The 55,574-nt window shown below is 67.8% G+C and carries 56 protein-coding genes (2 of these 56 running past the window's edge); 11 read left to right on the top strand and 45 right to left on the bottom strand.

The window, feature by feature from the left end; genetic code table 11:
* The 7 genes in view from IQ782_RS10170 to IQ782_RS10140 are tightly spaced (at most 43 nt apart) and all read right to left on the bottom strand, a layout consistent with a single transcriptional unit that may run on beyond the window.
* Positions 1–40: the 5' portion of a thiamine pyrophosphate-dependent enzyme gene (locus IQ782_RS10170; protein ID WP_194134521.1), read on the bottom strand. 1,583 nt of this gene lie to the left of the window's left edge; the window shows 40 of its 1,623 coding nt (coding positions 1–40); it begins with the start codon at positions 38–40; its stop codon lies beyond the left edge, outside the window.
* 43 nt (positions 41–83) lie between these two features.
* Positions 84–848, bottom strand: coding sequence for an aldolase/citrate lyase family protein (locus IQ782_RS10165; protein ID WP_194134520.1), 765 nt, complete (start codon positions 846–848; stop codon positions 84–86).
* A gap of 8 nt (positions 849–856) precedes the next feature.
* Positions 857–1,657 (bottom strand): 2-oxo-hept-4-ene-1,7-dioate hydratase, encoded by an 801-nt coding sequence (hpaH, locus tag IQ782_RS10160; protein ID WP_420832635.1) that lies wholly within the window; start codon positions 1,655–1,657, stop codon positions 857–859.
* Positions 1,651–2,532 (bottom strand): fumarylacetoacetate hydrolase family protein, encoded by an 882-nt coding sequence (locus tag IQ782_RS10155; protein ID WP_194134519.1) that lies wholly within the window; start codon positions 2,530–2,532, stop codon positions 1,651–1,653. Before IQ782_RS10155 ends, hpaH begins: the two co-directional genes overlap by 7 nt.
* A 32-nt stretch (positions 2,533–2,564) precedes the next feature.
* Entirely contained in the window at positions 2,565–3,545 is a 981-nt protein-coding gene (gene hpaD, locus IQ782_RS10150) for a 3,4-dihydroxyphenylacetate 2,3-dioxygenase (protein WP_194134518.1), read from the bottom strand.
* Between the two features lie 35 nt (positions 3,546–3,580).
* A complete protein-coding gene (gene hpaE / locus IQ782_RS10145; protein ID WP_194134517.1) occupies positions 3,581–5,092 on the bottom strand; it encodes a 5-carboxymethyl-2-hydroxymuconate semialdehyde dehydrogenase in 1,512 nt (503 codons plus the stop codon).
* Positions 5,093–5,106: 14 nt separating this feature from the next.
* A complete protein-coding gene (locus tag IQ782_RS10140) occupies positions 5,107–5,496 on the bottom strand; it encodes a 5-carboxymethyl-2-hydroxymuconate isomerase (protein ID WP_194134516.1) in 390 nt (129 codons plus the stop codon).
* A gap of 94 nt (positions 5,497–5,590) precedes the next feature.
* On the opposite strand from IQ782_RS10140, the gene hpaR reads away from it, so the two are divergent.
* Complete coding sequence (hpaR, locus tag IQ782_RS10135) at positions 5,591–6,043, top strand: homoprotocatechuate degradation operon regulator HpaR (protein ID WP_338092563.1); 453 nt, start codon at positions 5,591–5,593, stop codon at positions 6,041–6,043.
* A gap of 69 nt (positions 6,044–6,112) precedes the next feature.
* Here the strand turns inward: hpaR and IQ782_RS10130 are convergent, their stop codons facing one another.
* The 4 genes from IQ782_RS10130 to IQ782_RS10115 form a co-directional block, all read right to left on the bottom strand.
* A complete protein-coding gene (locus IQ782_RS10130) occupies positions 6,113–6,982 on the bottom strand; it encodes a VOC family protein (RefSeq protein WP_240989208.1) in 870 nt (289 codons plus the stop codon).
* Between the two features lie 50 nt (positions 6,983–7,032).
* Positions 7,033–7,497, bottom strand: coding sequence for a DoxX family protein (locus IQ782_RS10125; protein WP_194134515.1), 465 nt, complete (start codon positions 7,495–7,497; stop codon positions 7,033–7,035).
* An 83-nt stretch (positions 7,498–7,580) separates the two neighbouring features.
* Positions 7,581–7,886, bottom strand: a complete 306-nt coding sequence (locus IQ782_RS10120) for a hypothetical protein (RefSeq protein ID WP_194134514.1) — start codon at positions 7,884–7,886, stop codon at positions 7,581–7,583.
* A 111-nt stretch (positions 7,887–7,997) separates the two neighbouring features.
* Positions 7,998–8,930, bottom strand: a complete 933-nt coding sequence (locus IQ782_RS10115) for a LysR family transcriptional regulator (RefSeq protein ID WP_194134513.1) — start codon at positions 8,928–8,930, stop codon at positions 7,998–8,000.
* A 116-nt stretch (positions 8,931–9,046) separates the two neighbouring features.
* Between IQ782_RS10115 and IQ782_RS10110 the strand changes: the two genes are divergently transcribed.
* The 5 genes from IQ782_RS10110 to IQ782_RS10090 all read left to right on the top strand — a co-directional run bounded on the left by IQ782_RS10110 (position 9,047) and on the right by IQ782_RS10090 (position 14,024).
* Entirely contained in the window at positions 9,047–10,186 is a 1,140-nt protein-coding gene (locus IQ782_RS10110) for a CaiB/BaiF CoA transferase family protein (RefSeq protein WP_194134512.1), read from the top strand.
* Positions 10,183–11,139, top strand: a complete 957-nt coding sequence (locus IQ782_RS10105) for a hydroxymethylglutaryl-CoA lyase (RefSeq protein ID WP_194134511.1) — start codon at positions 10,183–10,185, stop codon at positions 11,137–11,139. Before IQ782_RS10110 ends, IQ782_RS10105 begins: the two co-directional genes overlap by 4 nt.
* 72 nt (positions 11,140–11,211) lie before the next feature.
* Complete coding sequence (gene dctP, locus IQ782_RS10100; RefSeq protein WP_194134510.1) at positions 11,212–12,210, top strand: TRAP transporter substrate-binding protein DctP; 999 nt, start codon at positions 11,212–11,214, stop codon at positions 12,208–12,210.
* Between the two features lie 3 nt (positions 12,211–12,213).
* Positions 12,214–12,744, top strand: a complete 531-nt coding sequence (locus tag IQ782_RS10095) for a TRAP transporter small permease (RefSeq protein WP_194134509.1) — start codon at positions 12,214–12,216, stop codon at positions 12,742–12,744.
* On the top strand, positions 12,741–14,024 hold the full coding sequence (locus IQ782_RS10090) for a TRAP transporter large permease (RefSeq protein ID WP_194134508.1): 1,284 nt from the start codon (positions 12,741–12,743) through the stop codon (positions 14,022–14,024). The genes IQ782_RS10095 and IQ782_RS10090 overlap by 4 nt, the downstream gene beginning before the upstream one ends.
* Positions 14,025–14,381: 357 nt before the next feature.
* On the opposite strand, the gene IQ782_RS10085 is transcribed toward IQ782_RS10090, so the two are convergent.
* The 8 genes from IQ782_RS10085 to IQ782_RS10050 all read right to left on the bottom strand — a co-directional run bounded on the left by IQ782_RS10085 (position 14,382) and on the right by IQ782_RS10050 (position 22,323).
* The gene (locus IQ782_RS10085) at positions 14,382–15,278 is read right to left on the bottom strand and encodes a VOC family protein (RefSeq protein WP_194134507.1); all 897 of its coding nucleotides are present in this window, start codon (positions 15,276–15,278) and stop codon (positions 14,382–14,384) included.
* A 1-nt stretch (position 15,279) separates the two neighbouring features.
* Positions 15,280–16,113, bottom strand: coding sequence for a fumarylacetoacetate hydrolase family protein (locus IQ782_RS10080; protein ID WP_194134506.1), 834 nt, complete (start codon positions 16,111–16,113; stop codon positions 15,280–15,282).
* Positions 16,114–16,140: 27 nt separating this feature from the next.
* Positions 16,141–17,694 (bottom strand): bifunctional 3-(3-hydroxy-phenyl)propionate/3-hydroxycinnamic acid hydroxylase, encoded by a 1,554-nt coding sequence (locus tag IQ782_RS10075; protein ID WP_194134505.1) that lies wholly within the window; start codon positions 17,692–17,694, stop codon positions 16,141–16,143.
* A 52-nt stretch (positions 17,695–17,746) separates the two neighbouring features.
* Entirely contained in the window at positions 17,747–19,045 is a 1,299-nt protein-coding gene (locus tag IQ782_RS10070; protein WP_194134504.1) for a TRAP transporter large permease, read from the bottom strand.
* The gene (locus IQ782_RS10065; RefSeq protein WP_194134503.1) at positions 19,042–19,542 is read right to left on the bottom strand and encodes a TRAP transporter small permease; all 501 of its coding nucleotides are present in this window, start codon (positions 19,540–19,542) and stop codon (positions 19,042–19,044) included. Before IQ782_RS10065 ends, IQ782_RS10070 begins: the two co-directional genes overlap by 4 nt.
* 70 nt (positions 19,543–19,612) lie before the next feature.
* Entirely contained in the window at positions 19,613–20,605 is a 993-nt protein-coding gene (locus IQ782_RS10060; RefSeq protein WP_194134502.1) for a TRAP transporter substrate-binding protein, read from the bottom strand.
* A gap of 53 nt (positions 20,606–20,658) precedes the next feature.
* The gene (locus IQ782_RS10055) at positions 20,659–21,456 is read right to left on the bottom strand and encodes a glutathione S-transferase family protein (protein WP_194134501.1); all 798 of its coding nucleotides are present in this window, start codon (positions 21,454–21,456) and stop codon (positions 20,659–20,661) included.
* Between the two features lie 21 nt (positions 21,457–21,477).
* Positions 21,478–22,323: a fumarylacetoacetate hydrolase family protein gene (locus tag IQ782_RS10050; protein ID WP_194134500.1), complete on the bottom strand. Its 846-nt coding sequence runs from the start codon at positions 22,321–22,323 to the stop codon at positions 21,478–21,480.
* Between the two features lie 150 nt (positions 22,324–22,473).
* On the opposite strand from IQ782_RS10050, the gene IQ782_RS10045 reads away from it, so the two are divergent.
* The gene (locus tag IQ782_RS10045) at positions 22,474–23,178 is read left to right on the top strand and encodes a GntR family transcriptional regulator (RefSeq protein ID WP_194134499.1); all 705 of its coding nucleotides are present in this window, start codon (positions 22,474–22,476) and stop codon (positions 23,176–23,178) included.
* Positions 23,179–23,202: 24 nt separating this feature from the next.
* Here the strand turns inward: IQ782_RS10045 and IQ782_RS10040 are convergent, their stop codons facing one another.
* The 14 genes from IQ782_RS10040 to IQ782_RS09970 form a co-directional block, all read right to left on the bottom strand.
* Positions 23,203–24,156, bottom strand: a complete 954-nt coding sequence (locus IQ782_RS10040) for an alpha/beta hydrolase (RefSeq protein WP_194134498.1) — start codon at positions 24,154–24,156, stop codon at positions 23,203–23,205.
* Positions 24,157–24,208: 52 nt separating this feature from the next.
* The gene (locus tag IQ782_RS10035) at positions 24,209–25,165 is read right to left on the bottom strand and encodes an alpha/beta hydrolase (protein WP_194134497.1); all 957 of its coding nucleotides are present in this window, start codon (positions 25,163–25,165) and stop codon (positions 24,209–24,211) included.
* Positions 25,162–26,178 carry a cupin domain-containing protein gene (locus IQ782_RS10030; protein WP_194134496.1) on the bottom strand — a complete coding sequence of 339 codons (1,017 nt, stop codon included), beginning with the start codon at positions 26,176–26,178 and terminating at the stop codon, positions 25,162–25,164. The genes IQ782_RS10035 and IQ782_RS10030 overlap by 4 nt, the downstream gene beginning before the upstream one ends.
* 135 nt (positions 26,179–26,313) lie before the next feature.
* A complete protein-coding gene (locus IQ782_RS10025) occupies positions 26,314–27,210 on the bottom strand; it encodes a LysR family transcriptional regulator (RefSeq protein ID WP_194134495.1) in 897 nt (298 codons plus the stop codon).
* 130 nt (positions 27,211–27,340) lie between these two features.
* A complete protein-coding gene (locus tag IQ782_RS10020) occupies positions 27,341–28,102 on the bottom strand; it encodes a DUF4214 domain-containing protein (RefSeq protein WP_338092566.1) in 762 nt (253 codons plus the stop codon).
* Between the two features lie 120 nt (positions 28,103–28,222).
* Positions 28,223–28,792 (bottom strand): hypothetical protein, encoded by a 570-nt coding sequence (locus IQ782_RS10010; RefSeq protein WP_194134493.1) that lies wholly within the window; start codon positions 28,790–28,792, stop codon positions 28,223–28,225.
* Positions 28,793–28,933: 141 nt separating this feature from the next.
* Entirely contained in the window at positions 28,934–29,761 is an 828-nt protein-coding gene (locus IQ782_RS10005; protein WP_338092565.1) for an IS5 family transposase, read from the bottom strand.
* A gap of 253 nt (positions 29,762–30,014) precedes the next feature.
* The gene (locus tag IQ782_RS10000; protein WP_194134492.1) at positions 30,015–30,767 is read right to left on the bottom strand and encodes an aspartate/glutamate racemase family protein; all 753 of its coding nucleotides are present in this window, start codon (positions 30,765–30,767) and stop codon (positions 30,015–30,017) included.
* Positions 30,767–32,122 (bottom strand): amidase, encoded by a 1,356-nt coding sequence (locus tag IQ782_RS09995; protein WP_194134491.1) that lies wholly within the window; start codon positions 32,120–32,122, stop codon positions 30,767–30,769. Before IQ782_RS09995 ends, IQ782_RS10000 begins: the two co-directional genes overlap by 1 nt.
* Positions 32,119–33,018, bottom strand: a complete 900-nt coding sequence (locus IQ782_RS09990; RefSeq protein WP_194134490.1) for a polysaccharide deacetylase family protein — start codon at positions 33,016–33,018, stop codon at positions 32,119–32,121. Before IQ782_RS09990 ends, IQ782_RS09995 begins: the two co-directional genes overlap by 4 nt.
* Positions 33,019–33,022: 4 nt before the next feature.
* The gene (locus IQ782_RS09985) at positions 33,023–33,823 is read right to left on the bottom strand and encodes an ABC transporter permease (RefSeq protein ID WP_194134489.1); all 801 of its coding nucleotides are present in this window, start codon (positions 33,821–33,823) and stop codon (positions 33,023–33,025) included.
* Positions 33,820–34,650, bottom strand: a complete 831-nt coding sequence (locus IQ782_RS09980; protein WP_194134488.1) for an ABC transporter permease — start codon at positions 34,648–34,650, stop codon at positions 33,820–33,822. Before IQ782_RS09980 ends, IQ782_RS09985 begins: the two co-directional genes overlap by 4 nt.
* Positions 34,647–35,738, bottom strand: a complete 1,092-nt coding sequence (locus IQ782_RS09975; RefSeq protein ID WP_194134487.1) for an ABC transporter ATP-binding protein — start codon at positions 35,736–35,738, stop codon at positions 34,647–34,649. Before IQ782_RS09975 ends, IQ782_RS09980 begins: the two co-directional genes overlap by 4 nt.
* 13 nt (positions 35,739–35,751) lie before the next feature.
* Positions 35,752–36,804: an extracellular solute-binding protein gene (locus IQ782_RS09970; protein WP_194134486.1), complete on the bottom strand. Its 1,053-nt coding sequence runs from the start codon at positions 36,802–36,804 to the stop codon at positions 35,752–35,754.
* 214 nt (positions 36,805–37,018) lie between these two features.
* On the opposite strand from IQ782_RS09970, the gene IQ782_RS09965 reads away from it, so the two are divergent.
* Positions 37,019–38,329, top strand: a complete 1,311-nt coding sequence (locus IQ782_RS09965) for an amidohydrolase family protein (RefSeq protein ID WP_194134485.1) — start codon at positions 37,019–37,021, stop codon at positions 38,327–38,329.
* A gap of 9 nt (positions 38,330–38,338) precedes the next feature.
* On the opposite strand, the gene IQ782_RS09960 is transcribed toward IQ782_RS09965, so the two are convergent.
* From IQ782_RS09960 to IQ782_RS09905, 12 genes are all read right to left on the bottom strand, one after another.
* The gene (locus IQ782_RS09960) at positions 38,339–39,034 is read right to left on the bottom strand and encodes a GntR family transcriptional regulator (RefSeq protein WP_240989207.1); all 696 of its coding nucleotides are present in this window, start codon (positions 39,032–39,034) and stop codon (positions 38,339–38,341) included.
* Between the two features lie 253 nt (positions 39,035–39,287).
* Positions 39,288–40,262, bottom strand: coding sequence for a class 1 fructose-bisphosphatase (locus IQ782_RS09955; RefSeq protein WP_194134483.1), 975 nt, complete (start codon positions 40,260–40,262; stop codon positions 39,288–39,290).
* Between the two features lie 70 nt (positions 40,263–40,332).
* Positions 40,333–42,762, bottom strand: a complete 2,430-nt coding sequence (locus tag IQ782_RS30165) for a Hint domain-containing protein (protein ID WP_194134482.1) — start codon at positions 42,760–42,762, stop codon at positions 40,333–40,335.
* Positions 42,763–42,934: 172 nt separating this feature from the next.
* On the bottom strand, positions 42,935–43,318 hold the full coding sequence (locus IQ782_RS09945) for a RidA family protein (RefSeq protein ID WP_194134481.1): 384 nt from the start codon (positions 43,316–43,318) through the stop codon (positions 42,935–42,937).
* Entirely contained in the window at positions 43,315–43,941 is a 627-nt protein-coding gene (locus IQ782_RS09940) for a TetR family transcriptional regulator C-terminal domain-containing protein (protein ID WP_194134480.1), read from the bottom strand. Before IQ782_RS09940 ends, IQ782_RS09945 begins: the two co-directional genes overlap by 4 nt.
* Entirely contained in the window at positions 43,916–44,560 is a 645-nt protein-coding gene (locus IQ782_RS09935; protein ID WP_194134479.1) for an NAD(P)H-dependent oxidoreductase, read from the bottom strand. Before IQ782_RS09935 ends, IQ782_RS09940 begins: the two co-directional genes overlap by 26 nt.
* An 18-nt stretch (positions 44,561–44,578) precedes the next feature.
* A complete protein-coding gene (locus IQ782_RS09930; protein WP_194134478.1) occupies positions 44,579–45,589 on the bottom strand; it encodes an ABC transporter substrate-binding protein in 1,011 nt (336 codons plus the stop codon).
* Between the two features lie 30 nt (positions 45,590–45,619).
* Positions 45,620–47,011 carry an FAD-binding oxidoreductase gene (locus IQ782_RS09925; RefSeq protein WP_194134477.1) on the bottom strand — a complete coding sequence of 464 codons (1,392 nt, stop codon included), beginning with the start codon at positions 47,009–47,011 and terminating at the stop codon, positions 45,620–45,622.
* Complete coding sequence (locus IQ782_RS09920) at positions 47,008–48,177, bottom strand: amidohydrolase family protein (protein ID WP_194134476.1); 1,170 nt, start codon at positions 48,175–48,177, stop codon at positions 47,008–47,010. Before IQ782_RS09920 ends, IQ782_RS09925 begins: the two co-directional genes overlap by 4 nt.
* 3 nt (positions 48,178–48,180) lie before the next feature.
* On the bottom strand, positions 48,181–49,044 hold the full coding sequence (locus IQ782_RS09915; protein WP_240989206.1) for an ABC transporter permease: 864 nt from the start codon (positions 49,042–49,044) through the stop codon (positions 48,181–48,183).
* Entirely contained in the window at positions 49,025–49,828 is an 804-nt protein-coding gene (locus IQ782_RS09910; RefSeq protein WP_194134475.1) for an ABC transporter ATP-binding protein, read from the bottom strand. The genes IQ782_RS09915 and IQ782_RS09910 overlap by 20 nt, the downstream gene beginning before the upstream one ends.
* Before the next feature lie 12 nt (positions 49,829–49,840).
* Complete coding sequence (locus IQ782_RS09905; protein ID WP_194134474.1) at positions 49,841–50,641, bottom strand: creatininase family protein; 801 nt, start codon at positions 50,639–50,641, stop codon at positions 49,841–49,843.
* Positions 50,642–51,034: 393 nt separating this feature from the next.
* On the opposite strand from IQ782_RS09905, the gene IQ782_RS09900 reads away from it, so the two are divergent.
* From IQ782_RS09900 to IQ782_RS09890, 3 genes are all read left to right on the top strand, one after another.
* The gene (locus IQ782_RS09900; RefSeq protein WP_194134473.1) at positions 51,035–51,955 is read left to right on the top strand and encodes an AraC family transcriptional regulator; all 921 of its coding nucleotides are present in this window, start codon (positions 51,035–51,037) and stop codon (positions 51,953–51,955) included.
* Positions 51,956–51,990: 35 nt separating this feature from the next.
* Positions 51,991–54,129, top strand: a complete 2,139-nt coding sequence (locus IQ782_RS09895) for a TonB-dependent receptor (protein WP_194134472.1) — start codon at positions 51,991–51,993, stop codon at positions 54,127–54,129.
* A 100-nt stretch (positions 54,130–54,229) separates the two neighbouring features.
* Positions 54,230–55,574, top strand: the 5' portion of a protein-coding gene (locus tag IQ782_RS09890) for an ABC transporter ATP-binding protein (RefSeq protein ID WP_194134471.1). Its footprint extends 356 nt past the window's final position; the window shows 1,345 of its 1,701 coding nt (coding positions 1–1,345); its start codon is at positions 54,230–54,232; its stop codon lies off the right edge, out of view.

Below are 55,574 nucleotides of genomic sequence, written 5' to 3'. Positions count from 1 at the left end.
GGGACTTGGCGATCACCTCGCCGGTGGTCAGTCGTGTCATTGCGGCCCTCCTCCAGGCGCGATGTGCGGGTGCGGATGGCGGATCAGCCGCGGAACTGGCCGAGCAGCGACCGCAGCCCCGCGCTCAGCACGCCGACGTCGCTGCCGACGGCGAGGAAATCGACCCCGTCCTCGAGATAGCCCTTCGCCAGGCGCTGGTCCGAGGTGAGGATGCCCGCCGCCCTGCCCGCCGCGCGGATCCGGGCGAGCGCATCGCGCACCGCCTGCTGCACCTCGGGCGCGCCGGGGCGACCGAGATGGCCCATGTCGGCGGCAAGGTCGGCGGGACCGACGAAGACCCCGTCGACGCCCGGCACCGCGAGGATCTCGTCGAGCGCGGCGAGCCCGGCCCGGCTTTCCACCTGCAGCAGCAGGCACACCTGCTCGTTCGCCGCCTCGAGATAGCCCGGGACATGGCCGTAGGCCGAGGCGCGCGCGAGGGCCGCGCCGATGCCGCGCACCCCCTCGGGCGGGTAGAGCACCGAGCGCACCGCCTCGCGTGCCTGCGCCGCGCTCTCGATCATCGGGATGAGGATGGTCTGCGCGCCGAGGTCCAGCATCTGCTTGATCCCGGCGCGGTTGTCGTCGCGCACCCGCACCACGGGATGGGTGGTCGAGCCCACCGCCCGCAGCTGCGCCAGCACGTCGCGCAGCCCGTTCGGCCCGTGCTCGCCGTCGATCACCAGCCAGTCGAACCCGGCATGCGCGCAGAGCTCGGCCGCCGAGGCGTCGCCGAGCGCCATCCAGAGCCCGATCTGGGTCTCGCCCGAGCTCAGGCGACGCTTGAAATGGTTTTCCGTGATGTCCATGGCACTCTCTATTCGAAGGACAGCGAGACCGCGCCGAAGCTGCCGAAGTCCGCGTGGATTTCCGTTCCTGGCGGGCATTCCACCGGGCCGATGAACGAGCCCGAGAGAACCACCTGCCCCGCCTCGATCCGCTGGCCGTATTGGCCCATGCGCCGCGCCAGCCAGACGAGGCTGGTCACCGGATCGTTCAGCACCGCCGCGCCGAGCCCGGTCGCCACCACCTCGGCGTCGCGGGTCACGATGGCACCGACCCAGCGCAGATCAAGGCTTTCGGGCGCGTGACGCTCGGCGCCCAGCACGATCCCGGCATTGGCAGCATTGTCGGCCACCGTGTCGAAGATCCGCCGCGACTGCCCGGTCGCGGGGTCGCTGCGCAGGATGCGGGTGTCGAGGATCTCGAGCGCCGGGGCCACCGCCCCGGTCGCCGCCAGAACCTGCTCGCGCGTCGCGTCCCCCGACAGCGGCGCCTTCATGATGAAGGCGATCTCCGCCTCGATGCGCGGCTGGATGAACCTGCCCGCCGGGACGACGCCGCCGTTCTGGAAGTCCATGTCGTCGTAGAGGATGCCGGAATCGGGCGTGTCGATCCCCAGCGCCGCCTGCATCGCCTTCGAGGTGAGGCCGATCTTCCAGCCGAGCACGCGCCGGCCCTCGGCCAGCTTGCGCGCGATCTGCGCGGTCTGGATGGCATAGGCGTCATCGAGCGTGATGCCCGGGTGGCGCAGCGACAGAAGGCCGATCTGCCGCCGCGCGCGCTCGGCCTCCAGCAGGTCAGCCGCGGCGCGCTCGATCTCCTCCGCGCTCAGCATGGCTCGTCCGCCACGGTGTTGCGCAGGATGCCGATGCCCTCGGCCTCGACCTCGATGACGTCGCCGGGCACCAGCCAGCGCGGCGGATCGAAGCGCGCGCCCGCGCCGGTGGGCGTGCCGCAGACGAGGATGTCTCCCGGCACCAGCGTGCAGAAGGTCGAAACGTAGCGGATGATCTCGCGGAAATCGAAGATCATCCGGCCGGTGCGGTCGCTCTGCCGCACCTCGCCGTTGACCCGCGTCTCGAGCGCGATGTCATCGAGCTGCCCCGCCTCGCGGAAGGGAACGAGCCAGGGGCCGATGGAGCCCGAGCCGTCCCAGTTCTTTCCTTGCGTCACGTTGAACTTGGCGTGGCGCACCCAGTCGCGGATCGTGCCCTCGTTGCAGAGGGTGATCGCGGCGATATGCCCGTAGGCCTCCTCGCGCGGGATCCGTCGGCCCGCCTTGCCGATGACGATGGCGATCTCGCCCTCGTAGTCGAGCTGCGGGCTTTCCGGCGGGCGCAGCAGCGCGCGCCCGTGCCCGGTGAAGCTGCGCGGGAAGCGGATGAAGAGCGAGGGGTGCGGCGGTGCCTCCTGCCCGTCCTTGTACTCGGCGTTGCGGTCGGGGAAGTTCACGCCGACGCAGATCAGCTTCTCGGGATTGGCGAGGGGGATCAGGAACTCGACCTCCTCGGTCTTGTGGGTGGCGCGGCAGCCCGCACCGGCGGCGATCACCGTTTCCAGAGCGCCCGCCTCGATCACCTGTTTGAGCCCGCGGAACCGGCCCTCGAACTGCGGCGTCAGATCGACGATGCCCTCTTCGGTGACAAGGCCAAAGCGGTCGGCGCCCTGTGCGCGGAAGGCCGCGATGCGGGCCGGAATGGAACGTGTCATCTCTAGCTCCTGTCTTTCACGGACCCGCGCGCCTAGGGCGCGACGATCGGCGTCGCCTTGAGCGCGGCCTCGACCGGGGTCACCCCCGCGAAGACCGAGCCGTTCTCGAACCAGCTGCGCGGCGCAGGCGCGCCCCAGAGCGTCTGGCGCTGCGGGTCCTTGAGATCCCAGCGGATCGCCTCGAGATCGGGATCGACCGTCTGGTAGTCCGAGCAGTAGATCTCGATCCGGTGCCCGTCGGGGTCGAGCACGTAAAGGAAGAAGGCGTTCGAGATGCCGTGCCGCCCCGGCCCGCGCTCGATGTTGCCGACGTAGCCGGTGGTGGCCATCAGGTCGCACAGGTCGATGATGTTGAGCGGCGTCGGCACCCAGAAGGCGGTGTGATGCAGCCGCGGCCCGAGCCCGTTGGTGAAGGCCAGGTCATGCACCCCGCCCTTGCGATGCGTCCAGGCGGCCCAGAGTTTGCCGGTCTCCTCATCCTCTGTGTATTCGGTCACCCGGAAGCCGATGGCGTTGTAGAAGGCCACGGCCCGGTCGACGTCGGGCGAGAAGCAGTTGAAATGGTCGATCCGCAGGGGTTTGACCCCCTTGTAGAGCGCGTATTTCTGGTGGATCGGCGGCAGGCGGTCCATGCGGAAGTAGAACTCGATCGGCATGCCGAAGCAGTCCTGCGTCGCCAGCGTCCGGCCCTGGTAAGGCCGCTCGACCCAGGCGACCGGATGGCCCTCGGCGGCGAACCAGTCATGCGCCTTGTCGAGCTCGGCCTCGTCGAAGACCTTGAAAGATAGCCCGCGCACGTCGGCGGTGTCCGAGCGCCGCAGCACGAGGCAGTGATGCCCGCGCTCCTCCATGGCGCGAAGGTAGACGGTCTCGTCGTCCTCGTCGGTGACCTGCAGGCCGAGCGTGTCGACGTAGAAGGCCTTCGAGGCGGCGAGGTCACGCACGCCGAAGGCGACGTGGCTCAGCCGGATGATGTTGAACGGCGGAAATAGATTGGGCGCCGGAATGGGCATGGTGTCTCCTCCCTCGAACGTCGGTCGCGGCCTCCTCAGCCGCCAAGTTTCGGTATCCGATGCATCTGGCGCGGGAACGAGACGTTGACCGTTTCCATGTAGAACTCGAAGGACCAGTCGCCGCCGTCCCGCCCGATGCCCGAAGCCTTCACCCCGCCGAAGGGCGAGGGAAGGTGGCGGATGTTTTCCGAGTTCACCCAGATCATCCCTGCCTCGAGCGCGTCGGTCATCCGCATCGCCCGGTCGAGATCGCGGGTCCAGAGATAGGCCGCGAGCCCGTAGTCCACGTCGTTGGCGATGCGCGTCGCCTCCTCCTCGTCGCCGAAGGGAATGGCGGTCAGCACCGGGCCGAAGATCTCTTCCCGCGCGATGGCCATGTCGCTGGTCGCGCCGGTAAAGAGCGTCGGCCGCACGAAGCAGCCCGCCTCGCCGGTCTTGACGCCGCCCGCGGCGATGGTCGCGCCCTCGCGACGGGCGGTGTCGAAATAGGACAGCACCTTGCGCTCGTGCTCGGGGTGGATCAGCGGGCCGACCACGGTCTCGGGGTCGAGCGGGTGGCCGACCTTGATCCGCTCGGCCACCTCGGCGACGCGGGAGGTGACCTCGTCGTAGACCGTCTCCTGTACCAGCAGCCGCGAGGATGAGGTGCAGCGCTCGCCGTTCAGCGAGTAGATCATGAAGGTCGCGGCATCGACGGCGCGATCGAGGTCGGCGTCGTCGAAGACGATCACCGGGTTCTTGCCGCCCAGCTCGAAATGCACCCGTTTCAGCGTCGGCGCACCCTGCGCCATGATGAGGCTCCCGGTACGGCTTTCGCCAACGAAGGCGATGGCCTTGATGCCAGGGTGCTCGGTCAGCGCCTTGCCCGCCTCCTCGCCCAGCCCGTTGACGAGATTGAGAACGCCCGGGGGCAGACCCGCGTCTTCCGCGATCTCGACCAGCAGCTTGGCGGTCATCGGGCTGAATTCGGCGGGCTTGTGGACCACGGTGCAGCCCGCGGCGAGCGCCGGGGCGATCTTCCAGGTCGACAGCATGAAGGGCGTGTTCCAGGGCGTGATCACCCCCACCGGCCCGATCGGCCGGCGCGAGGTCACGTTGAGCTGCGTCGGGTTGCGCAGCGCCTGCCCGTCCTCGGCCGCCGGTGCCTGCTCGGCGAAGAAGCGGAAGTTCTCGGCCCCGCGCAGCGCCGCCTTGGACATGAAGCGCAGCGCCTGCCCGGTGTCCATGCTCTCGGTCAGGGCGATCTCGTCGGCGCGGGCCTCGATCGCGTCGGCCACGCGCAGCAGGATCCGGCGCCGCTCGGTACCGGGGGTGCGCCCCCAGCTCGCGAAGGCCTTGGATGCGGCGGCGACGGCGCGGTCGATGTCCTCGGCCCCGCCCTTCGCCACCTGCGCCAGCGGCGCAAGGTCCACGGGCGAGATCGTCTCGAAACTCGCGCCGCCCGCCGCGGGCACCGAGGCCCCCGCGATATGGTTCATCACCCCGTCCCGGCGGAACCGCTCGAGGACGGTCCGGGCGCGCGCGAGGTTTTCGGCAAAGGCACTCATCGGCTCATCCTTCCTCAGGCCTTGCCCGACAGGCGGGCGTGAATGGGGGTGTTCTTCCAGCTGAGCTCGGGGTCGATCTCGCGGATCTCCAGCGACAGCGCGAAATGCGGGCTGGCGAGCGGTCCGGCCAGCGCGGCCTCGGCGGCGGCCATGATCGCGGCCCCTGCCCTGGCCAGCAGCTGCCGCGGCCGCCCCGCCCCCACCATGAGGGTGAGCGCGGCGAAATCATTCTCGGGCAGCCCGTCCGCGACGATCCAGTGATCCGCCCGGAAGGCGCGGATGCGGATACCCGCCAGCGGAAAGATCCCGGTCTCCATCATCGCCCGGTGCAGGCTGTCGCAGAGCGCGCCGAGATCGGCGCGGCGCTCGAGCCCGGGCGAGTATTCAAGTCGCAGATGCGGCATGGCTCTCCTCCATATCGTTTAACATGTTAATTAATGAATTGCTTGTCAATCAGATATTAAACATGTGAAGTAAATCCACCTTGGAGGGCCTCCCGTGACCGAAAGAAAAGACCTCGCCGAAACGCGGCGCAGCCTGCCCATGTCGCTGCTGCGCACGCGGGAACTGGTGATGGAGCGATTCCGCCCGATGCTGGGCGCCCATGGCGTGACCGAGCAGCAATGGCGGGTCATCCGGGTGCTTGACGAGCGCGGCACGACCGATGCGTCGACTCTCTCGGAAGGGGCGGCGTTGCTGCCGCAGTCGCTGACGCGCATCCTGCGCGGGCTCGACGAGCGCGGCTTCGTGGCGATGACCCGAGACCCGAACGACGGCCGGCGCCAGCAGATCAGCCTGACCGATGCCGGCGCGGCGCTGGTGACCGCGGTCGCGCCGGAGAGCGCCGGGATCTACGCCCGGCTCGAGGCCGAGATCGGCGCGCGGCGGATCGAGAAGCTGCTCGACGATCTCGAGGAAATCTGCGCCGCGCTCCAGCCGCGGGCCGAATGACCGGCCTCGCCTGGCGCAGGGTCGGGCGTGCGGCAGGCAGGGCCAACCCGCCCGCCGCAATGGAAAAAGTCAGATAACCCGGATCACGGTGCCCCAGTCGTCGGTGAATTCCGCCGGGGCCGCCGGGGTGCTCCGCCGCAGCTCGACGAAATCGAGCCCGGTTGTCTGCGCCGAGCGCCGCCCTGCCCCGGCCGAGACCCATTCGTTCACCGCGACGTGGTGGTGATAGCGCCCGGTCGACAGGAACACCGCCCCGTCGCGCCGCCGCACCTCGTCGAAGCCGAGCCGCTCCTGCCACCAGCTCGCGGCGGCGGAAGCATTGCCCACCTTGAGGTGCACGTGGCCGATCATCGTGCCCGCGGGCGCGCCGGTCCAGCGCGCGGGGGCCGTGCCAGCGGCCGCCACCACGGCCTGCGCGTCGAAGGGCACCGAGGCCATCTCGACCCTGCCGTCGGTCCAGCGCCAGTCCTGCTGCGGCCGGTCCGCGTAGAGCTCCACCCCGTTGCCCTCGGGGTCGGTCATGTAGATCGCCTCGCTGACAAGGTGGTCCGCCGCCCCGTCGACGCCGAGGTCGCGCTCCACCGCCTGCAGCACCCAGCGCCCGAGGTCGGCGCGCGTCGGCAGCAGGAAGGCGGTGTGGTAGAGCCCGGCTTCGCGCGCGCCCGCGCGCCGCAGGCCCGCGATCTCGGTGATGCTGAGCAGCGGCGCCTCCGCGCCGAGCCGGATCGTGCTGCCCGCCCTGTCGATCTCGCGCAGGCCGAGGGTCTGCACGTACCAGGCCGCCAGCCGCTCGGCGTCGCGCGCCCGGAGGCCCACCGCCCCGACATGGATCGGCGCCGCGCGCGGCAGGGTGTTGCGCAAGGTTTCCGCGCCGCCGAGGCCGGGCAGGCCAAGCGCCGAGGCCGCCATGGCCGTGCCGAAAAAGGACCGTCTGTTCATCTCTGTCTCCTGCTGCGGGCAGCCGGAGGTCCGGCCGCCCGCTCTCCCTTTCAGAGCTGCTTGCCCAAGCGCGCGTCGAGCGACAGCCGCCCGCCGCCATGCGCCACAAAGAAGAAGGTGACCGCCGACCAGATCAGCGACAGCTCGGCACCGGAGTAGCCCTGCTCCTTCAGGATCCAGTGGAAGTAGACGGTGACCAGCAGCACCACCGTCGTGCCCGCCGCCGCGAGCCGGGTCAGCAGGCCCAGCACCAGCAGCAGCCCGCCGCCGAACTCGGTGACCGAGAGCGCCACGGACCAGAGCCAGCCGGGGTGGAAGCCCATGCCTTCGACCATGCCGGTCGCGCCGAGCGGGTTGGTGATTTTCGGCCAGCCATGCACCATGAGCGCGAGGCCGCAGATCACCCGCAGCCATGTCACCGCCAGCGGCGAGAGCGCCGCGTAGAGCGGGGCGAGTTTCGGGAATATAAGGGATTGGTCCGGCGTCTGCCGGGGATCAAGAGACGTCTGTGTCATGTCGGATCTTTCCTGATGACGCAGCGATGCTGCGCCCTGAATGGGGGTGCGGCGCCACGCGCCGCGTCGAAAGGTTCAGGGGATCAGGATCTTGGCGGGGGCTTGAGCGGCAGCGGCTCGCTGCCACGCACGGCGGCGCTGTCGTTGGGCAGGAGGTCGCCGGACACCGGCAGCTCGAGCGCCGGAAGCGACGCCTCGGGCAGCAGGACGCAGCTGGTGCATTTCCCGCCGGGCAGTTGCTGCGCGCCGAAGCCGAGCGGCATCTCGCAGACGTCGAGGGCGGTGATGGAGCCCGCGCAACCCCCGGACGCCGCCTGAGCGGGGGTCGAGGGGAAGATCAGAAAGAGGTGCGCCAGCACGAGCGTGACGGCAAGTATCCTGCGGAGCATGACCGGGTCCAGTTGCTGGCCCAGACCTAGGCCAGCCGCACGCCGCGCACAAGCGCCTTCGCCAGTGGATCACACGCGCCGGCCGCAGCGGGCGGACCGCCGCCTGCGCATTCAGTCCGTGATCAGCTGCGCCCCGAGCCAGCGCCCCTCGGTGACCGAGGCGACGATCTGGCCACGGATGGTCTCGAACATGATCTCGCGCAGGGGGGTCGGGCGGGCGTCGAGCGGCACCACCCAGTAGAGCGTGCGGCGCGGGCTCGGGTCGCGGATCGGCCGCGCCACCAGCCGGCCCGCCGCGAGATCGTCGCTGACGAGTACCTTGGGTGCCAGCGTGCAGGCCAGCCCCTCCTTCATCGCGCCGAGCGTCGCCGCCACCGAGGCCAGCTGGATCCGCGCCGAGGCCTCGAGGAAGGCGAACTCCGCCGGACGGTCGTTCAGCGCCCGTGACAGGTAGCCGCTCTGCAGGATCGCCAGCGGCAGTTCGGCGATGTCCTTCAGCCGGATCGGATCGGAGGAGACCCCGAGGATGTCCGGGTGCCCGATGCAGAAGACCTCCTCCTCGAGCAGCGCGATGCGCTCGGTCTGGCTGTCGACCGGAGGGTTGAAGATCAGCCCGGCCTCGATCTCGCCCCGCTGCACCGCCTGGAAGCCGACGCCCGAAAGCACCTCGCGCAGCAGCAGCTTCACCCGCGGCATCTCGCCCATCACCCGGCGCATGAGCGGACCGCCGATCACCGAGATCACCGAGAAGGGCATGCCGATGCTGATCGCGCCGGAGACCTCGGCCTGCCCGGTGCGCACATCCTCGGCCGCGGTCTCGAAGGCCGCGAGGATGGCGCGCGCATGGGTCTCGAGCTTCAGCCCCGCCGCGGTAGGCTCCATGCCGCGCGGGCGGCGGGTGAAGAGCGGCGTGCCGAGCTCCGCCTCAAGCGCCGCAACATGCTGCGAGATCGCCGAGGCGGCGACGTGGCAATGGTCCGCCGCGTGCGAAAGGTTGCGGAAATCGCACACCGCCACGAAGTACCGAAGCTGTCTTGAATCCATGGATGCCTCCGCCCTGCGTTCTGTATTTCAGAAGGCATCTTTCGGAACAATATAATTTTCCGACGGGAGCCACCCTGACATACATTTCCTGCGAGCAGTTCTGGGAGGAGAGCGCGATGACCGAGAAACCCCTCGACGGGATACGTGTGGTCGAGATGAGCCACATGGTCATGGGCCCCTCGACCGGCATGTTCCTCGGCTTCCTCGGCGCCGAGGTGATCAAGGTCGAGCCGCCGCAGGGCGACAAGACGCGCAACCTGACCGGCATGGGCGCGGGCTTCTTCCCGACGTTCAACCGCGGCAAGAAGTCGGTCACCCTCGACGTGAAGGACCCCGCCGACCTTGCCCGGCTGCACGGGCTCATCGCCACGGCGGATGTCTTCGTCGAGAACTTCCGCGACGAAACCCTCGCCAGGATGGGCCTTGCGCCCGACCAGCTGCGCGCCGCCTGCCCCTCGCTGATCGTCGCCTCGTGCAAGGGGTTCCTCAAGGGCCCCTACGAGCACCGCGCCGCGATGGACGAGGTGGTGCAGATGATGACGGGCATGGCCTACATGACCGGCCCGACCGGCCGGCCGCTGCGCATCGGCTCTTCGGCCAACGACATCATGGGCGGGCTTTTCACCGCCTATGGCGTGCTGGCGGCACTGATCCAGCGCGGCAAGACCGGCAGCGGCAGCGCCGTGCGCGCCGGACTCTTCGAAAACTGCCTGCTGCTCGTCGCCCAGCACATGGTGCAGTTCGACATCGAGGGCACCGAGGCGCCGCCGCTGCCCGAGCGGGTGTTCTCCTGGCCCGTCTACGACCTGTTTCCCACCTCGGACGGGCGGCAGATCTTCGTCGGCGCCGCCACCGACGGGCAATGGGAGAAACTGTGCAAGGGGCTCGGGCTCGAGCATCTGTTCGACGATCCGCGGCTGCAGAACCGCCCCGACCAGATCGCCGCGCGCGACTGGACGCTGCCGCAGGTCGCCGCGAAGATCGCCGCCCGGCCCTTCGCCGAAATGGTTCGGATCATGGAGGAGAACGACCTGCTCTTCGCCCCGGTCTCGCGCCCGGCCGAGATGTACGACGACCCGCATGTGAACCGCCCCGGCGGGCTCTTCACCTCGCAGTACGCCGACCGGAAGGATTTCCGCGCGCCATCGCTGCCGGTGCAGATCGACGGCGCGCCGGTGGTGTCACGCTCGGTCGACGTGCCGGGCATCGGCCAGCACAACGCCGAGATCCTCGGCGCGCTGGAGGCCGCCCGATGAGCGCCGACGTGCTGAGCGCCTACCCCGCGTCGCAGCTCGCCATCCGCGAGGTCGGCCTGCGCGACGGGCTGCAGATGACCGCGCGCTGGCCCTCGACGCCGAAGAAGCTCGAATGGGTGGACCGCGAGGCGGCTGCAGGCGTTCGGTATTTCGAGGTCGGCTCGTTCCTGCCGGCGGACAAGGTGCCCCGCTTCGCCGACGTGCGCGAAGTGATCGCCGGAGTGAGCCGCCATCCGGGCGCCCACGGCATCGCGCTCGCGCTTAACCAGCGCGGGGCCACAGATGCACTGGCGACCGGCGTGCAGGAGATCACCTTGGTGATATCGGCCAGCGAAGCGCACAACGCGGCCAACGTCCGGCGCACCCAGGAACAGAGCCTTGCCGAGATCGCCAATGTCGTGCGGCTGCGCGACGAGGCCGGATCGGCGACGATCATCAACGCGGGCATCGCCATGGCCTTCGGTTGCTCGCTCTCGGGCGCGGTGCCTGAGGACGCGGTGCTGCGGATGATCGACCGCTGCCTCGAGGCGGGCGTCGACATGGTCGGCGTCGCTGACACTGTGGGCTACGCAGGTCCGCGGCAGGTCGCCAGCCTCTGCCGCCGGATCGCGGATCGACTCGGCCCGCTGCCCTACGTGCTGCACCTGCATGACACCCGCGGCACCGGCATCGCCAACGCGGCGGCGGCGCTCGACGCGGGCTGCCGCATCCTCGACGCCTCGCTCGCCGGGCTCGGCGGCTGCCCCTTCGCCCCCGGTGCCACCGGCAACGTGGTGATCGAGGACCTCGTGTTCCTCGCCGAGACCATGGGATTCAGCACCGGCATCGACCTCGGAAAGCTCGTCGCGCTGCGCGACATCCCCGCAGGCGAGATGCCGGGCGAGGCGCTTTTCGGTGCGCTGGCGAAGGCCGGGCCGCCGCGCGCGATGAGCTGGCAGGCCGCGCGCCCTTGACGGGCGGGCGGGATCTTCGGAAGCGGGGAAGGGAGCCCCGCGGAACAACGCATTAAAGGGAGGAGAACCACCATGGACTTCAAAGCGCTTGGCATCGCCGCGGCGATGGCGACCCTGACATCGACGGCGGCGTCCGCCGATCCCACCGCCATGCGGTGCAGCCACCAGCTGCCCCCCGCCCATTCCGTCGCCAAGGTGATCGACCGCTGGGCGGAGGAGGTCGAGACGCTGTCGAACGGCGAGATCGACGTGCAGGTCTTCGGGGCCGACAGCCTCGTCGGGGCGAACGAGAACATCCTCGCCGTTGCCAAGGGCGAGATCGAATGCGCCTTCTCGGTGCAGTTCCAGTGGGGCAAGACGCTGCCCATCATGACCGTGACCACCGCACCCTACGCCTTCTCCGACATGCGGATCTGGCGCAACTGGGACGGATCCGAGGCGGCGGGGTTCCTCGAGGAGAAGCTGCGCTCCAAGGGGGTCGAGAACGTCGTCTGGCTGTTCCAGACCAATTCCTCGGTCTTCACCTCGAAGGGCAAGCCGCTGGCCGGGCCCGAGGATTTCAAGGGCATGAAGATCCGCGGCCTCTCGCCGGCCTTCGACGCGGGACTTGCCGCACTTGGTGCCGCGCCCTCGGCGATGCCGGGCTCCGAGGTCTACCAGGCGCTGGCAACCGGTGTGCTGGACGGCGCTCTGACCGGCGCAGATGCGGCACTCTCGCGCAAGTACTACGAGGTCCAGGACCAGTTCGTGGTGAGCCCGGTGATCTCGGTCTATTTCCACGGCTATCTCAACCCGAAGTTCTACCAGGGCCTGTCCGACACCGCCAAGGCGGCGCTCGACAAGGCCGGCCACGAGGCGGCGCTCTGGGCCGTCGAGGCGGGCGAGGCCGCGCAGCAGGCCGCACCGGCCGAGCTCGAGGCCAAGGGCGTCGCGGTCCGGACCGCGACGGAAGAGGAGAATGCCGCGATGGAGGCGCTGATGCGCCCGGCCTTCGACGAGAAGTTCGGCACCGAGGATCCGGACAGCGCCAAGCTGCTCGAGCTGGTCGAGCAGCTGAAGTCCGGCGCCTGAGCGATGAGCCGCACGCAGGACGACACGGGGGCGGCCGGAACCGCCCCCCTCACCGAACGCGCGCTGACGCCCCTCGTCCGGCTGGGCGCGGCGCTCAGCACCGCGCTCATCCTGGCAACGCTGGCGCTGACCACCTTCTCGGCCCTGATGCGCTACGCCTTTGACCGGCCCCCGGTCTGGGTCGATGCGCTGAACGGCTTCCTGCTGGTCGCCATCGTTGCCTTCGGCGTGGCCGAGGCCTACCGGCGCAACGATCACATCTCGATCGACATTCTGACCCATGCCCTGCGTGGGAAGGCCCGCACAATGGCCGCAATCTTCAGTGATCTCTGCGTGCTCGCTTTCTGCGGCGTGCTCGGGATCAGCACCTGGGAGTCGATCGAGTTCGCCCGGATGTTCGGCGCCTACACCTCGGGCGCCATCGAGATCGAAAGCTGGATCCCGCAGGTGCCGCTGCTCTGCGGCGCCGTGCTGCTCGGCGCCTACGCTTTCGCGCGTTTGCTGGGGCATCTTTTCGGGAAAGGCCGGACATGACGGCGCTGCTGATCTTCACCGGGCTCATCCTGCTGCTGCTGACAGGGATCCCGATCTTCGCGGCGCTCGGCCTCACCGCCACCGTCATCCTGCTGATCTTCGAAGGCGGCATCGGATCGGTCGCCGACACGGTCTTTGCCCATCTCAACAAGCCGATCCTGACCACGGTGCCGCTCTTCGTCTTCATGGCGCAGGTGATGATCCGGGCGAAGGTCATCGACGACCTCTACGCCATGGCACACACGCTGATCGGCCACATCCGCGGCGGGCTCGGAATGGCCACGGTCATGGCCTGCACGATCTTCGCCTCGATCTCGGGCTCGTCGGTCGCCACCGCCCTCTCCGTCGGCTCGAGCGCGATCCCGCAGATGGAACGCTACGGCTACCCGCGCCAGAGCGCGCTCGGCATCGTCGCGGCGGGCGGCACGCTCGGCATCCTGATCCCGCCCTCGGGACCGATGATCCTCTACGCCATCGTCTCGGAGGCGTCGATCGGCGCGCTGTTCCTCGCCGGGATCATCCCGGGGCTGCTGCTCGCGCTGCTCTTCTGCATCTACTCGATCCTCGCGGCCACGCTGCGCGGCGACGACAGCCCGCGTTTTGCCGGGATCCCGCTGATCCTCGCCGCGATCCGCCGCTCGATCTGGGCCATCCTCGCGCCGCCGGTGGTGATGGGCGGCATTTACCTCGGCATCTTCACCGCCGCCGAGGCCGCCGCCGCCGGATCGGTCTACGCGCTGGCCGTCGCCGTGCTGGTCTACCGCAACTTCGGGCTGCGCGATCTCTGGGACTGCGCCTATGCCTCGATGCGCACCTCGATGATGGTCTTCATGATCATCGCCGGGGCGGCCATGTTCGGCCATGCGATCACCATCATCCGCCTGCCGGTCGGGGTCACCGAGATGGTCGCCCACCTCGGCCTCGGCCGGCTCGGCTTCATCCTCGTGGTCATGGCGATGATCTTCGTGATGGGCATGTTCTTCGAGAGCATCGCGATCATCCTCATCACCACGCCGATCCTGCTTCCGACCATGGCAGCGCTGCACATCGACCTCGTCTGGTACGGCGTGCTGCTGATGATCAACCTCGAGCTGGCGATGATCACCCCGCCGGTCGGCATGAACCTCTTCGTGATCAAGGGGATCACCCCTGCCCCGCTGTCCGAGATCGTACGCGGCGCCTTCCCCTATGTGCTGATCATGATCCTGGGCTTGGCACTGCTGATCGCAATGCCCGGGCTCGCGACCTGGCTGCCTTACTCCGCCGGGTTCGGGCAATGAGCCGGCCTCCCAGGCGGGTGTCCGGCCTGGGAGGCAAACGTCACTGCCGGAAGTCCGTGCTGGCGGTCAGCCCGGACCAGAGGCACATCTCCTGATTGTCGGCATCAGCGCGGGCATCGGGACCCAGCCGCACCCGCAGCGCAGGCTGTACTGCCTCGGCGATGGCAAGGAGCGCCGCCGCCGCGCGGGCGGGATTGCCTGTCGATGCCGCTTCGCAGGCCCTCCAACCGTTGATTGTTGATCGCTTGATGCTTGGCGAAACCTTTCAGCCCATCGGCTGCCCTACGCCGGAATTTTTTCCGAAAGCGCCAAATTAGGTAAAAAGCATCTCGCTGCTTCCGCGCCGGTCGATACCGATCACAGGAAGGCCACAGCGAGCTGGGCCGACTTGCAGGCATCTGTCTTCGGTGGGGCGATGCCCCATTGATCGCTGCGGCCCGCGGGCCAGGTCCAGTCCTCGGGCCCTCCGGGGCGATAGCTGTCGTCCACCTGAAGCACCTCGGCGGTGTGCTCGACCACCATGCCGAAAGGGTCGACGAAATAGAGAAACACGTTGTCACCGGGACCATGTCGTCCGGGACCCCAGCCGATGCCGAAACCCGCATCGCACATCCGACCCGAGGCCCTCATCACCGATTCCCAGTCGGGGTGGTTGAAGGCAACGTGGTTCAGCGTATCGACCCCGGCTATCGCCAGCACCACCGCGTGGTGATCGGAGTTGGTACACAGGAAACCCATCATCTTCGAGCGGTCGGAGAGGCGAAAGCCGAGGCCCTGCTCGAAAAACGCAATGTCCGCAGCAAGATCGCGGGTGTTGATGTTCACATGGGCCAGCCTGTCGGGCATCGCGCCGTCCCCGTCCCCGAGGCGGCTGGCGCGCGCATCGCCCTGCACGACGCGGTAGCGCCGCCCCGACGGGTCCCGCAGGGCAAACCCCGTGCCCCCGCCAAGATCGACCAGCGCGCCGATGTCGCCTTCGGCCGTGCCGCCCGCCGCAATCATCTGCGCCCGCAGCGCCGCAAGATCAGTGCCCTCGGCGGCGCGGAAGGTGACCGACAGCACGCCCACCGTCGCGCCCCGTGTCAGACGCAGCACATAGGGGTCGGTGCCGCTGGCTCGCAGCCAGACCTGCGTGGCATCTCGCGCCGCCTCACGCAGGCCCCAGACCTGCGTGTAGAACTCGGCGGCGGCAGCGAGGTCGGGCGTCGCGATCTCGACGCTGCGCAGGCCGGTCAGCGGAAAACCCGATCCCATCTCAGGCCTCCGCGACGATCTTGCTGACCAGCGAGCCGACGCCGTCGATGCGCACCTCGATCTCGTCCCCCGGCTTCATCCACACCGGCGGGGTACGTTTCGAGCCGACACCGCCCGGAGTGCCGGTGGCGATCACGTCACCCGGCGCGAGCGGAGTGAACTGCGAGACATAGGCCAGGATCACCGGGATCGGGAAGATCATGTGCGACACCGGGGCCTCCTGCATCACCTCGCCGTTGAGCACCGAGCGCACCACCACGGCACGCAGGTCGGCGATTTCGTCCGGCGTCACCAGCTCGGGGCCGAACGGCGCGGTGCCTGGAAAGTTCTTGCCGGGGATGAATTGCCGCGTGTGCCATTGCCAGTCCCGCACCGAGGCGTCGTTGAAGCAGGCAAAACCCGCGACATGGCTCATCGCTTCGGCCTCTGGGATATTGCGTCCCCCCTGGCCTATGATGATCGCAAGCTCGGCCTCGTAGTCGAGATCCCCCGAGACGGAGGGGCGGATCACCGGATCATCGGCGGCAACCAGCGTGTCGGCAAAGCGGGTGAAAATCGAGGGGTGCGCCACCTCGGCGCGTCCTGTCTCCTTGCGGTGGCTTTCGTAGTTGTGACCAACGCAGAGAATTTTTCCCGGATTCGGGATAACCGGCAGGAGCTTGACCGAGGCGCGCGGCAACCGTGGTGCCGGGCCGTCGAGAGCCAGTGCGCCCGCTGCGATCGCCGCGCGCAGATCGGCAGGCGCGCCGGGCAGCGCGCCGAGGTCGGCGACCTCTGCTCCCTCGACGCGACCCCAGGACGCGCGGCCTTCGTGTTCAAAGCTGATGAAACGCATATTGGATGTCCTTCCCTGTCCTTGCCGTCACGACGCGGCGCGCTGCGCCGCCACGGGGTCCTTCAAGCCGATTGCCCGCGCGATACGGGCAATCTCAGCGCTCATTTGCGGCGCGCCGGTCGCAACAGCCGCGGTATAGAAGTCGGGGCGGAGCAACACGTGCGCGACGGCTCGCGCGTCGAACCAGGCCGCGAGATGGCCCTCTGGATCCGCGATGTCGCTGCCGAGGACGAACCGCTTGCCCTCGAGGCGCGACAGGCCCGCACCGGCTTCGGCCGACAGCCCCTCGTCGTCCCGCGAGAGCAGCACCCAGCCGCCTCCGGTTACCGAGTCGAGCAGCCCGCCGTCCGCGCGCGCCACGGGGTTGATGAAGCGCTCGCCAGCGCCGGCACCGACAATGTCCGACACAATCGGCGCAATGAGCTCGGCCGCCGTGCGGATGCCGCGCTGCCCGCGGACCCGCGCGTCGCGCGCCGTCGCGGCCTCGGGGTCGAGCACGCAGATGTACTTGCCCGCCTCGATCGCCTTGCCGATCACGTGGCGGACCTGCGCGTCGCGTTCGAGCTGGTAGCTGTCGAGCAGCGACGGCTCCGCCGCACCCGCCACCACCAGCGCCAGCTTCCAGGCGAGGTTCGCGGCGTCGCGCATCCCGTGGCACATGCCCTGGCCGAAAAATGGCGGCGTCTGATGCGCGGCATCCCCGGCCAGCAACACCGGCCCGACGCGCCACTTCGAGGCGACCAGCCCGTGAAAGCGGTAGGTGGCGGCGCGGATGATCCGGTGCTCCGACCCCTTCACCCAGGGTGCGACCAGCGCGGCGACGGTCTCGGGGCGGGACATCTGCGCGTCCTCCTCGCCTGGCAGCAGCATGAACTCCCAGCGGCGGTGGTTGCCCCGGCCCGGTACGATGGTCGCCGGGCGCGCAGGATCGCACATCATCACCGACAGCCGCTGGAGGTTCGCCTCCTCGGCCACCCCGGTGAGCTTGGGGAAAGAGATCGGCCCGTCGACCTCGGCATCGACCACCAGCCAGGGCTCCTCAAAATCGAGGTCATCGAGCCCTACGCCGAGCGCCTTGCGCACCGTGCTGCGCGCACCGTCTGTGGCGAGCACCCAACGCGTGGCGATCTGCTCGCCCCCGGCCAGCATCACATGCGCATGCGCCCCTTGCGGCTCGAGCCCGGTCACCTCGCAGCCAAGGCGCAATGTTACGTTCGGATAGCGCGACAGGCCCGCGCGCAGTACCTCTTCCAGCTCGGGCTGGTAGAAGAAATAATCGTTGGCATAGCCGAAGGGCCGGGGCTGCCCCGCCGCGCTGAGGTAGCGGATCACGCCGTGATCGGCACCGATGTGCAGATGCCCGTCGGCCGCCAGCAGCCGGTGCTCGAGCGGTGCCAGAAGCTCCGCATCCGCCAGAAGTCGCAGCATCTCGTGGTCGACATGCACCGCCCGCGGCAGAGCATAGGGCGCGGCGTCACGGTCGAGCACCAGCACCCGCAGACCGGCGCGGCCCAGCAGGTTCGCGGCGAAGGCGCCGATGGGGCCGCAGCCGACGATGGTCACATCCCACTCAGGGCTCATCTCTGGTCCTCCAGATCGTTCGGGAATTGGGCGGCGCGGCTGCGGGGCGACATCAGTAGAGCACCCCCGGCAACCAGAGCGCGAGCTGCGGCACTGCAAAGAGCAGCGCCACCAACAGCACCGGCGCGATCAGGAACGGCAGGATGCCACGATAGAGCGTGCCCATGGAAAGCGCCGCGCTCTGCGCCTTGATGATGAAGAGGTTCATCCCCACCGGCGGGGTGATCAGCCCGAGTTCGACCAGCACCGCCACCAGCACGCCGAACCAGATCGGATCGAAGCCGAAGCCGGTGACCACCGGCAGGAAGACCGGAACGGTGATCAGCACCATGCCGATGCCTTCGAGAAAGCAGCCCATGACGATGTAGAGCAGGACGATCAGCGCCATGACCAGCGCCGGCGACAGCTCTGCCGTCTGCGCAAGCGCCAGCAGCCTCTCGGGCAGCCGCGTCTGCACCACGAAATTGGCGAACATGGTTGCGCCGATGATGATCATGAAGAGCGCGCAGGAAATGATCACCGTCGCCTGCACCGCGCGGATGAAGCCCTGGGCACTCAGCGTGCGGCGCAGGAAGCCGATGACCACGGCACCGAAGGCGCCGACCGAGGCGGCCTCGTTGGGGCTGAAAATCCCCACGTAGATGCCGCCGATGGAGACGAGGAACAGCAGCATGAACTGCCAGGGCCGGAGCAGCGCCCGGAAACGCTCGGCCAGAGAGACCCTCTCGGCCCCCGGCGGCGGCCCGGCGCGACCCGCGAGCAGCACCGAGACCATGACGTAGAGCAGCATCAGCACGATGCCGGGGATCAGCGAGGCGGCGAAGAGCCGGGCCACCGAGGCCTCGGCGATCGAGCCATAGATCACCAGGATGATCGACGGAGGGATGAGGATGCCGAGCGAGCCGCCGGCGGCGACCGAGGCGGCGGCGTAGCCGTCCTCGTAGCCCGCCTTCTGCATCTCGGGCAGGGCGATGCGGGTCATGCTGGCGGCGGTGGCCACCGACGAGCCGCAGATTGCCCCGAAGGCCCCCGAGGCCGCGATCGAGGCGATCGAGAGCCCGCCGCGCACCCCTGCGGTAAACACCCGCGCCGCGCCGAATAGCTCGGCGGACATGCGCGAGCTTGATGCGACCTCGCCCATCAGCACGAAGAGCGGGATCACCGAGAGCCCGTAGCCCGAGGCGGTGTCGAAGGTGCCGGTCCCGGCGAGTAGCGCCGCAACAGACACATCGTTCAGCACCATGTTCCCGACGATGCCGACCAGCGCCAGTGCCAGCCATACGGGTTGCCGCAGGAACAGCAGCAAGAACATCGAGCCGATGCCGGTGAGGCCGAGGGCAAATGCGCTCATGACTTCGCCTCCTGCGCGGCAGACGCGGTGTCCGGTGCTGCCCGCCCTGCCCCGCGCAGGCGGCGCAGCGCCTCCCATACGGTGCCCGCCAGCCCGACAAAGGCCACGGCCCAGAGCGACCAGAGCGGTATCCCCAGTTCCAGCGAGCGGTCACCGTAGGTGTAGGCATCGCGTGCGGGGCCAAGCATCGCCCAGCCGAGAAACAGGAAGAAGCCCAGCGTGCCCAGCGAGGCGAGCAGCTTCAGCAGGCCGAGCACCGCCGCGGGAAGCAGCCCGTCGACGATGTCGATCAGGATCTCACCTTGCCGGGCGACGACCGGCGCCATGCCGAAGAACACCATGACCAGCAGGCCGAAGCTCACCACGTCATAGGCCCCACGCACGGGAATGTTGAAGACGAAGCGCAGCACCACGTCCGCCACCACGGTGAGCATCATCACGACGACCGCAAGGGCGGCGATGGCATGGAATATGCGGGTCAGGCGATCCGGGGGCATCGGGCTTTGTCCTGTGTCTGCATCTCGGGAAAAAGCGCGCCCGAACCCTTTCGGGTCCGGGCGCGGCGGCTCATTGCGTGTAGGCCGACAGGAATTCGCGACCCGGCTTGCCGGCGTCATCCACGCCCTTGACCATCGCCTCGACGATCGGCGAGACCTCGGCCCTCAGCGTGGCGAGCTGGTCGTCCGTGAGCGTCACGATCTCGACTCCGCCCGCGGACATGTAGCCGCGGCCCTCGGCCTCGCCCTCGTCGAGCATCTTGCCGAAGGCCTCGGCGCGGTCGGGGCCGGTGGTTTCCTCCACCAGCTTGCGCAGCTCGGGCGTGAGCCGGTCATAGGCCTTGTCACCCATGACCACCGCAAAGGCGGCCGCGGCGAAACCCGGCTCGACCGAATAGCCGAGCACCGGGGCCAGATCGAAAGACTTGGTCGCCTCGAAGGGGAAAGCGGTGCCGTCGACCACACCCTTGGCCAGCGCGTCTCCGGTCTCCGCGGGCTGCACCGGCACCGGCGACGCGCCGAGCGCCTCGATCAGCTGCTGCCAGATCGCCCCGGCGTAGCGGATGCGCAGGCCCTTGAAGACCGACAGATCCGAGGGATCGGCCGACTTCAGGTGCAGCTTCAGCGGCGGGGTGACCGCCATCCAAAGGATATGCGTGCCGGCGTGTTCCTCGGCGAGATACTCCGGCGCCAGCTCGGTCAGACGGCGCGAGGTGATCGCACTCTCGTTGCCCGCAGCCGGAGAGGTCAGCGGCAGCCCCGCCAGTTCGGCCATCGGGAAGCGTCCCGGCGTCGCGCCGCTCAGCACCACCGCAACATCGGCGGCCCCGGTGCGTGCCAGGTCAAACTGCCGCGGCGCCGGACCAAGCTGGCCCGAGGGGAACAGCTCGACGGTCAGCTCGCCGTTGCTCTTCTCGGCAAGCTCCTCGCCCCATTGCGTCAACATACGGTTGAACGCGTGGTTCGGCGGCAAGAAGGTCGAAACCTTAAGCGTTTCCGCATATGCGGCGGGGGCCAGCCCCAGCCCCAGCGCCATGGCGCAGAGCGATCCTTTGATCTTCATTGTCCTCACTCCCTGTTTGATCGTCATGATCCGCCGGACCCCTCCCGGTCCGGTCAGCGCAGGCCCTCCCACTGGCGCGCAAGCTCTGGCCAATGCGCCGAACCGCCCTGCCGCATCTTCTCGCGGCCCACCGGATCGGCAAAAGCCGCGATCCCCGCGGCGTAGCTTGGCCGCGCCTGCATCGCGGCCAGCCAGCGTGCGATGGCCGGAAACTCCTCCAGCCAGAGCCCGGCAAAGCCGAGCCTCTCTATCCGATCGACATAGGCGACCAGCGCGACATCCACCTTCGAAAAGGTCTCGCCCATCATCCAGCGCCGCTGCCCGAGCGCGAGTTGCATGTCTGCGAAGGTGCGGCGAAGCTGCCGCAGCGCCTGCTCGACAAACACCGCCGCGAGACCCTCTTCCAGCAGCGTCCGGCGTTTCATCCGGGCCACCGGATCGGGCATCCGTGCCATCATCTGCGCGATCTCGTCGGCTGTGCGGCTGGCGAGGATATTGGCCCGCATGGCGGTCGAGAAGGACAGCGTGTTGACCGCCGCATGGATGTCCAGCGTCCGCAGCAGCCAGTGCGCCGCGGTCACTTCGGGCTCGCGGCCCATGGGGGACAGCCGGCCGCCGCCCCTCTCGCGGTCGAGATGGTCGAGGATCAGGCTCGATTCCACCACCACCAGCCCGTCATCGACCAACGTCGGGACCACCGCGGCAGGGTTGAGCCGCAGGTAGTCGGGCGCATACTGGTCGCCCTTCTGCAAATCGAGAAGACGGCTCTCATAGCTCAGCCCAAGTTCTGCAAGCGCGACCCGGACCTTTTGCGAACAGACGCTGGTCGGGCCATGGTAAAGCGTCAGCATCTGCCCCCTCCCAACATGCGTTCAGTTTTCGATGACGATGGAATTGCGCAAAGTGGCAAGTCCTTCGATCTCGACCTCGACTTGATCGCCGGGGCGCATCCAGAGCGGCGGGTTGCGCTTGGCCCCCACCCCGCCGGGCGTGCCCGTGGCGATGACATCGCCGACCTCGAGCGCGGTGAATTCCGAGCAGTATTCGATGATCCGCCCGATATCGAAGATCAGGTCCGAGAACCGCGCCTCCTGAACGATCTCGCCGTTCAGCCGCGTGCGGATCGCCTGCGGGCCGATCTCGCCCATTTCGTCGGGCGTCATCATCCACGGGCCGAAAGCCCCGGTGCCGGGGAAGTTCTTGCCCGGTGTGAATTGATGCGTGTGGTACTGGTAGTCGCGGATGCTGGCGTCGTTGTAGCAGGCGTAACCGGCGATATGGCCCATTGCCGCGCCGCGCGGGATGTAGCGGCCGGGCTTGCCGATGATGATCGCCAGCTCCCCCTCGAAATCGAGGCTGCCCGACACTTTCGGCACGGGGATCGCGGCAAGGTGGCCGGTCTGGCTGTTGGCATAGCGGGCAAAGATCGTCGGATGCGCGACCTCGCTGCGGCCGGTTTCCTTGCGGTGAGTTTCATAGTTCAGGCCCACGCAAAGGATCTTCGGCGGATTCGGCAGCACCGGAAGCCACGTGACATCACCCAGCGGATAGACCTGCGCCCCGGCCCGCGCCTCGGCCACGCCGGCGAGCCCGTCCGCGATTGCCGCCCGAAGATCAGCATAGCGCGCCTTCAGCGCCGCACCGACATCGGCGAAGTCCCTCTCCGTCGCCATCCCCCATGTCTGCCGTCCGGCAATCTTCACCGTCGAAAGTTTCACGCCGCGCCTCCCGTCCCCTCGCAGCGCCCACGGAGGGCGCCCTTAACCTTAGGGCTAATATACAAATTTGGATTCTACAACTTAATTTATATTTTTTATTTCTCTGACACATAATGTATAGGTAAGCCAAGCGCCACACATGGGGACAGGATGGACCACGCCACGCCAGTCGGCACCAAGACGACGAGCCTTGCAGGATCGCTTCACGACCGCCTGCGCACGGACATTCTGACGGGCCGGCTCGAACCGGGGCTGAAGCTGCAAATGAAGCTGCTCACCGAGCGTTACGATGCCGGACAGACCCCGCTGCGCGAGGCGTTGAACCGGCTCTCGTCCGAGGGGCTGGTCGAAAGCCGGGTGCAGCGGGGCTTCTACGTCAAGCCGGTGCACCTCGACGAGCTTCGCGAACTCACCAAGACCCGCTGCTGGCTCGAGGCCGTGGCCCTGCGCGAGTCGATCGCCAATGCATCCTCCGATTGGGACGAGCAGCTGATCATCGCCCATCACCGCCTGACGCGCACGCCGCGCTCGCTCGATCCCGAGCGGTTCGAGGACAACCCCGAATGGGAACGGCTGCACCGTGATTTCCACAAGGCGCTGATCTCGCGTTGCGGTTCGACGCCGCTGCTGGAGTTCTGCGAGCAACTCGCAGACCGGCTCTACCGCTACCGGATGCTGTCGATCCGCAAGGTCTTCTCCACGCGGCCGGTGAAGGACGAACACGCCGAAATCCTCCAGTTCGTGCTCGACCGTGACAGCGAGAAGGCAACCGAGGCGCTGACACGCCACTACGAGCGCACCGCCAACGCCGTCCTGAAGGATCTCGGCAGCGAGGAGCCGCGGGAAGAGAGCTGAGCCCGTTCCCGCGGCCATCCGGCGCTAACCGTCCTGCCCGGCGAGCAGCGCCCGCAGCGCCACGAAACCCAGCAGGTCGCGGCCGAAGCTGTCGTCGGCCGTGCCGAAATGGCTGACGATCGAAATGTGATTGTGCCCCGGCGCAGAGGCGATCAGCGGCAGTCGACCGTCGCGCTCGGCCAGCGCCTCGATCAGCCGGCGGGTCTGGTCGCTGATCACAGCGGGCTCGTTCTGGGCATAGGCCACCAGCACCGGGATCTCGCGGCCCGCGACGGCCTCGACCACCGATTGCGCCGCCCGGTCGCCCTCGGCACCGTAATAGAGCAGGTCACGCTCGGGATCGAGCGCACGCGCCCGCAGGTCGACCACGGGGGGCGAGATCAGCACCGCGCCGATCACCCCGTCTTCTTCCGCCTGAAGCTCTTCGCGGAAAACGTAGTCGGCCACGTGCATCGCCCCGGCGGAATCGCCGATCACCACCACTTTCGATGGATCGCCGCCGTGCGCCGCGGCATGGTCGGCAATCCAGCCGAGCGCCGAGGCCACATCCTCGGCACCCGCAGGCCAACGCGCATCGGGGGCGAGCCGGTAGTTCATCGTCACGGCAACCACTCCGTGCCGGGCGAACCAGCGGGCCATGTTGACGATGTCTCCCTTGTCGCCGCGCACGAAGCCGCCGCCATGGACCAGCAGCACGACCGGCTGGCCCGTGGCTCCCTCGGCCACGCGCAGGTCCAACAGGTGGCGCCGATCTGATCCGTAGGCAGCGTCGCTCACCACGTCGAGCCCGGCATCGTCCTCACTCGCAAGCATCTGCCCGTAAAGTTTCATGGTGCCGCCGACCATCTCGCGCGACAGCTCCTGCCCCAGTTCCTGCAATGCCATGAGCGCATCCGGCGTGTCGGCGATCTGCGCCGACACCGGAAGCGCGGACATGGCGGCGAACATCAGCGCCGTCAGCGAACCTCTGGTTTTCATGTGTGGTCTCCTCCCGTCTTGGCGTCCTTTCTCCGGGCGCCGGTGTGACCGCTCAGCGGCCGATCGCATGATCAAGAAACGCCCGGATCGTCGCCCAGACCTCTGCCCGGCAGCGCGCCGTGCGCGTGCCGCCGTTCGCGCGGCTGGTCCAGCGCGTCATCTCGCGCGGGCCGGTGGCGTCCAGATCCGTGCGGTTGAGGAAGCCGTGCCCAAGCCCCTCGACGCAGATCAGCTCGGCATCGGCCCCCACCGCGTCCAGCGCCTCGAACAGTTCCCGGCTCTGCGCGAATGGGATCGCGCTGTCGAAGCTGCCATGCAGGATCAGGAAGGGCGGCGCATCCGGCCGCGCCCGTGCCGACGGGTCGGCCGCGGCGGCGCGTTCCGGCAGCGCATCGACCGTGCCACCGAGAAACAGGCATTCCAGCGCCTCGGGGTCGTTCATCGCGCGCGGCGGCGGCAGATGCGCGGATTCCGGATCGCTGCCGGGCAGCGCCTCGGGATCGCGCTGGCGATCGAGCCGCGCAAAATTCACCGGACCGTAGCCGTCGATCACCGCCGCCACATGCGAGGACACACCCGGCCACTCGTCCGAGATGAACGCCTCCGGTGCCAGTCCCGCCAGGCTGGCAAGGTGCCCGCCGGCAGAGGATCCAAGAAGCGCGATCCTCTGGGGGTCGATCGCATAGTCCGCCGCATGGCTGCGCAGCCAGCGCACGGCGGCGGCCGTGTCGATCACCGCCGCGGGAAAGATCGCCTCGGAACTCAGCCGGTAGTCGATGGAGACCATCGCATAGCCGCTCTCGGCAAAGTGGCGCGAGAGATCCGGGGCCAACCGCCGGTCTCCGAAGCGCCAGCCGCCGCCATGAAGAAAGATCACCGCGGGGTGCGGACCCTCGCCCGAAGGCAGGTAGACATCCGCCAGCCTGGGGCGTCCTCCGGCGCGTGAATAGACCTGGTCGGCGCGCAGGCCGACACCGGGCCGGAGCGGCGGAAGCTCTGCCCGGCTCATGCCTCGGCATCCGCGGGACGGCCCAGGGGCACGATATCGAGCGTGTCGAGCCTCGCCAGGACGCGGTCGAAGCGGAACGGCGCCGGCTCCTGGGGATAGACGGTCGTCTCGGTCGGATCGCCGAGCGTGTAGAAGAATTCCTCGAAGACACCGGGCACCAGCCAGCCGATGATCTTGGTATAGGGCTCGAGGAACTGGAAAGCGTGCGGCGTGCCACGCGGCACGAACAGGAAATCTCCCGGTGCCAGCTCAAGTTCTTCGTCGCCCGCGCGCATGCGGATGCGCCCGGCGGCGCAGAAGAAGGTCTCGTCGTGCGCCAGGTGCTTGTGCGGCGGGATCATCGTTCCCTGCGGACCCTCGGTCAGCAGCGTAAGAAACCGCCCGTCGCTCTGCGCCTTGCCGCCCGCGAAGGTGAAGAGCTGATCCGCCACCGCCAGATGCACGCCGCAACCCGCCTCGAGCGCATAGGGCACTGTCTCGCGCGGAAGCTCGCGCCGAGGTGCCTGCTGCGTCAGCTCCTCGGGCAAGGCGCCGAGGATCTCGGTGTCGCACATCGCGGCGTCGGCACCGGTCAGATCGGCCCAGCTGCCGGGGTTTCGATCGGGCTGGACATACCCCTCGTAGGGGCGCCCCAGCTTCTCCGGCAGGCGGCCGGCCTCGGCACCGCTATGAAACACCATCGCCCGGTTGCGCAGCCGCATCATGCGCAGGCCGTAGTCGGTACCGGGCGGGATCGAGGCATAGTCCCCACCGACAAGCCGCCAGCAGAGACCCATCATGTAGAGCTCGATCTCGCCCTCCAGAACCTGAAAGGCGACATGGGAGGCGGCATGACGCAGCATCGGTAGCCCCGCCTCGCGCCCGCCGGTCAGCATCGACAGCGAGAACGCCCCGCCGGTTTCGGCAGCGCCCGCGTAGGCCGAAGCGACCATGCCGCCCAGAAGATGACGCGGCCCCATCCCGGCACGGATGCCGTAGGGGACCCTCTTCGTAGGGAGTTCGTTGAACCGCATGTCGTGTCCTTCCGTTTCGGCAATCCGCTCTTGTGGACTGCAGTTATCCGGCAGAACCGCCTTAAGCGGAAATTGATTGTTTGATCGAAGCCGTATCAGTCTTGTGAATAGTGGCGCCGGGCTTCATGCCGCCTCTCAGGCCAGATCCCGCATCAGCTCACGCAGCCAGTGCAGGCCCGCATCGCCGTCCGCATGCCGTCCCCATTGCAGGACAAGCCGGTTGGCCGGAATGTCGAACGGCAAGGGGCGCACGGCCAGCGGCAGGACCTCTGCAAACTGCTGCGCGGTGCGTTCCGGCAGGGTTCCGAGCCGCTCGGTCGCCAGCACGTGCCAGGGAACGGCGGCATGGCCCGAAACGGTGACACTGCCGGAAAGCTGGCCGTGCAGCTGTTCGATCAGGATGCGGTCGATCGGCGTCTTGCGGTCGGGGCCGAGTTGCAGCAGCACGTGGTCGGCGGCCACATAGGCCTCGGGCGTGAGCGGCCGCGCGGCGATTTCGGCCTCGCGCCAGCAGATGACCGAGAACGCCTCGTCGTAAAGCGGAGCGCGCGGATGGTCGCCGGCGGCATATTGCAGCGGGATGGCCAGAAGGTCGATCTCGCCCCGGTCGAGCCGAGCCTGCGGGTTGTCACCCAGCGGGCGCACCACCAGCGTGACCTTCGGGGCGCGCCGGCGCAGATCGCGACTGACCGCCGCCAGCAGACCCAGCGACACGGCCTCGGCGGCCATGATGGTGATCTGCCTGTCCTGCGCCGCAGGGTCGAAATCGCCCGGAACCAGAACCCGTGCCTCGATTTGCCGAAGCACGGCAGCAACCTCGCCATGCAGTCGCCGTCCGCGATCGGTAGGCACCATTTGCCGACCGACCCGAACAAGCAGGTCCTCGCCGAAATGCGCGCGCAGACGGGCCAGCGCGTTGCTGGTCGCCGCCTGGCTGAGGTTGAGCCGCCGGGCCGCGGCGCTCACGCTGCCTTCGTCCAGCAAAACCTCCAGCGCCACAAGCAGGTTCAGATCAAGACCGCGAAACCGCATGCGCCCGCCCCCATGTCTTGGCCGAACGAAAGCGGCCGTGTTTCAGCGACGCTATCGCGGTGCGGCAGAAGAGAAAAGCTGCGGCGATGCGTGTGCGTCAGCGGCCCGACCCTGGCCCGCGCCGCGAGGCTCAGAGCAGGAAGGCGGTGTCGGCAAGGGTCTTCAGACCGCTGATGGCGAAGACCACGCTCACGTCGCCATCCGAGAAGACGGTGTCGGGGCCGACCTCACTGAACTGCGCGGGCGCCGCGACGGCATTCCCATAACCGAACCCGCGCAGGTCGATCGTGTCCCACGGATCGATCCGCAAGACCCGGTCCCGACCCGCCTGTGCCGCATCGAACACGAAGCGATCCGCCCGGAAACTGCCCAGAAGCAAATCCTCACCAGCACCGCCCGCCAGCGTGTCGCCCTCGAAGTCGCGCATGAAAGCCCGGAACGGCGCGGCGGTCTTCTGGGTGAACTCCCGGCTCTGCGCGAAGCCCTCCACCACCTCGGCACGGCTCATGCCGTTCCCGAGCCGACCGGCCCAGGCGTTCAGGCCGGGCCTATCCGGGGCGCGCTCCAGCACATTGTGATAGAGCAGCGTGACGAAAGCGCGGTCGTCGAGCGCACCAAAGGTCTTCTGGAATCCCGCCGATCGGACAAAGCCGGGAAGGATGGCCCGAAGAGACTGGCCCGCGTCGAGACGGGCGGTCCAGCTGGTGAACCCCGCGCTGTCGGGCGGACGGCCCAGCGTCGCGCTGTAGAGCCGGTAGACCTGCGCCCCGGTCGCACCGGACGCATGGGGAAGGCTCTCGCCGATCAGCACGTCATCGCCCGCCTCCCCGACCAGCCAGTCGCGCCCCTCTGCCCCAAGCAGCGTATCCCTGCCGTCCGCGACGAAGAAGATGTTGCCCGCCGCGTTGCCGGCGACGAGATCATCACCGCCGCTGCCGGTGATCTGCTCGTCTCCCCTGAAGCTCCCCTCAGCCCGCGACGGGACCTCGGCGAACTCGATCAGAAGCGCACCCTAGGCGGGACTGTCCGCCTCGGGCAGAAGGCGGAGCACGTCGTCCGCGCTGTTGGAATAGCGGGCGTCCGCTTCCAGCAGCTGGGCGGGGGGCAGGGTGACACCGCCGAAAAGCCGGCCTTCCTGCCCGTTGCTGTCCTCCGTGCCGTCGCCATCGAGGTCACGATCTGAGCAGCGTGCGATCTCCGTGACGATTTGCGCGCCGTAGCTTCCGGCGGCGACGGGCAGGCTGACCGCCCCGCGCGCCGTGCCGAAATCCAGCGTGTCAAAGCCGGCATCGCCGTCAATCACCTTGCGCCCCGATCCCGCGACGATCCGGTCATCACCAACGCCCACTGAGACGGTGTCATTGCCCGAGCCGGGGACCAGCGGGTCGTCTCCGGCCGCCCCGATGAGGGTGTCATCGCCGCTGCCGCCCGACAGCATGTTCGCCAGTGCATCGCCAACCAGCTGATCGGCCGCCGCGCTGCCGACCGGGTTCTTTATCGAGACCAGACGGCCCATGCCGCCCGTGTCGCGGGCGGTGCCGCTGGCAAGCTTCGCCATCACCCCCGAGAAAGCCGTTGCCACCAGGCTGCCGTCCTGCGCACCGGACGCAGCCCAGGCGTAGGACGCAGTGTCGCTTCCCTCGCCGCCGAACAGGCTGTCGCCGCCGCTCGGCTCTGTTGCGCAAAGCGCGTGAAGCCCGAACTTCCCCTTCCCCAGACGCACTTATCCTACGGGATGTGTAACGGCTATGCCGAGCGCGGTGTAGCCGTTCGGGACGGCGGCGCGGATCTGAAGTTCTGCGACATGACAATCGAAATCGCGTGCCATTAGGCTCTGTCCCAGCAGCTTCACGCAATGCATCTTCGTCTCGACGCGGCGTCGGCGCTGATAGCCGGCCCATTTTTGCCGGATGGCGCGGCCAGGGTATTTCGACGCGCGCAGGGCCTCGTTCCGGGCGATGGCGCCCGCGGTCGAGGGCTTCCAGGACCTGGCGTTCTTGCGCGGCGGCATTGCAGCATGAGCGCCGCGGTCGGCGACGGCGTCATGGCACCTACGTGTATCGTAGACTCCGTCTGCGGTGGCCGAGCCGATTTCCACATCAGGCGGGATCTGGCTGAGCAGTTCGGGCAGCATGGGCGCGTCACCGACGTTGCTCCCAATGATCTCGAGGGCTCGGATCTCCAGCGTCTGTTCGTCGACGCCGATGTGGATTTTGCGCCATAGGCGGCGTTTCGCGCCACCATGTTTGCGAACGTGCCACGCGCCTTCGCCTTCGGCCTTGATGCCGGTGCTGTCGATCAGCAGTTTCAGCGGACCCTTCGAGCCGCGGTAGGGAATGGTCACGGCCAAGGCCTTCTGGCGCCGGCTCAAGGTGCTGAAATCCGGCACCGCACAGTCGAGCCCAACCAAGCGCAGGAGGCTTTCAACGAACCCGGTCGTCGGCGGTGGCACCCAGACCATGTCCGGATCGAACCAGATCGTCAGGAAGCCACGCTGTTTCAGCGCTTCGTTGTAGGCCGACCAGTTCTTGGTCTTGTAGCTCGGCGGGATGAGTCAACTCATGCAGACCGGCTACAACGTTGTATTCGCGAGATGAATACCTCATCCCGCCTTTACGTGACAAAGTTCCATGCCGGAATAAAATTCTGGATCAAATATCGCGACCATGACTGCTGACCTATTGGTCCGTGCTATCACGCTCGATGAAATTTTGCAGCCTTTGCACCTTGCGCAGGGCGGGCCGGGCCAGCCCTGCGGGCTAATTTTCGCGTCGCCTCGACAGGCCCTGCGGCTATCCTGCGTCTCACCCCGGCAGTGGGGATTCCGCTGCGATGATCCGGCTGAGCGCCGGCGATAGCCCTACCGATGACTTGCCGATGGGCCGGGACGCCCGGCTCGGCCCGGCGATCCGCAACGAGGCAAGGGCGAGCGCCTGCGCCGTCGCGGTGGCGATGGGGTCAATTACGACCGCCGGGACCTCGTCCGCGATCTCCGGCGCGAGTCCGGCCAGCGGTGCCCCCCCCAGGATGACCACATCCGCCCCGTCCTCGAGGGCCGCCGCGCGCGACAACTCGATCAGCGCGGCGCGCTGTGCGGTGCGGGCGTGCAGCACGTCGGGGGCGTGGCGCTGCGGCGTGCGCACCCCGGTGAACCGCTGCCCGAGACCCGTGGCCGCAACGCAGTCGCTGTACCAGCGGCGCATCACCGGCGAGAAGGTCACGATGGAGAAGCGCTCGCCCAGCATCGCCGCGGAGAGCACCGAGGCCTCGGCCATGCCGACCACCGGCACGTCGAAGATCTCGCGCGCGGCGATCAGGCCGGGATCGCCGAAAGCGGCGATCACCACGGCGTCGATGCCCTCGAGGTTCTCGGCGATCATCTCGAGCGCGACGCCCCCCGCAATCTGCGCCTCGGCGCGCGAGGCGATGTAGGGGAAGCCGCGCGTGGCGGTCAGCGGAACGATGTCGGCGCGCGTGCCGGCGAGTTGCCGCGCGATGGCGGCCATGCTGTCTGTCATCGCCTGGGTCATGTTCGGGTTGACGAGAAGCAGCCGCATCACGCGCCCCCCGGCTGCGCTGTCGTGGCGGGCGGCAGAAGCGGCGCGATTTCTGCCGCGAGCGCAAGCAGCTCCGCATCACGGCCCGGCGCGGTCATGATCTGCACGGCCAGCGGCAGGCCGTTGGCATCCGAGCCGCAAGGCAGCGTGATCGCCGGGCACCCGGCATGATTGAGCTGCGAGGTGAAGGCAGCGTGGTCGCGCGGTCCGCAAGGCGCGCCGCCGATGCTGGCCGGGGCGCTCAGTTCGACCGGCCAGGCGGCACAGGGGGTCGTTGGCGTGATCAGCGCTGCGTGGCGCGACAGGAAGTCCCGCAGGATCGTGCGAATGCGATGGCTGGCGTGATGCGCCTCGGCCACCGCGACGCCGCTCAGGGCAAGGCCGCTCTCGATCTGCGCGCCCAGGTCGGGGTCGATCCGCCCTGGTGCGGCGCGCCATTGCGCCCCGAAGAGCGCGGCAAGGCCCGCGTGCTGGAGCGGCATCACCGACATGCCGTCGAGCCCCTCCCAGTCCGGTGCCGCGGGGCCGGTCACATGACCGGCCCCGGCAATCGCCGCGATGCCCGCGTCAAAGGCCTCTGCCACGCCCCGATCCAGTTTCTGGCCAAGCCCGAAATCGGCGGAAAAGGCCAGGGGACCCCGCAACGGTTCCGCCGGCTCCAGATCCGCCAGGACCGCCATCGCAAGGCGGATGTCCGCGACCGTGCGGGCGAGCGGGGCGAGCACCGAGATGCCCCAGACCGGCTCGTCGAAGCCCGGACCATAGGGGATCAGATCCTGCGTCGGTTTCAGCCCGATGATCCCGACATGCGCAGGCGGGCGACGGCTGGAGCCGCCGGCATCCGTGCCAAGCGCCAGAGGCACGATGCCCCCGGCCACCGCCGCAACCGGCCCGCCCGAGGATCCGCCCGGCGTGCGCGACAGATCCAGAGGATTCCGCGTCATTCCGTAAAGCGGCGTGTTGGTCGATCCCTTGCAGGCGAATTCCGAGCAAGTGCCGATCCCGAGGATCACCGCCCCCGCCCGGCGCAGCCGTGCCACGGCCGTTGCATCCTGCGGCGCGATGAACCCCTCGAACAGCCGCGAGCCTTGGGTGATCGGCAGGTCCTTCACCCAGATGTTGTCCTTGATCACCACCGGCACCCCCGCCAGCGGCAGGTCCTCGCCCTCGGCCAGCCGCCGAGCGACCGTCTCGGCCTCGGCATCCAGCGCCGGGTTGATCAGCGTCAGCGCATTCAGCACCGGATTGCGCGCCGCGGCGCGGTCGCGGGCGGCGGCGGCCGCGGCCTGCGGGGTCACCGTCCCGTCGCGCACTTGTGTCGCGAGCTCTGTGGCGGAAAGATCCATGAGGTTCATGCACGTTGTCCCTGCGTCTGTGCCCAATGGGCGGCAATCTCGCGGCGCGGCGCGATCCAGACGCCACCGCGCGATGTCATGTGCGCGAGCACCTGTTCGAGCCCGGCAATTCGTCCCGGCCGTCCGATCAGCCGCAGGTGCAGGCCGACGGACATCATCCGCGCGACGCCGGCGCCCTCGGCGTAGAGCCGCTCGAAGGCCCCGATCACGTATTCCGAGAAATCCCGCGCCTGCACGAAGCCGCCGCCGGGCGAAAACCGCATGTCGTTGGTGTCGAAGGCATAGGGCAGGATGACATGCGTACCCTCGATGCGCGGGATGTCGTCGTCGTAGGCATCGCTGTCGTAGAGGAAATCCCCCCGCGCCTTCAGCAGCGCGCGGGTGTTGACCGAGGCCGAGGAGCGGGTGTGCCATCCCACGGGTGCAACGCCGCAGGCGCGGGTGATCGCGTCATGCGTCCGCGCGATGACCGCCTCTTCCTCGGCGCGCGCCATGTTGGCGTGGCGCTCCCAGAGCCAGCCGTGGCACGAGACCTCGTGCCCGTGCGCCACTGCGTCCCGCAGCAGCCACGGCGCGCGCTCGGCGGCGCGGCCGCATGTCGAGAAGGTCGCGCGCACCCCAACGCCCTCGAAGGCGCGGGCAATGCGGGCGTAGCCCTGCCGCGTGCCATAGGCAAAATGGGTCTCCATGCAGAGGTCGGGAGCCCCCACGACCTCCTCGCGGATCTCGTAGGTGGGCTCGTTGCGCGCATCGCCGTCGCCGATCGAAAATTCGGCCCCCTCCTCGACATTGACCACGAAGGAGACCGCGAGCCGCGCGCCTTCCGGCCAGCAGGAGGCGGGTTCGGCACCGAAATATCCCCGCAGGTCTCGGCGATCGGGTGTCTGGAATGTCATTGTGTCAGCCCTGGATCATGCGGTTGAGACCGACGGTACGCGCGCCGATGACCAGCACGAGGATCGCCAGCAGGATCAGCCCCGAGGACATGGCAGCCAGCGACGGATCGGGCTGTTCCTCGAGATATTGCAGCATCTTGATCGGCAGCGTCTTGTTGCGGGCGTCGGTCAGGAAAATCGAGATCGGATAGTTGTCCATCGAGGCAAGGAAAGCGAAGAGCCCCGAGGTGAGGTAGGCGGGCGCAAGGCTCGGCACCAGCACCTTTAGGATCGCCTTCGGATAGCTGAGGCCCAGCGTGCGGGCCGCGTCGATCAGCGAGAAGTCGAAGGCCGCCATCGAGGCCAGCAGCGTGCGCATCACGAAGGGCAGCGTGATGACGATATGCCCCAGCAGCAGCGACCAGTAAGCGTCGCGCAGGCCGATCTCGCGGAAGAACTGCAAGAGCGCGACGCCCAGCACCAGTCCCGGCATCATCAGCGGCGAGACGGCGAAGGTGGCGACGGCCTCGCGGCCCGGGAACTGGCCGCGCGTGACGGCGACCGCGGCGAGCGTGCCCAGCACCAGCGAGATCAACGTCGAGACCACCGCGAGGTTGACCGACAGCACGACGGCGTCCCAGAGCCCGCTGCGGTCGGCAAGCGAGCGGTACCAGCGCAGCGACCACTCGGGCGGCGGCAGCGTGTAGACCGGGGAAGAGGTGAAAGAGGCCGCGAGGGTGATCACGATGGGCAGCATCAGGAAGGCCACGCAGGCCAGCCCGACGATCCACGAGAGCGTGCGGAAGATGCGGTCCGTCTGGGTCATGTGCGGGCTCCCAGCCTGCGGGCCAGCCAGCTCGACAGCACGACCACCAGCACCGCGATGCCAAGCAGGACCGCCGAAATGGTCGAGCCGAGCGGCTCGTTGCGAAGATAGAGGAACGAGCGGGCGATCAGCATCGACAGCGTCTGCTGGCGCTCGCCGACGAGCAGCGAGGGGATCACGTACATCGACACCGCCAGCGAGAAGGTGAAGGCCGAGCCCGCGACGACGCCGGGCAGGGTCAGCGGCAGCGTGACGTTGAAGAAGCGGAACATCGGTGTCGCCCCCAGCGAGGCGGCGGCCTCGGGCAGGCGCTGGTCGAGCTGGCGCACCACCGCGTAGATCGGCAGCACCATGAAGGGCAGGAAGACATTCGCCGCCCCGACCACCAGCGCGGCCTCGGTGAACATCATGCGCATCGGCTTGTCGATCACTCCAAGCCATTGCAGCGCCCCGTTCAGCGCGCCGTTGGCCCGGAAGAGGATCGACCAGGCAAAGGCCTTGACCACCACGCCGAGCGACATGGGCAGCACCATCGCCACGAGGAAGACGGTCAGCCAGCCTCCCCTCGCGCGGCTCATGGCGAAGGCGGTGGGATAGGCGATGGCCAGCGCCAGCAGCGTGGTCAACGCCGCCACCCGCAGCGTCCGCCAGAGCACCCGCATGTTGTAGTCATCGGCGAAGAAGGCGCGGTACTCGGTCAGCGAGACCCCCTCGGGCGTCTGCACCGATTTCGCCAGCAGCAGCACCAGCGGCAGCGCGTAGACCACGGCCAGAAAGCCGAGCGCAGGCACTGCCAGCAGCGTGATGCGGTCGATGCGCAGGCTCATGCCTCGCCCCCGTAGACCAGCGTGTCGGCCACCTCCCAGCCGAGCGTCACGGACTCGCCGCGGGCCAGGCCGGAGCGGATGCCGGACAGTTCGCAGAGGATCCGGTCGCCCTCGGCCGCGCGCCCGTGGAGCACGGTCTTCGAGCCCAGCACCATCGCGTCCTCGAGCGTAACGGTCAGGCTGTTCTCGCCCTGCCCGACCGAGATGAGCTCGGGGCGCACGCCGACCATTGCCTGCGCGCCCACCGGCAAATCTCCCGCGGCCCGCAGACTGCCGTAGGGGCTTTCGATTTGCAGCATCCCACCGGCAGCCGCGGTGACGCGCCCCGACACGCGGGTCGACAGGCCGACGAAATCCATGACGAAAGGCGAGGCCGGCCGCGCGTAGAGCGTCGAGGGATCGGCGAACTGCTCGATCTTGCCGGTGTTCATCACCGCGATCCGGTCCGAGACGCCCATCGCCTCCTCCTGGTCGTGGGTGACGAAGATCGCCGTGATGCCGCGGTCGCGCAGCAGCGATTTCAGCTCGACCTGCATGGTCTCGCGCAGCTTGCGGTCAAGCGCCGAGAAGGGCTCGTCGAGCAGCAGCAGGTCCGGTCGGACAACCAGGGCGCGGGCCACGGCGACGCGCTGCTGCTGGCCGCCCGAGAGCGCCGATATCGGCCGCTCGGCAAAGCTTTCCATCCGCACGAGGCGCAAAGCCTCGGCGACCGGACCGGCAATCTCTGCCTTGGGCGTGCCGCGGGCGCGCAGGCCGAAGGCGACATTCTCGGCCACCGTCAGATGCGGAAACAGCGCGTAGTTCTGGAACACCACCGACACGTTGCGCCTGTGCGCCGGGAAGCGGCTGATGTCGCGGCCGCCCAGCACCACCGAGCCCTCGTCGGCCTCCATCAGCCCGGCGATGATGCGCAGCAGCGTGGTCTTGCCACAACCCGAGGGACCGAGCAGAGAGACAAGCTCTCCGCGGTCCACCCGGAAGTTCATGCCGGACATGACGCGGGTGCCCTTGAAGGATTTGGCAACGCCCCAGACGTCGAGGTAACGGCGGTCGCCGGGCGTGCGCTCTTGTGCCCTGTCCTGTGCCATGTCCAGCATCGTCTCAGAGCGCCATCAGCTTGTCGAAGCGCTCGATCCACTCGCGCCGATTGGCCGCGACGAAGGCCCAGTCGGGGCTGTAGATCTCGACACCGTCGGGAATAACCGCGCCAGCCTTGACCGTGGTGTTGGCCGGAACCGAGGAAGCGAAATCGGCGATGGCGGCCTGCATCTTCGCGCCCAGCATCTCGTTGACATAGGCCGCGGCCAGCTCGCCATTCGGCCCACCCTTCACCAGGCAGATGCCCGAAGGCATGGCGAAGATGCCCTCCTGCGGTGCCGCCAGATCCACGGGCACGCCCTCGGCCTTGCGCGGCAAGGTGTAGGACGAGAAATTCCCCGACAGCAGCGTGATCTCGCCCTGCTCGAGCAGGTTGAACGCCTGGCTCATGGTCGAATAGACCGACAGCAGGTTCGGCTTCAGCTCCTCCAGCTTGGCGAAGGCTGCCTCGATGTCGTATTGCGCCTCGGAGAAGGGCTTGCCCGAGCCGAGCATGGCCGCCACGAAGAGCGTCCACATGCCTTCGGTGTTCTGCAGCGAGGGGATGATCACCTGCCCCGCGTTCTGCGCGTCCCAGAGCGCCCCCCACGACGGCACGCCCTCGGCGTAGTCGGTGTTGTAGGCGATGCCCGCCCAGGGCTGGACGTAGTTGCACCACATGCCGTCCATATGCACCGCGTCGCCGCGCAGGTCGGTCATGTTCGGCACCGCATCGGCAGTGATCGGCGTCAGCAGGTCGGCATCCACCGCCTGGATCATCACCGGATCATCCATCTGCACGACCGACAGGTAGGGATTGTCCTTGTTGGAGGCCATCTTCTCGAGGTTGACCGAGGACTTGGTACCTTCGAACAGGATGTCGGCACCGATCACCTCCTTCATGTGCGGCACAACGATCTCTTCCATCCAGGCGGTGTGCGATCCGGCGCAGCCGATCACCAGCTCGGACGATTGCGCCCGCAGCAGGGCGGGCGCGGCGAGCGTTCCGGCGGCCGCGTAGGCCGAGGTCTTCAGAAGCGAGCGGCGCGTTATGCCGCGGGGTGCAAGGCGAGTCATGAGGTGTCCTTCTCTGTCGGTTGCACGGCTCGGTGGCCGCGGTGGGGCCGGTTCTTCTGCCGGATGTCAAAATGGAATGCCATTTGACTTATGCGGATATCCCGCCCAAGTTCCGAAGAAATTCCACGTTAAGCCGCGCCTTTTTCAATTCTGCCCGAAGAATGTGCGCCTATCCCGGCGCTCTGCCCCTCTCTTGCACCGAAGGAAAACCAAAATGGCATCCCATATCAGAAACATCGCTCTGCTGACACCCGACTCGGGCTTGCGCAGGGGGCTCGACCTGATTGTCGGCGACGATGGCAGGGTGGCCGACATCGGACGGGCTTTGCCCCCTGCGCCCGGAGCCGAGATCATCGACGGGCGCGGGGCGCTCTGTCTTCCGGGTCTGGTGAACTCCCACAACCATTCGCCGCTGATGATCGTACGGGGGATGATCGAGGATGTGAGTTTTGCCCCGGCCTACACGCCCGGCGTGCCGCAGGGTCACTGGCTGTCGGACGAGGAGACGCTCGCCCTCGCCCGGCTCGGCGTCATGGAAATGCTCTGCGCCGGGGCCACCACCATTGTCGATTACTACCGCTGCCCCGAGGCTCTTGCGCAGGCGGCGCATGAGTTGGGTCTGCGGGCGATGGTCGGCGGCCGGGTCATGGACATGGACAGCGCCGCGCTCGCAGAGGGACGCTTTGCCCGCGACGAGGCGCTTGGCGAGGCGACACTTGGCGCGGCCCTGGCTTTGCAGGAGACATGGGACGGCAAGGGCCGGATCAGCACGATCCTCGCACCCCATGCGCCCGACAGCTGCTCGCGCGAGATGTTCCTTCGGATGCGCGATCTTGCCGAGACCAGCGGCAAGCAGATCCACACGCACCTCAGCCAGTCGCAGATGGAAGTGGACCAGCTGCGCGCCCGCGAGGGCATGACCCCGACCGAGTTCCTGGAGGACGTGGGCGTGCTTTCGCCCGATCTCATCGCCGCGCATTGCATCTTCATGAGCGACAGCGACATCGCCCGTTTCGGCGCGGCGGGGGCGGTCGTTGCCCATGCACCCATCGGCAACGCCAGCTTCGGCGCGGCGGCGCCGATCAAGGCGCTGCTCGAGGCCGGGGCGACGATCACCCTATGCACCGACACGAAGTCGGCCGACATGTTCGAGGCCATGCGCATGGCGCTTGCAAGCGCCCGCTGGAAGGCCGGCATGTCCTTCGACTTTGACGCGGCGCAGGTTTTCGGCTGGGCAACGCAGGGTGGTGCCGCGGCGCTGCGCGGCCATGCGGCAACCGGCACGCTGACCATCGGCGATCCCGCGGATCTCATCCTGCTCGATCCAGATGCGCCGAACCTGCGCCCGCAGATCGACGGCGCGGGCATCGTGGTGCACTCGGCCAATGCGGGCAATGTGACCGACGTGATGGTCGAAGGTGACTGGCTGGTGCGCCATCGCCGCCCGACGCGGGCCGACATGACCGAGGTGGTTCAGACCGCGCAGCAGGTCTGCGAAGGACTCTGGCGGCGTGCCAGGGGCTGAGGGCGGGTCCTAGGCTGTTTCCGCCTCCAGCATCGCGGCAAAACTCTCGCCGGTGTGCTGGAGGTGCTGGCGCCACACCCTGGCCGCCGCGACCTCGTCGCCGCTGCGCAGGGCCTCCATCAGCGCCTCGTGCTCCGCGACCGACTGCGCCAGCCGGTCCGGGTTGTGGATCGCCACGAACCGGCCGTAGCGCGCGCGGGCGATCAGCCGCTTGTGCGCATCATGGATCACCGGGTTGCCGCAGGCCGCGACGACGAAATCGTGGATCTCGCTGTTGGTGTCGAAATAGTCGGTCTGATTGCCGATCTTGTAGTAGGTCATCATGCGCGCGTGCATCTCCTCGATCTCATCGAGCAGCTCGGGAGTGAGGGTGCGCGCCAGCCGTTCCGCCGCGAGGCTTTCGAGCGAGGCGATCACTTCGAAGAGCTGCCGCGCTTCCTCTGCGCTGCACCGCACGACCTGCGCGCCCTTGTTGCGCGAGATCTCGATCAGCCCGTCCTGGTGCAGCAGCTTCAGCGCCTCGCGCACCGGCGTGCGCGACAGGTCGAGTTCGGCGGAAATCCGGCGCTCCACCAAGCGCGAGCCCGGCGGATAGACCCCTTTGACAATCCGGTCCCGCAGGACATCCGCCACCCATTGCGCGATTGCGGTCGGGGATTCCGACGCCGGAGGCAGGGCGGGGACATCTGGCAGAAGATCGGTCAAGGCAAGGACGCTCGCGTTAGCGGAATATTGGCATCCCATCTTGTCGAAACACCTCGCCGATGCAAGCGCCCTGCACCGGCGCCCTGCCCTCTTCAAGCGATCCGAACAGCGTATTGCGCGCCAATGTTGGTTCTTGGCCACGCATGCCGCGGCCTGCCGGTGCGCATCGCGCCGATGAACGGGCGACACATTCTTGGAATGCCATTGGTCCAATCCCGGCCGGCCGGCGTGGCAGGCCAGGACCCGTCCAGCCTCAGCCGTGCGTGGCGATATAGGCTTCTATGCACTGCACTTCCTCGACCGATCCGAAGATCAGCGGACAGAAGCCATGCGGTTCTTGCGGTACCAGCTCGAGGATGCGCCGGCGTCCGTCGGTGGCCCGGCCCCCGGCCTGCTCGACCATGAACGCGATTGGGATCGCCTCGTAGGCCAAGCGCAGCCGGCCCTGCTCGTAGCCCTTGCGCCCGTCCTGCGGATAGAGGAACGCCCCGCCCTTCAACATGATGCGGTGCAGGTCGCCCACCGCCGCGGCCAGCCAGCGCATGTTGTAGTTCTTGCCAAGTGGACCATCCTTGCCCGCGCGCATGTCGCTGGCATAGGCGCGCAGCCCTGGTGCCCAGTGCCGCTCGTTCGAGGCATTGACCGCGATCATCGAGGTGGCCGCCTTGAGACGGATGTTTTCGGCGGTCACCCGGAAATCCCCGGCGCGGCGGTCGAGCGTGGCGATATGCACCCCGTCGCCGAGCGACCAGGCGAAATCCACCGAATGGCCGAAGCAGGCATATCCCGCCGCGACGGCCTCGGTTCCGGGGCGACGGAAACTGCCGTCACCTGCGGGATAGACCACGAAAAGCATCCCGAGCAGCGCGCAGATGCCGATCGAGCCGGACCCGTCGATCGGGTCCATCGCCACATCGAACTCGCCCTCGGGGTCGAGCGTCACCACCGCCTCGGCCTCCTCGGACAGCACGTGGCGGATGTTGCAGCCGGAAAGCGCCCGCAGCATGTGCTCATGCGCGCCGACATCCAGCGCCTTCTGCGCATCGCCGCTCTCATTGTCGCCGACAATCTTTGCCGGATCGCCGGTCAGCAGACCCTCTGCCAGCCGGTCGGCAATCGGCGGCAGCGCCTCGGCGATATGCCGCACGATGCGCGCCGCCCCGCTGTCGGTAAGCTGCGTGTGCAGGGCCGCACCCCGCGGCGGATGGTCGTTCGGGAGGGTCAGCATGTTCGGTCGTCCTGTCTTTGGTCGCGCGCCCCGGTGTAGCGCCCTGCGCCGCCGGAGGGAATGCTTCGCCTCAGGCTTTGATCCGTAGCCCCTCGTCCGCGTGCGGACCCGTCAGCAGCGGCAGCATCGGCCCCTCGCCTTCGCGCACGTCGGCACCGGAGAGCACCGGCAAGGCCGGCGGCCCGTAAAGCGCACTGACCGGCTGCGTGCCCCAGATCGCGGGCGCCAGATGCGGCATGACCCCGGCGAGTTCGATCTGCGCGCGCCGACCAAGGGCGCGCAATGCCGTGGGGCCGGGCCAGAGACTTTCGACCAGCACCCCGCCGGCGTTGAGCAAGGCGTGCGCGGGCAGCAGCAAGTGGTGGTACCCCACGCCGCGAGCGCCGCGTGCCACGCGCACCCGCGTGCCGCGCCGCTCGGCGAGATGCCCGGCCCGCACCAGCGCCGCCCGACCGGACCCCGGCTCGGTGACGGCGATACAGTGCTGCCGCGACAGCCGCAGCTCGCAACGGTTGCCAAGGGCACCTTGCTGGACCACCACGGGGGCGAGCATCGGGTCGGCCTCGATCTCCTCGGCGCTGACGTGGCGGGCCCCGGCCCAGAGGATCGGCTGCGCGCCGGTCTCGGTCATCACCAGATCACCCGCGCACAGCGCCTCGACCGGGGTCCATCCGCCCGGAGTGGCCAGGAGCGTGCCGCTGACCAGGCAGGGCACCCCCATGGCGTGCAGTGTCTCGTCCGACATCACGCTTGCCGGCGAGACCCCCAACAGCACAACGCTTTCCCCGGTGGGGAAGGTCAGCACCGCATTGCCCGACCCATCGTCGGAGACAGAGATGTCCCAGGTGTTGACGGTCTCGCCGTCGGAATCGCGCAGCGCGCTGGTGTTGAGCTGGTCGGTGGTCCGGGCCCCGTCCAGCGTCATGTCGAAATCGGTGACCGTGTCGCTGCCACCGCCCGGCGCGAAGACATAGCTGTCGCTGCCGTCGCCGCCGGTCAGAAGGTCGTCGCCCGCCCCGCCCGCGAGCGTGTCGTCGCCGCTGCCGCCCTCAAGGCTGTCGGCGCCACTGCCGCCGGTCAGGCTGTCGTCACCGGACATACCGTAGAGTTGCTGGTCACTGTCGCTCGTCGCGGCATCGATCGTATCGCTGCCGGTGCCACCGACGACCTGCTCGATGCTCCAGAAATGACCCGTAGAGGTCCCGCTACCGACGCTGTAATTGCCGAACTCCCACCCCTCGAAGGTGACCGTGACGGGATCGGAAGCCCAGAAGAAGTCGAGCGCGTCGACGTCGGAATCATCGCCATCCTCGCCAGCGTAGATGGTGTCATTTCCGTCGGCATTGCCTATGAAGAAACGGTCCGAGCCCCCCTCGCCCCACATCGTGTCGTCGCCGGTTCCGGCCCAGAGGGTGTCATTGCCCTCGCCGCCGTTCATCGAGTCGTTGCCGTCATCGCCCGAGATGTTGTCGTCGCCGTCACCGCCCCAAAGCGAATCCGCCCCGACCCCGCCCCAGAGCGAGTCGTTCCCGGCGCCGCCATCAAGCGTGTCGCTGCCGTCTTCACCGTAGAGGACATCGACGCCGTCGCCGCCCTTGAGGACATCGTCGCCAATGCCGCCCCAGAGTTGGTCGTCGCCGAGCCCCCCCTCGATGCTGTCGTTGTCGGCTTCTCCCCAGACGGTGTCATTGCCCTCGCCGGCGAAGATCGTGTCGTTGCCGTCGCCGGCGTAGATCAGGTCGTTCCCGGCACCGCCCTCGATGCTGTCGTCGTCGCCCTCGCCGTAGATCGTGTCGTTGCCCTCGTCGCCGTAGAGGGTGTCGTTGCCCCAGCCACCGTAGATCAGGTCATCGCCGGCACCGCCGTAGATCAGGTTCGCACCGTAGTATTGCGCGCCTTTGATGTCGTCGATGTAGTCGTTGCCGTCGCCGCCGTAGACGGTGTCGTTGCCCTCGCCGTAGATCAGCGTGTCGTTGCCGCCTCCGCCCGAGATGACGTCGTCCCCGGAGCCGCCATCGAGCGATTCCGAGAAGCTTCCGCCGGTCATCGTGTTGGGATCGTCGCGCTCGTAGGCTTGGCTGTTGAAACTGCTGTAGGCCACGCCCTCGGCGGGGACCGAGGTGCCGCCGACGTAGGTGTAGGTCACCCCCGGCGTGATCGGCGCGTCGGTGACATATCCGAGCGGGCTGCCGTAGCCCTCGATCCACATCTCGTAGACATGAATGGTGCTGCCATCGGGCGCGGTGACTATGTTGGCGCTGCCGATGTAGAGCTTGCCCGAGGTGATGAGCGCGCCACTGGCATCGGTGGCCGTAGCGGTCTGCTCGCTGGCGTCGAGAGCGCCGCCGCCGCCGGTCAGGTAGTCGTCATCGTCGGTGACAACGATGGTCACCCGTTCGGACTGCTCCCAGTCCGAGCGGACGTAGGCCCCGCCGACGCCGTTCTCGACCACCGTACGGTAGTCGGTCGTGCCAAAGGCACTTAACGTATAACTCGTCACAACACTGCCTCTCGAATGGAAGCGCGGCCGCTGTTACCCGACCGTTGGGCCACCTCTTTCACGCGTTGCGCAAAGACGCAACGTCAGGCAGGGGCTGCGTATCCGCAGCGGCAATGCCGCGCGGAGCATGTTGCATGAAAGTGTCTAATTTCGCATTAAGTCACGGCGGGACTCAGCCGCGGCGCAGCGCAAGAGCCTCGATTTCGACAAGGAACTCGGGCCGCGTGAAGCCCGATACGATCATCAGGGTCGAGGCCGGCTTCACCTCAAGCTCGGCGCAAGCACGGTCGCGGGCGGCCATGTAGCCCGGCATGTCCTCGCGCCGGGTGACGAAGGCAGAGAAGCGCAACACGTCCGAAAAATCCAGTCCATCCTCGGCGAGGATCGCGCGCAGCGCGGCGAAAACGACATCGGCCTGCGCCTCTACGCCCTCGGGAATGGTGCCGTCCGACCGCAGCGCCAGCTGGCCCGAGGTCGCCACCACCGGTCCGGCGGCGATGCCATGCGAGTAGTGCCCGAAGGGCGCTGCGATCGCGGTCGGGGTCAGTGCCTTCATGCGGGGTTTCCTTCTTCTGTCAGACCCGCACGCGCGAGAAACATCTGCACCGCCTCTGCCGCGATCCGCTCGAAATCCATCTTTGCACCGGGCTCGACGCCAAGCACTCGGCGGCTCTGAAGTTCGTAGTCGGCGTAGTGCTGGGTCACCGCCCAGATGTTCATCATGAAGAGCAGCGGGTCGACCGGGTTCATCCGGCCCTCGTCGATCCAGCGCTGGATCACCGCAGTGCCCGCCTGCACCGAGGCGTGCAGCCCCTCCCATTTGCCGCCCATCTCCGGTGCTCCGCGGCCCAGTTCCTGCAGAAAGAGGCGCGAGGCCTCGGGGCAGTCGAGCGCCAGCCGCAGCTTCAGTCGAACATAGCCGGAGATCACCTCGGCCGGATCGTCGGACTCGCCGACGAAGAAGATGTCGCGCCACTCGCCGATGATCCCGTCCAGCACCTCGCGGTAGAGGTCCTCCTTCGAGGTGATGTAATAGTGTAGCTGCGCCTTGGTGATCCCGGCGGCCTTGGCCAGCTGCTGGGTCGAGGTACCCGACAGCCCGGTGCTGGCGAACTCGCGCAGCGCCGCCTCGCGGATGGCGTCGTGGATTTCTTTACGCTTCAGATGTGCGGCGCTCATCGTCTTTCCCCTTGCTTGCCGGTTCGCCGAACCGGGACAGACGCATGCCGACCTTTCCGAGAAAGGCCTTCAGGTCGCTTGGCTTGCGGTGATTCATGTCGTGTAGCTGCAACCAGGTCACCCGGCAACGCGGGTGGAACAGCACCCGGAAACCCCGCGCCAGCATTGACCTGCCGGGGTCGCGGATCAGCCGCAGCCACCACCAGGGCGAGCCCGAGGTGGTGATCACCGCGAAATGGCGGATGTTCTGCAGGCAGCCCGTGGCCCGCTTCTTGCGAGCGCCGGCCACGTCGAAGGCGACGCCGGGAAGCCAGACCCGTTCCATCCAGCCCTTGAGGATGGCGGGCGGGCCGTACATCCAGGTGGGATAGACAAGGACCAGCCCCTCGGCCCGGCGCAGCGCCGCGACGTGTGGCGCGACCCTGGCGATGAGCCGGTCGGTGTTCGGAATGTAGTCGGCCCAGTCCTCGGCACTGAGAACCGGATCGAAGCCTTCGGCATAGAGGTCGATCACCTCGACCTCGTGCCCGGCCCGCAAGAGGGTCTCGCGGGCCGTGGCAAGAAGGGCGGCACCGTAGCTTTCCCGGCCCGGATGGGCAAAGACGATCAGGACGCGCACGGCACCACCCTTTCCGGCTCAGTTCGCCTCGGCGGCGGTCTTGATCTCGATGCCGTGGCGCTTGTTGACGAAGGAGGTATCGGCCACCTTGCTCAGGTCGAGGTCCCCTTCCTCGAGAATGCCGCTGTTCACCGCGGTCTCGTAGAAGTCGGCGATGCGCGCGTCGGTCATCGCGCCAATGCCAAGCTCGAGCGCGTCGCCGCTGTCGATGATGCCAAGCTCGCGCACCTGCGCCATTTCGGCGTCGAGCTTCTCGACCGTCAGCTCGGGGTTGGCGGCGATGATCGCCTCGTAGCCGGCGGTGTGATCGCCGTAGAGGAAGGTGTACCAGCCCTCGATCGAGGCATCGACGAAGCGCTGCACCAGCTCGGGGTTCTCGTCGATCATCTGCTGACGGGTCTCGATGGTGGTGGCATAGGTGTTCCAGCCGTAATCCGCCATCAGGTAGGTCGCCACATCCGCACCCTCGGCCGCGGCATAGAGAGGCTCGGCGGTGGCATAGGCCTGCTGCACCATCTTCTCGTCGCTCAGGAACTGCGCGAGGTTGTAGCCGTAAGGGCGGACCTGCTCGTCGCGGAAGCCGAAGTCCTGCACCATCCACTTCCAGTAGGAGAACTGGCCGTCCTTGGACAGCAGAATCTCGGGCGCGGTGCTCAGGTCTTCCCAGCTCTCGTAAGCGCCTTCATGCGCGATCAGTGCCTGCGGATCCTTCTGGAAGATCGCCGCGACGACGGTGGTCGGGATGCCGTTGCGCACGTTGTCGAACGAGAGCAGCAGGTTGCCCGCCATCAGGAAGTCGAGCTTGCCGGCGATCAGCATGGGACGGTTGTTCACCTGCGGGCCACCCTGGCGGATCTCGACCTCAAGTCCGTATTTCTCGTAGGTGCCGTCCGCCAGCGCCTGGTAGAAGCCGCCGTGGCCGCCCTGCGCCAGCCAGTTGGTGCCGAAGACGACCTTGTCGCCGGCGAAGGCCGCAGATGCCGCGAGCGAAGCCGCCAGCGCGGTCAGGGAAACGGAGAGAGTTTTCATGAGTTTGGTCCTGTCGGTAGAAGGGTCTCGTTATGCGCTGCGCGCCATTTCGGGGCGCCAGCCCCGGGTCTTGCCCGGGTTCATCAGCCCGTAGGGATCGGCCAGCTTCTTGAAGTCGATCTGCGCCGTGTCGATCGTTTTCATGCCGCCATCCTCGATGGTGACCACATGCGGGTCGAAGATCGTGCACCCGTCTGCTTCCAGTTCCGCGATCAGCGCGTACATCTCGTCCTTGCCGCGGAAGCGCACCAGCGGCAGGGCGAAGATCTGGATCTCGCCGTCCTGCCGCGCCATCTCGTGGTGCCAGAACATCTCGTCGCCGTAGCGGTCCATCTGGCGCATCACCAGATCGATGTCGAAGGGACGCGGATAGGCGACCTGCAGGTAGGTCCAGCCCTTGTCCACCTTCAGCGCCTGCAGAGTCGTGTGGTTCCAGCCGCATTCATAGGCGGGCTGCAGGCGATTGGCGTGGATCTCCTCCATGGTCATGGCAAAGGAGATCGTTGCGCCCTCGGCCTCGGCCCGCGCGCGGAAACGCTCGATGTCCGACGGGGCGACCATGGCGAAGACCGCGTCGCGGTCCTCGGGGAAATAGCCCTCGAACTTGCGGTAATAGGGCGCGAAGCGGCGCTCGACCGGGGTCAGCAGGTAGCAGTCGAGACCATCCTCCTGCGCGGCGGTGGCAAAGCGCAGCGCCTTGTCGTAGCCGTCGAAGAGCGCCGCGGTGTGCAGCCAATCGGTCGAGGGGGTGAGCGCCAGCCCGACCTCCAGCACGATGCCATTGGTGCCATAGGCGTGGTGCACCTTCTGCACGTCTTGCCCGCGCAGCTCGATCACCTGCGGCTCTTCCTCCAGCGTCAGCACCTTGAGATAGGTCAGATTGCCCTCGTCGCGCAGCATGCCGTGGCGCAGCGAGCCGATGCCGCCCGAGCCACCCGCGATGAAGCCGCCGATCGTGGCAAGGCTGCGGGTCGAGGGATACATCGTCAGCTCCTGCCCGGTCTCGCGCGCCGCGTCGTCGAGCTTCGACATGCGGATGCCCGCCTCGACATGCGCATGGCCGGGGGTGATCTCGAGAATGCGGTTGAGGCGCGTCAGATCGATGACCAGCCCGCCGTCGAGCGGCACGCATTGACCGTAGTTGCCGGTGCCGCCACCACGCAGCGTGACAGGAACCTTGTGGCGCGCAGCGGCCGCGGCGACGCGGATCACCTCGTCCTGATCCTGCGGGATCACCACCAGCTCGGCGCGCTTGTCCTTCAGCTCGGCGTCAAGGATCGGGCTGTACCAGAAGTAGTCTTTCGAGCGCGCTTCGAGCGCGCGGTCGTCGTCGTAGAAGCGCAGCCCGTCAAGGTCCTGCCGCAGCGCGGCGAGCGCCTCGGTGTGGCGGCCCAGCGGGGCGGCGAGGTGGGTGTCGGTCATGCGAAGTCTCCGGGGGTCTCGGGGATGGGGGCGCCATCGCGCCAGACGGTGCGGACCGCGCGCGGGCGGTTCAGCGCATCGTCGAGGCCGGTGGCGGCGATATGGATGAAGTCGGCGGAAGCGCCCGCCTTGATGGCGACGTCATGACCGAGCCACTGCGCCGGGGTCTCGGTGACGCTTGTCAGCCATCCCTGCGGGTCGAGGTGCCCCGCCAGAACGGCCATGCGGTAGACGTCGAAAAGATCGTAGTCGCCCTGCGGGTAGAAGGGATCGCACACGTTGTCCGAGGCCAGCATCACCGGCATCCCCGCCGCGCGCGCCTCGTGCACCGGGGCGAGCCCCCGCAGCCGCGGCGTGCGGCCGGGCGTGGCATCTTGCAGAAAGGCGTTGGTCGTCGGCAAGGTGCAGAGCGCCATGCCTGCCTCCCCTGACCGGCCCAGAAGATCAGCCACCGCGCCCTCGGGACGCACCGAGAGCGAACAGCAATGGCCGACCAAAACCCGGCCCGCCATGCCCCGCGCCTCGGTCTCGTGCAGGATCGCGTCGAGCCCCTGCGCCTCCGGGTCCAGCCCCTCATCGACGTGGAAGTCGAGGTGCAGGTCGTGTTTCTCTGCCAGATCGAAAACCGCGCGCAGCTTCCCGGGAATATCCTCGTTGCGGTAGACGAAGGCACCCAGCACGGCGCCGCTCCCGGCGATCTCCTGCGCGATCCGGTCGCCGAATTCGGCGAAGGCATCCAGGGGTGTCAGCGTGGCAAGCTGCAAATCAACACTGCCGCGCCATTCCTCGGCCAGCCCGCGCAGAGCGGCAAGCGCCTCGGGCACCTCGGCCTCGGTCCAGTCGACGTGGCTGCGCATCGCCTTGGTGCCATTGGCAAAGGCTCGCCGCAGGCCGCGCGCGGCGCGCTGGCGGAGGTCATCCGCGGTCCAGTTCGGCTTGTCCCCGGCCATCAGCTCGATGGCCTCGTGCAGCGATTGCGGGCGGCTCGGCACCCGCGCGGCGGTGAAGGTCTTGTCGAGGTGGACATGCGCGTCGGCGAAGCAGGGCAGCAGCAGACCGCCCCCCTGCCCGTCCGATGGGGTGAGGGCGGCGATGCGCCCCCCCTCCAGCGTCACGTCCCAATATCCATCGCGCCCGGTCAGCGCGACGCCGGTCAACGTGGTCATCGCTCAGCCCTGCCGCTTGATCTCGCTCTCGTGCCAGTGACTGAGCACCGCGCGCGAGAGCCAGGAGGTGGCGAGGAAGATCAGGATGCCCAGCATCGACACCAGCAAGAGCGCGGCGAACATGCGGGGGATCTCGTTGCGGAAGCTCGACTCGAGGATGCGCGAGGCCAGACCGGTGTTCTGTCCGGCGGTGCCGGCGACGAACTCGGCCACCACCGCGCCGATCAGCGCGAGGCCGCCTGCAATCTTCAGCGCGGCCATGAAGTAGGGCAGCGCCGAGGGGATCAGCAGGTAGCGCAGGCGCTGCCACTTTGTCGCGCCGTAGAGCGAGAAGAGGTCGCGCAGGTTGTGGTCGGCGCTGCGCATGCCGATCGCGGTGTTCGACAGGATCGGGAAGAAGGCGACGATCCAGGCGCAGATCAGCAGCGCCGCGAAAGTGCTGTCGACGTAGATGAGGATCAGCGGTGCGATGGCCACGACCGGCGTCACCTGCAGGATCACCGCGAAGGGAAAGAGGCTCATCTCGATGGTGCGAGACAGGGCAAAGACCATCCCCAGCGCCACCCCACCGATGATCGCGAGCCCCAGCGAGAGCAGCGTCAGCTTGACGGTGAACCACGCGCTCGACAGCAGCGACGGGCCGTCTTTCCACAGCGTCTCGAGAATAAGGCTCGGCGCCGGGATCAGGTAATGCGGGATCTCGTTGTAGCGCACGAGGAATTCCCAGAGGCCGAGCGCGGCGAGCAGAGCGAGGCTGGGCATCAGGATGCGCATCCGGCGCTCGCGACGGGCGGCGCGCAGCGCCGGATCCTCCGAGGGTGCGGCCTGCGGGGCCATGGTCACGGGGTCAGTGGTTGAGGTCGACATCGTCCATGGTCCCTTCGAGTGCGTCGGACACGAGACGGCAGGTCTCGGCGTATTCGGGCGTGGTGCGGTAGTGCGCGTCGCGCCTGGCGGCATCGGGCAGCGCCATGTCGTGCACCACGCGGCCCGGGCGCGGCGCCATGACCACCACACGGCTCGACAGGTAGACGCTCTCGAACACCGAGTGGGTGACGAAGATCACCGTCAGCCCGTTGCGCCGCCAGAGGTTCAGCACGTCGTTGTTGAGCTTGAAGCGCGTCATCTCGTCGAGCGCAGCGAAGGGCTCGTCCATCAGCAGCAGCTTCGGCTTGGTCACCATGGCGCGGGCGATCGAGACGCGCATCTTCATGCCCCCCGAAAGCTCGCGCGGGTAGCTGCCGCCGAACTTGGCAAGGCCGACCATCTCGAGCGCCTCGGTCACCTGCGCCTCGGCCTGGCGGCGGCTCAGCCCGCGCAGCTTCAGCGGCAGGTAGACGTTGTCGAAAACCGTGGCCCAGGGCATCAGCGTCGGCTCCTGGAAGACGAAGCTGACATCGCCCCCCTGCACGCCCTTCCCCGGCGCGTGGCCGTTCACCGTGATCTGCCCCGACGAGGGCGCGAGAAGCCCCGAGATCATGCGCAGCGCGGTGGACTTGCCGCAGCCCGACGGGCCGAGCAGGCTGACGAACTCTCCCTGCCGGATGGTGAGGTCCATGTCCTGCAACGCCAGCGTTCCATTGTCGAAGCGCTTGAAGACGTGGGACATCTCGATCTGCGCAGCGCCCTGCGCGGAGGTGTCGAGAGGCATGGGCAGGTCTCCTTACCAGTCGGGATGCGTGTCGAGGCGCGACAGCGGCGCGCGGTGGATCTCTTCGAAGATCTGGGTGAGCCGGGCAACCGCGTGATCGAGCGTCGCCTCGCCCTTCTCGGCGCTGGCCAGATGGGCCTCGCCGCAGGCCCCGGCGCTGCTGAGGTCCTGCGTCAGCCAGGCGGGCTTCGCCGGGCCGGGCAGCGCGATCGAGGGAGTGTCCGTGGCCCAGATCTCGGCCTGGGACGGGAAGTCACGGGCATGGGACATGTCGACGTTCGCGGCATCGAGCGCCAGCATGACCGAGGTTTCCATGTCGCCGGCGTGGATGCCGTGGCGCAACTCGCGCTCGGAATAAATGCCTTCGGGCATCCCCGCGGCGAACCAGCTCAGGGCAAAGGCCATCATCCGATGCTTCTCGCGCAGCTCGCGGGCGACGATCTCCATCGCCGGAATATTGCCGCCATGACCGTTGAGCAGGACGATCTTGCGCACACCCGAACGCGCCACGCAGGCACCGATCTCTGTCCAGACGCGCAGCAGCGTTTCGGCCGAAAGGGTCAGGCTGCCGGGATAGGCGCTGTGTTCGTTGCTCTTGGTCACCGCCTGTGTCGGCAGGAAGACCACCGGGATATGATCGGGCAGCCTGCCTGCAAGGCGCGAGACCAGCCCCTCGACGGTCGCGGTATCGACCGACATCGGCAGATGCGGGCCGTGCTGCTCGATGGCGCCGAGCGGCAACACCGCGATCAGCCGCTCGCGGTCGAGCGCGGCAAACTCCCTGCTGCTGAAATCCGCCCAGTATCGTTTCATGCCCTGCCCTCTTCGACTGCGCTCGCCGCACCGCAGCGATATGCCGCGTCATAGCAAGTGATCAAACCAAATGGTATGAAAAATCCCGAGCAAAAGCGAGGACCTTGGGTCTTCGAGGGGACGCGCCGCAAATGTTGCCTCAGAATTGTGCATTTACGCGACCTTCGCATCCTGAAGCGCCGGGCGCTCATCCCGAACGGGAGCCCCGCCAAGCGCGAATCGCATTCGTGCAGGCCGCCTGCGCAACTTGCTTGACTAAAGTTGTCGGAAATTGATACTGAGCCGTAGCCACCCGGCCAACCACCGGGCCGCCCTTCCCGAAACGTTCCCGAGACTCCCCTGCGCGCCATCGCCCGCAGATTGCAGCCCCCCGCCCGACCGACGCGAGCCGCCATGACCTTCATGCCCCGCATGACATCGCAGACCCAGGCCATCCACACCACCCGCCCGCTGCGCTGGCGGCGCTGGGAGGGTGCGATCGCCGATGTCTGGCACGTGCATGGCGCGGCAGGTGGCGGCGGCTTCTACCGCTCTCCCGATCCGCGGCTGGTGATCTTTCTGGATGCGCCTCGCTCGCTGCGCCTGCGCACCACGCCGGAGGGACCCTGGATGGAAGGCATAGGTGCCTTTTACATCCCCGCCGGCATGCCGCTCTGGAGCGCCTTGCTCGAAGACCGCGACTACGCGCACCTCGACTTCCACCTCGAGCAAGACGCCTTGGCGCAGCGTCTGCGCGGCGCGGGCGGGCAGCGCAGGATGGACGAGGCGCATTTCCTGTCCGGAGCCGAGCGCACCGGCATGATTGCAGGGCTGCTTGCCGAAGAGGTACAGACCCCTTCGCGCCCCGATGTGATGCTCGACGGGCTGCTTTCGGCCCTGCTGTGCGAGGTCCTCGACCTAGGCGCGACCGACGCCGAGCCGCGGCGCGGGGGACTCCCGCCGCATATCATTCGCGAGTTGCGCAGCCATGCACTGTCGGCGCTGCACCGGCGCATCGAGGTTGCCGAACTCGCCAAGTTGGCGGGTCTTTCCGAAAGCTGGCTCACGCGCGCCTTCAAGCAGAGCCTCGGAACGACGCCGCAGCGCTGGCTGACACAGCTTCGGGTCGAAACCGCCATGGGGCTGATGACCGACACGCGGCTTGGCCTTGCCGAGATCGCCGCCGAGGTGGGGTTCGCCGACCAGGCACATCTCACCCGGAGCTTCCGCACCGCCCAGGGCGAGACCCCCGGCGCCTGGCGAAAGGCAAGAACGCGCGCGATTGCGACAAATCACGGCGGTCTGGTTCAATCGCACAACCAAATCCCGAGATAAATACTCGGAAAAAATTCCGTATCGTGGGACGTCTCATGACCAGTTCTCTCCGCCTGTCCTATCTGGCGAGCGCCAGCCTGCTTGCCCTTGCCGGCGCCGTGCAGGCGCAATCCACCGCAGACCTCTTCGACCTCGGCGAGCTCGTGCTCGAGGGTGCCTATGACCCCTCGGACCCGGTGCCCGGCTATGTCGCCACCACGGCGCAGACCGCCACCAAGACCGGCACGCCGATCCTCGAGACGCCGCAGTCGATCTCGGTGATCACCGGAGCGCAGATCGAGGACCAGGGCGCAACCACGCTCGGCGACACGCTGGGCTACACCGCCGGGGTCACCGCCCAGCCCTACGGCACCGACCCGCGCTTCGACGCGCCCACCATCCGCGGCTTCGACGGCGGCGACGCGCAGTACCTGAACGGGTTGCGCATCCTGCGCGACTTCGGCGCGCCCTCCTTCGAGATCTACTCGCTGGAGCGGATCGAGGTGCTGAAGGGCCCGGCCTCGGTGCTCTATGGCTCGGGCATCCCGGGCGGGGTGATCAACCAGGTGCAGAAGCGCGCGCAGTTCCTCAGCTTCGGCGAGGCGGGCGTCGGCGTCGGCGATCCCAAGGCCACCGAGGCCTTCGTCGATTACAACCACGCCTTCTCGGACACTTTCGCCGCCCGCGTCACCGCGGTCGCCCGCGAAAGCGAGGAGGACGTCGAGGAGCTGGAAAACAGCCGCCAGTACCTCGGGCTCGCCACCCGCTGGGAGCCGACCGAGCAGACCTCGCTGCAATTCCTCGGCTCGTGGCAGAAAGACAGCCCGATCACCCCGACCGGCGTGCCCTACGGGCTGATCGGCGAGGAGGATGACGAGGATCTGCGCGACTATTACGGCGGTGACACCGACGTCGACGAGAGCGACCGCCGGGTGCTCAATCTCGGCTTCGAGCTGGCGCAGGAGATCAACCGGGACTGGAGCGCCGAGGCGAGCTTCCGCTACCAGAAGTTCGACTGGGACTTCACCGGCTACAACGTCTCCACCGCAATGAGCGGCTACGGCCTCGTCAACCGGGTGGTCACCAAGCAGCACGAAGACAACTTCACCCAGAACCTCGACCTGCGGATCAAGGGCCATGCCGAGACCGGCGACGTGGCGCATGCCCTGCTCTTCGGGCTCGACCTGCGCCGCTACGGCATGGATGACGAGACGCGGTTCTACTACCCCGGCGAAACCCCCTTCCCGGCGCATCCCGACGACAGTGCCGGACTGCCCGCCGCCGGCTACGTGCAACAGCGCGACCTGACGCTGACGCAGGTCGGGGTCTACGCGCAGGACGAGATGGCGATCGGCAACTGGCGCGCCTCGCTGGCACTGCGCCACGACTGGGCCGAGCAGAGCGGCGATGTCGCCCTGACCCAGTGGGATGCCGCCACCTCGGCGATGAAGACCACCACCTACGACGCCGACCGCAAGGACGAGGCGACCACCGGCCGCGCCGGGCTGTCCTACCTCTTCGCCAACGGCGTCGCGCCCTACCTCAGCTACACCACCTCCTTCGACCCCGAACTCGGCACCGACTACCTTGGCAAGACCTACGAGCCGACCACCGGCAAGCAGTGGGAGCTGGGGGTGAAGTACCAGCCGCTCGGCTTCAACGGCTTTTTCGGCGCGGCGCTCTACGAGCTGACGCAGGAGAACGTGAAGGCCGCCTCGAGCGACAGCGAGCACGCCTATTCGCAGATCGGCGAGGTGCGCTCGCAGGGGCTCGAGCTTGAAGGCACGGTTGACCTAGAGAATGGCTGGACGCTGCGCGGCGCCTATACCCGCAACCTCACCGAACAGACCAAGGGCGACAACGAGGGCAAGCAACTGCCCAACGCGCCGCTGCACAACGCCAGCCTCTGGGCCAACTACAGCTTCGCGCCCGATGCCGCGCTGGCCGGGCTCACCCTCGGGGGCGGGGCGCGCTACATCGGCGAGCGCTACGGCGACGCGCCGAACGCCATGGCGCTCGACTCGGTCACCCTGTTCGACCTGCAGGCCTCCTACGCGATCACCGAGGACATGCAGCTCTCGGTCAACGTCAGCAACCTGACCGACGAGGCCTATGTCGCCTCCTGCACCCAGTACTACGGCTGCTACTACGGCGACGGCCGCACCGTGCAGGCGCGCCTGACCTACAAGTGGTGACCCGAAATACCTGACAACCGGAGGCCCCGCGTCTAAGGATGCGGGGCCTCTTTCTGCCTTCAGCGGCAGGATTGCATTTCTACCCTCGGGAGACAGCCGGATGCTGCGCCAGTTCTTCGCCTACTACCGCCCGCACATGCGGCTCTTCTGGCTCGATTTCGGATCCGCCGTGCTTTCGGGACTGCTTGAGCTCGCATTTCCGCTGGCCATCGCCGGATTCATCGACCATCTGCTGCCGGGCGGCAACTGGACGCTGACGCTGGTCGCCGCCGTCGGGCTGGTGGCGGTCTACATGATCAACGCCGTACTAATGATCGTGGTCACCTACTGGGGCCACATGCTGGGCATCAACATCGAGACCGAGATGCGCAGCAAGGCTTTCGCGCATCTGACCAAGCTGAGCTGGCGCTGGTACGACCGGGCCGAGACCGGCAAGCTGGTGGCCCGCGTGACCCGCGATCTCGAGGAGATCGGCGAGGTCGCCCACCATGGGCCCGAGGATCTGTTCATCGCGGTCATGACCTTTGCCGGCGCCTTCGGCCTGATGGCCTGGATCCATCTGCCGCTGGCGCTGATGACGCTGGCGATCGTGCCGGTGATGGTCTGGCTGATCGCCGTCTACGGCGGCCGGATGACGCAGACCTGGCAGGCGATCTACGGTCGTGTCGGCGCCTTCAACGTGCGGCTCGAGGAAAGCCTCGGCGGCATCCGCGTGGTGCAGGCCTTTTCCAACGAGCCGCACGAGCGCGCGCTCTTCGAGAAGGACAACCGCAGCTACCGCGAGACCAAGCTTGATGCCTACCGCATCATGGCGAAGCTCACGGCGCTGCATTACAGCGGCATGCGGCTGGTGCAGGTGGTGGTCATGGTGGCGGGAGCCGCCTTCGTCTTCGACGGCTCGCTGTCGGAGGGCGGCTTCGTCGGTTTCCTGCTGCTGGTCGGCGTGTTCTTCCGCCCGCTCGAGAAGATCGCCGCAGTGATGGAGACCTATCCCCGCGGCATCGCCGGTTTCCGCCGCTACACCGAGCTGCTGGCCACCGAGGCCGATATCGCCGATGCGCCCGATGCCATCCCGGCCCCGGCCTTCCGGGGCGAGATCCGCTTCGACAAGGTCAGCTTCGCCTATGATGGGGCGCGCGGCGTGCTGCATGACGTCACGCTCGACATCAACCCCGGCGAAACCGTGGCCCTGGTCGGCCCCTCGGGTGCGGGCAAGTCGAGCCTGATGGCGCTGCTTCCACGGTTCTACGAACCCACGGGCGGCGAGATCCGCATCGACGGCATCCCGATCCAGAAGATGACGCTGGAGTCGCTGCGCCGCCAGATCGGGCTGGTGTCGCAGGATGTCTTCCTCTTCGGCGGTACGCTGCGCGCCAACATCGCCTACGGCAAGCTTGACGCAACCGAGGAAGAAATCCGCGCCGCGGTCGCGCACGCGCAGCTCG

Source organism: Salipiger mangrovisoli (assembly GCF_015223355.1).
Lineage (GTDB): Bacteria > Pseudomonadota > Alphaproteobacteria > Rhodobacterales > Rhodobacteraceae > Salipiger > Salipiger mangrovisoli.
Note: the sequence above shows the minus strand (reverse complement) of the source record. Positions and strands in the feature narration are given on the sequence as shown.

Coding starts and splice junctions, on each gene's coding strand:
- dctP (WP_194134510.1), top strand. CDS start 11,212: ATGGACTTCAAAGCGCTTGGCATCGCCGCGGCGATGGCGACCCTGACA.
- IQ782_RS10115 (WP_194134513.1), bottom strand. CDS start 8,930: ATGGATTCAAGACAGCTTCGGTACTTCGTGGCGGTGTGCGATTTCCGC.
- hpaD (WP_194134518.1), bottom strand. CDS start 3,545: ATGCCCATTCCGGCGCCCAATCTATTTCCGCCGTTCAACATCATCCGG.
- hpaH (WP_420832635.1), bottom strand. CDS start 1,657: ATGCTGAGCGCGGAGGAGATCGAGCGCGCCGCGGCTGACCTGCTGGAG.
- IQ782_RS09995 (WP_194134491.1), bottom strand. CDS start 32,122: ATGAACCTCATGGATCTTTCCGCCACAGAGCTCGCGACACAAGTGCGC.
- IQ782_RS09905 (WP_194134474.1), bottom strand. CDS start 50,641: ATGAAACGATACTGGGCGGATTTCAGCAGCAGGGAGTTTGCCGCGCTC.
- IQ782_RS10120 (WP_194134514.1), bottom strand. CDS start 7,886: ATGCTCCGCAGGATACTTGCCGTCACGCTCGTGCTGGCGCACCTCTTT.
- IQ782_RS09925 (WP_194134477.1), bottom strand. CDS start 47,011: ATGACCGACACCCACCTCGCCGCCCCGCTGGGCCGCCACACCGAGGCG.
- IQ782_RS10130 (WP_240989208.1), bottom strand. CDS start 6,982: ATGAACAGACGGTCCTTTTTCGGCACGGCCATGGCGGCCTCGGCGCTT.
- IQ782_RS10105 (WP_194134511.1), top strand. CDS start 10,183: ATGAGCGCCGACGTGCTGAGCGCCTACCCCGCGTCGCAGCTCGCCATC.
- IQ782_RS10060 (WP_194134502.1), bottom strand. CDS start 20,605: ATGAAGATCAAAGGATCGCTCTGCGCCATGGCGCTGGGGCTGGGGCTG.
- IQ782_RS09940 (WP_194134480.1), bottom strand. CDS start 43,941: ATGAGCGCCGCACATCTGAAGCGTAAAGAAATCCACGACGCCATCCGC.
- IQ782_RS10030 (WP_194134496.1), bottom strand. CDS start 26,178: ATGCGGTTCAACGAACTCCCTACGAAGAGGGTCCCCTACGGCATCCGT.
- IQ782_RS09980 (WP_194134488.1), bottom strand. CDS start 34,650: ATGAGCCTGCGCATCGACCGCATCACGCTGCTGGCAGTGCCTGCGCTC.
- IQ782_RS10110 (WP_194134512.1), top strand. CDS start 9,047: ATGACCGAGAAACCCCTCGACGGGATACGTGTGGTCGAGATGAGCCAC.
- hpaE (WP_194134517.1), bottom strand. CDS start 5,092: ATGAGTGCCTTTGCCGAAAACCTCGCGCGCGCCCGGACCGTCCTCGAG.
- IQ782_RS10040 (WP_194134498.1), bottom strand. CDS start 24,156: ATGAAAACCAGAGGTTCGCTGACGGCGCTGATGTTCGCCGCCATGTCC.
- IQ782_RS10125 (WP_194134515.1), bottom strand. CDS start 7,497: ATGACACAGACGTCTCTTGATCCCCGGCAGACGCCGGACCAATCCCTT.
- IQ782_RS09945 (WP_194134481.1), bottom strand. CDS start 43,318: ATGAAGGCACTGACCCCGACCGCGATCGCAGCGCCCTTCGGGCACTAC.
- IQ782_RS09975 (WP_194134487.1), bottom strand. CDS start 35,738: ATGGCACAGGACAGGGCACAAGAGCGCACGCCCGGCGACCGCCGTTAC.
- IQ782_RS10035 (WP_194134497.1), bottom strand. CDS start 25,165: ATGAGCCGGGCAGAGCTTCCGCCGCTCCGGCCCGGTGTCGGCCTGCGC.
- IQ782_RS09900 (WP_194134473.1), top strand. CDS start 51,035: ATGACCTTCATGCCCCGCATGACATCGCAGACCCAGGCCATCCACACC.
- IQ782_RS09970 (WP_194134486.1), bottom strand. CDS start 36,804: ATGACTCGCCTTGCACCCCGCGGCATAACGCGCCGCTCGCTTCTGAAG.
- IQ782_RS10085 (WP_194134507.1), bottom strand. CDS start 15,278: ATGGGATCGGGTTTTCCGCTGACCGGCCTGCGCAGCGTCGAGATCGCG.
- IQ782_RS10095 (WP_194134509.1), top strand. CDS start 12,214: ATGAGCCGCACGCAGGACGACACGGGGGCGGCCGGAACCGCCCCCCTC.
- IQ782_RS10075 (WP_194134505.1), bottom strand. CDS start 17,694: ATGAGCCCTGAGTGGGATGTGACCATCGTCGGCTGCGGCCCCATCGGC.
- IQ782_RS09930 (WP_194134478.1), bottom strand. CDS start 45,589: ATGAAAACTCTCTCCGTTTCCCTGACCGCGCTGGCGGCTTCGCTCGCG.
- IQ782_RS10070 (WP_194134504.1), bottom strand. CDS start 19,045: ATGAGCGCATTTGCCCTCGGCCTCACCGGCATCGGCTCGATGTTCTTG.
- IQ782_RS09990 (WP_194134490.1), bottom strand. CDS start 33,018: ATGACATTCCAGACACCCGATCGCCGAGACCTGCGGGGATATTTCGGT.
- IQ782_RS10065 (WP_194134503.1), bottom strand. CDS start 19,542: ATGCCCCCGGATCGCCTGACCCGCATATTCCATGCCATCGCCGCCCTT.
- IQ782_RS09985 (WP_194134489.1), bottom strand. CDS start 33,823: ATGACCCAGACGGACCGCATCTTCCGCACGCTCTCGTGGATCGTCGGG.
- IQ782_RS10045 (WP_194134499.1), top strand. CDS start 22,474: ATGGACCACGCCACGCCAGTCGGCACCAAGACGACGAGCCTTGCAGGA.
- IQ782_RS10165 (WP_194134520.1), bottom strand. CDS start 848: ATGGACATCACGGAAAACCATTTCAAGCGTCGCCTGAGCTCGGGCGAG.
- IQ782_RS09920 (WP_194134476.1), bottom strand. CDS start 48,177: ATGACCACGTTGACCGGCGTCGCGCTGACCGGGCGCGATGGATATTGG.
- IQ782_RS10080 (WP_194134506.1), bottom strand. CDS start 16,113: ATGCGTTTCATCAGCTTTGAACACGAAGGCCGCGCGTCCTGGGGTCGC.
- IQ782_RS09955 (WP_194134483.1), bottom strand. CDS start 40,262: ATGCTGACCCTCCCGAACGACCATCCGCCGCGGGGTGCGGCCCTGCAC.
- IQ782_RS09965 (WP_194134485.1), top strand. CDS start 37,019: ATGGCATCCCATATCAGAAACATCGCTCTGCTGACACCCGACTCGGGC.
- IQ782_RS09910 (WP_194134475.1), bottom strand. CDS start 49,828: ATGCCTCTCGACACCTCCGCGCAGGGCGCTGCGCAGATCGAGATGTCC.
- IQ782_RS09915 (WP_240989206.1), bottom strand. CDS start 49,044: ATGTCGACCTCAACCACTGACCCCGTGACCATGGCCCCGCAGGCCGCA.
- IQ782_RS10140 (WP_194134516.1), bottom strand. CDS start 5,496: ATGCCGCATCTGCGACTTGAATACTCGCCCGGGCTCGAGCGCCGCGCC.
- IQ782_RS10055 (WP_194134501.1), bottom strand. CDS start 21,456: ATGCTGACGCTTTACCATGGCCCGACCAGCGTCTGTTCGCAAAAGGTC.
- IQ782_RS09895 (WP_194134472.1), top strand. CDS start 51,991: ATGACCAGTTCTCTCCGCCTGTCCTATCTGGCGAGCGCCAGCCTGCTT.
- IQ782_RS10090 (WP_194134508.1), top strand. CDS start 12,741: ATGACGGCGCTGCTGATCTTCACCGGGCTCATCCTGCTGCTGCTGACA.
- IQ782_RS10025 (WP_194134495.1), bottom strand. CDS start 27,210: ATGCGGTTTCGCGGTCTTGATCTGAACCTGCTTGTGGCGCTGGAGGTT.
- IQ782_RS10000 (WP_194134492.1), bottom strand. CDS start 30,767: ATGCGGCTGCTTCTCGTCAACCCGAACATGACCCAGGCGATGACAGAC.
- IQ782_RS10155 (WP_194134519.1), bottom strand. CDS start 2,532: ATGACACGTTCCATTCCGGCCCGCATCGCGGCCTTCCGCGCACAGGGC.